The organism is Methanoregula sp. (genome assembly GCF_028712425.1).
In the GTDB taxonomy this organism is placed as follows: Archaea; Halobacteriota; Methanomicrobia; order Methanomicrobiales; family Methanospirillaceae; genus Methanoregula.
This window is the reverse complement of the sequence record NZ_JAQTQD010000012.1, coordinates 1-54,986: the sequence shown is the minus strand read 5'-3', so window position 1 is coordinate 54,986 and position 54,986 is coordinate 1. Positions and strand designations below refer to the sequence as shown.

The following is a 54,986-nucleotide window of genomic DNA, read 5'->3' as shown; positions in this document are numbered from 1 at the left end:
AGATATTGGAGGTCTTCGTAAAGACCTGCTGGTTGATCAGGATGCAATCGCAGGTGAACCCGGCGTGGATCCCAAGGGGCACAACGTGCTCCTCAAGCCGGACTGTCCGCTTGCGCACCTCCCCTACTTCGAAGGCAACATACCCGCCCGGCTTTGTGATCCGGAACAATTCCTTGAAGACCTGCCCCATGACAGACGACCAGCCGTCAAGAGTCCGTGCCATGGTGATCCGTTTCCCGATGGCCTGCTCGTCAAGACCGTTGAACCAGCAGCGGAGCCAGTTGTCTTCCCGGTACTGGACGATGTCAAGGAACGGGGGTGATGTGACGGTCAGGTGAACCGACTCATCCGGGATCTCTTTTGTTTTGCGGGCATCTTCCGAGAGCAGCCGGGCACTCTTTCCCGCCCGTGCAAGGTTCCTTTTCTCCTCGCCGGTAAGCGTCCGGAGCAGGCTTTTTGTCTTGGTGAGGATGAGCTGCCGGGTATCGCGGTATTCCGGTGCCTGGCGGCGCTTTTTATTGATCTTCTCCTGGCTTGAGGGAGAGACTGCCTGGTTTGGCGGGAGCGTATAGACCGAAAAGAATCCTTTCGAGTGGCCCGTGAGACGGTTGGTCGCAACCATCGCAATCCAGCGGTCAAGCATGTCGTCGCGGTGGGCTTCTTTTCTCGCCAGAAGGTATTCCCTGAGGGCAGCGATCTCCTGTTCTGTTGCGGGATGATAGAACATCGAGAGATCGATATCCGCCCTGCTCCCCTCCTTTTGGATCAGCGCGAGCCGCTTCTCCACCTGTTCGAGTTCCGGTGGGAAGAAACGGGGCTCGGTCATTACCCGGGAGAGCGGATTGATATCGTTTGCCACCACGCTCCTTCCCATGAGCGCAGCTTCGATGACGGTCGTCCCCCTGCCGCTGAAGGGATCGTAAACAACATCCCCTTTCTTTGTCAAAAGCGAGATGAAGAACCGTGGCAGTTGCGGCTTGAAGCATGCACGGTATGATATTTCGTGGAGAGACCCTCCCTGCCGCTGCCGGGAGGTCCAGAACTCCCCGGTAAATTTTTTCACCACCGTTCCGGTAAAGGATACTGGCTCCTCCTGCATGGACGGGCCTGCGTGCAGTACTACGTCATGCAGGTAATCCGCCAGGTCCATGCCGGCGGGAAGGGGTACCCCGTGCGTCATATCGTAAGGAGGGGTTGGCGAGGAAAGGGTATATGCTGTGCGGTCCGGGGTTGCCGCCACCGATACTCTCATGGCATGGAGAGGATATGCTCTCTTAACGAGACGTTGCGATGAGAGCAGGAGATGCAGCCCCTCGCGGGACCGGCCGTGAGTTTATGGAGAAGACGAAATACCGGTTCATCGGAGCAAGCGACCAGCAGCGGGGTGTGCCCCAGCCCCCGCTCGAAGTGCCTGCTGACCCGAAAAAGCCGGTCATCGATCTCCCGCCACCGGTATCCCTCGACATTCCAGAAAAGGATCTCCGGACCGCAATAGAGCAACGGCAGAGTATCCGGCATTATGCCCGCGAACCTGTCACCCTGGATGAACTCTCGTTCCTCCTCTGGTGCACGCAGGGCACAAAGAAGGTATACGGGTCACAGGCGACCTTCCGCACGGTTCCCTCGGCCGGGGCACGGCATGCATTCGAGACGTTTTTACTGCTCAATAACGTGGACGGGCTGGAGCCCGGACTGTACCGGTTCCTTGCGCTCTCTCACCGGCTCCAGCAGCTCGACATCGATCCGCAACTCCCCCATAAGGTCACGGAGGCCTGTTTCAACCAGCAGTTCGTCCTCATGAGCGGTGCTGTCTTCCTTTGGACTGCTGTCCCGTACCGGATGACATGGCGCTATGGCGAGCGGGGATATCGCGATCTCCATCTCGATGCCGGCCACGTGTGCCAGAACCTGTACCTCGCTGCCGAAGCTGTGGGATGCGGCGTTTGCGCCATCGCAGCGTTCGATGATGACATCATGGACCGCCTGCTCGGAATAGACGGGGAATCCCAGTTTCTGATCTATCTTGCAACCGTGGGGAAAAAAGAGGGGGACGCTCCAGGTTACTGATTACGAGGTATGGGCCCCGACCGCGTCGAACGCAGCCGGGTAACGGACCATCCCCCCGATCCCGTCGAGTGCCCCGGGCTTTAAGGAGAGTGCCATGAAGGCATCATCCGGGCAGGGGAATGGTGCTGTGATCCCGGCGTCACTGGCAGCCGTGAACCCAAACCGGGGATAATACAATGGATGGCCGACCACGATCACAATATGGTGGCCGAGACGGCGGCACTCATCCAGCCCCTCCTCGATGAGGGCTGCCCCGATGCCCCTGCACTGGTAGTCCTGGTGGACACCGAGCGGGGCAAGTGCAAGGGCCGGTGATGCGACCGTTCCGGATACAATCTGGACCGGGGTGAAGAGGATATGCCCGATGATCCGTTCTCCATGCACGGCAACAAAGGAGAGATCGGGATTGACAACACCATCGTTGCGAAGGGCATCGACGAGTCGCGATTCCCCGTCCTGGCCGAAGGCCTGGAGGTGGACTTCGGATATACCGGGGGCATCGTCCGGGAGTTCCTGCCGGATAAAAAAGGAATTCATCTCTACCTGTTGGGCGGGCGGAATGATAAGAGAGCGGCTAATGGATGGGGGATCTCAAATCCTCAGCAACCGCTCGTTCTCACGAAGCCACTCCCGCCGCTGCTGATAATCCGGCATGAGCGCTTCGACCTTTGTCCAGAACTTTTTTGAATGATCGTGCTGCCGGAGGTGGACGAGCTCGTGGACAATGACATAGTCCACGATCGAAAGCGGGGCCTGGACAAGGCGCCAGCTGAAGTTGAGCCCTCCCTTGTACGTGCAGGAACCCCAGCGCCCTTTTGCATTGGTGATGCGGATCGAAGTGGGAGAGTAGCCGGTCATCATCGAGAAGTACATGCAGCGGGCAGCAATCTCCTTTTTGGCCTCCTCCACGTACCAGCGCTGCAGGGCATTCCGGATATCGGGACGGAGGGTTCGGGAGACCTCAAGCCTGTCGGTGCGCACGATCGCACCGACGGGATCGTCCGTATAGTGCAGCGGATACGCACGGCCGAGGAACCAGAAGACCTCCCCCTCTTCATACAGCCGCACCGGAGCCTGCGGCCGTGCCCGCATCTCGGCCATCTTCTTTTTGATCCATATGCTCTTCTCAAGGATCATGCGATCGATGTATGCCTGCGGCAGCCGGTGCGGTGCACGCACGACGAGGGTTGCCTGAGGGGTCACCTCAAGCGCTATCGTCTTCCGGCGCGAACGGAGGATCTTCTCAACGGGAATTTCGGGAGTTTGCATCACTGCCGGAATAGTCGGCATCAGCAGGAAAAAAAGGTGAGGGATCCGCCAAAGGGGATCTAGTGTGCTGACGGATTGGTCCCGTCGCTCACGACCTTCCCGTCCTTGAGCCGGACGATCCGGTGGAAGTACTCCTTGTGCCAGTCCTCGTGGGAGACCATCACGATGGTCTGCTTCATCTCTTCGTTGATGTCATGGAAGAGGTCGAGCACCATCCGCGAGTTCTCGGTGTCGAGGTTCGCGCACGGTTCGTCGGCAAACAGGATGTCGGGTTTGTTCACGATAGCACGGGCAATCGAGACCCGCTGCTGCTGGCCTCCCGAGAGTTCGCGGGGGAGGTGGTCACACCGGTCGAGAAGCCCGATCCTCTCCAGAACGAAGTCGCTGTCCTTCCTGATCTGCTCCTCGCTCCGGTCCTTCCGGAGCATTGCCGGCAGGGAGACGTTCTCCATCACGGTCAGGTCAGGGACCAGGGCATAGTCCTGGAAGACGTACCCGAGCTTGTACAGCCGGAACATCGTCTTCTCGTAATCCGAGAGCGCAAGCACGTCGGTACCCTCGATATTGATCTTCCCTTTGGTGGGATCGTCCAGGAGGCCGAGCATGTGCAGGAGGGTGGTCTTGCCGCTCCCGCTCGCTCCCATGATGCCGACAAACTCCCCCTTTGCGATGTCGAGCGTGACACCATCGAGCGCCCGTACTTCGACAGTCCCCATCCGGTAAATTTTCGTCAGGTCGGATATCTGGATCATGTCAGGCCCTCATGGCGGACTGGATGTCTTCGCGCGATACCTGGTACGCAGGCACATATCCCGCAACGAGCGATGCGGCAAAGAGGATCAGGGAGTTCTGGACCAGGTCCCAGGGTGTCAGGTACAGGGTCGCCGACCACTCGGGCGTGACAATGGGATGTGCCGCAAGGTACGCTGCCATCAGGAGCGTGAGCACGAGACCGAACAGGATCCCGAGCACCGACATGATGACCACCTGGAACCCGTAGTTGTGCATGATGACCTCCTTGTCCACCCCGATTGCTTTGAGGATCCCGATCTGCCGGCGGCTGTTAATGGTCTTGATTGTGATCACGATGAAGAGCACCACCGTGGTGATAATGATGCCCACGATGAGCGAGACCATGTTGATGATGGCGAAGCTCTGGAGCGCCCGCCCCATGCTCTTTTCGAGCAGGTCGGCGGTTGTCTGGACTTTTTCAGAGACACCGTACTGCTGGAGCTCGTCTTTTACGAACTTCTCGGAATACCCGGGCTTGATCTTGACCGTGATATACTCCGCATTGTCAGCAGCCCGCGGGTCCGCAAGCGCCATATCCGTATAACTCACGTAAACAGCGGTGTCCGATTGGTACCAGCCGGTGTAGAAGATCCCCTTCACCCGGTAGTCCTTCACGTACCCGTTGCCGTAATCCATCGTGATCGAGTCACCGACCCGGACCCCGCCAAGCGAGGCCTGGAACTCGTCCTTCTCCTTCACCGACGCATCACCGGCAAGCGGTTTGCCGATGATCACCTCACCGGTATCCGCATCGCCGAGGTAACTGCCGGCAACCATTTTGGTGTACAGGGGTGAGATGAGCTTCTCGTCATTGGGCCGGATCGCCCGCACCGTGGCGCCGAGCACCCGTTTGCGGTACGTCAGGGTAGCCCCCTTGCTGAAATGCGGTGTGGCCCGCTCCACGCCAGGCATGCCGTTGATGAGGTCGAGGGTTGCGTCCATGTCGGAGATGTACCGTTCGCCGGACTTGGGGCTGACGAGCACGTTGCCAATCTCGTAGTCCACGACCTGCTTCGTGATGCTCTGCCCGATCCCGTTGAAGAGGCCGGGCAGGAAGATCATGTTGGTGAAGCACATCCCGATGATAAGGATGGTCAGGATCACGCTCGACCTGCTTCCCCGCTGGAGCGAACGCAGGGCGAGCAGGAAGGCGACCCTCAACTCTTTCTTTCCCATGGGAATGTACCGTCACCGTTCTTCCTGGGCAGGTACCAGTACCGCCAGGCCAGGAACCCGATCACTGCAAGCACAAGGAGTACGAGGATGATGCTGCCGGAGTTATCTGTGGGTGTCACCCGCAGGTTCATCTGCCGGGTATAGGTATGGACCCCCATATCATCCGTGTACGTGATCGTCAGGTTATAGGGATAATTGCCGCCTTTCAGGCCCTCAAGCAGGAATATGGCAGGGGCATCGTTGCCCGGCTTGATCTTGCCGATGAATGCCTCCTTTGTCCCGTCAGCAGGAAGGTCTACCTTCGCCGATACCTGCTTCGCCTCACCGGTCCCGGTGTTCTCTATCCGGATCGTGAGATCGAACGGTGTACTTTCCGTGAGCCGCGCCGGGCTTGTGTCAACCGAGACGAAACCCAGTTCAGCCTTACCCTTCAGAACAACGTCGATACCAGTGGATTCGGAGACAGGCTTTCCGTCGATGGTATTGTAGCTGATCGTCACCGGCACGCGGACGAGGCCGTAGCCGGCCTGTTTGTCAGAGAGGAGGACAAGCGACACGGTCTTCTGTTCGCCGGGACCGATTGTACCAAGGTGGTACAGGTCAGCGCTTTTTGGCGCCAGTTTCCCGCTGACATTTGTGACGGTCAGGGTAACATCATCGGCAAGCAGCTCGCCGGAATTCGTAACGATCAGGGTCACGGGGATCTCATCACCCGGGTTGACACTGCCATCAAGCGAACTCTCCGTGATCAGGATCGCTTTCTTCTGGATCCCAAGAGCGGTGTTGACATTGACCGGGATGGGGTATTTCGTGCTGCTCCCTCCCTTGACCGCTACCCAGACCTCCGGGTAGTAGAGCCCGCTTTGTGCGGGTGCCTGGAACGAGAAGGTAAGCGGGATGGACTGGCCCGGGCCAAGGCTTCCTGCCTTGTCATAGCTCTTGGTCAGGACACGGAGACCGTTTCCCTCGAGACGGACATCTTCGATATTGACGGTTATGTCCGCAGTCGTGATTACGGAATAGTCGTCCGCTGCGAGTTTTCCGGTCTTCTCGGTCGTGGATGCGCTGGATGCCGTGTTCGTGAGGGTGACCGTGATGGTCCCCAGACTGTCCGGCATCAGCACCGAGGGAGAGACCTCGTAATTTGTGATCGTCACGGTCGGGGCATCGGCAGCATGCACTGCCGGTATAACGGCGACGACCAGTGCAAACAGGACACCCAGCGCGATAATTGTCCTCAGTATTCCCATAATCCCCATCCTGGTATTGTGATATTTGATCATAGTGCTTCAAGGCTGATTGAACCAACCCCCTGGTTCAGGGTAATCTCATTGACCGCGATTGCCGGGTTGAACCCCGCTGTTACAAAGATATCGCCGTCCTGTACTAATCCGTTGTTGCTGATCTCGCCGAGGCCGGTCACTGCCCGGATCCGCGTGTTGCTCTCCCGCGGCACCCGGAGGGTAAGGTCGCCGATCCCATTCCGGATCACGGCATCGAACGGTTGGTTCTGGCTCCTGCCAAGGGTGATGGTCGTATCCCCGGCGCCGTTGTGGACGTCCAGGGATCCCAGCGTCATTCCATCGAGGTCGATCCGGCAGTCGCCGGCCCCGACATTCACTTCAAGGTTTACAGGAACCCCGTTGTTTAATGCGATTGTCCAGCTGTTTGGGGAATCCACGGAAAACCATTCCTTTGTCTTATGTCCTTTGTCAGTCAGGGCAACGGTTTTTCGCGACCCGTTGACACTCTGGACCAGTTCAGGCTCCCATTCCGGCACTTTCGAGAAGATCGATGCATCCATCAGCATATCATCCGGTGCACCTCCCTGGACCCGGAGTTCGCCGGCCCCGAGGGTCAGGGCTACATCACCATAGCCGGCACCGTCAAGCGGAACCGTTGTTTTACCGGGCGAGAGGAAAGCGGTATGGCGGAAGGGTGAGAAATCCTGGCCTTTTGACTGCGGGAGCTCGCCCGAGAGGGCAAGGATGCCAAACCCGATAAGAAACGATACGATGGTGATCGCACCAAGCCACAGAACTATGCGGGTTACCCTGGTGCTGCCGATATTCAGGGTATCATGGCTGGAAACCTGCAGTCCCGGTTTTTCTCTGCTGTCAGTCATGCGAGACGCTCCGTTCCGGTGATCACACCGATATTCCACTTGAGATACCGTATCCCGATGTGGTAGAAGAACCGTGCAAGGAAATAATTCCCTATCACGAGCAGCAGGCCGAACGTTGTGATACCGGTCGAGAAGAAAATTCCTGCTGCGGGAGAGAGCCATATCGCAAATACCGGAATACCGGCCAGCTGGAGCAGGGCAAAGATTCCCGCAACCGGCCCGCAGACCATGAATGCAATCCCGACAACGAAGATCACAAACAGCAGCAGTACGAGGAGGATGAATGGGATGAGGACAAACACCAGGTTGAAAAGCCCGAGCCCGAGGGTTGCGAGGACTGCATGGAGGATATTCCGGCAACTCCTGACATCCTCGGCTTTCTTCACCAGGTGGGTGGCACGGATCTCCCGCGCAATATCCTCCGGCGATCCCAGCGAACGGAAGAGATCCTCTTCCGAACGGCCTTCAGTTTTCCCGATCCGGAAATGTTCGGTATAATCAGAGATAATATCGTTCAGTTCCTCGGGGGAAAGAGTGCCCTCTAGCCGGTTCTGTAAGATCCGGACAAATTCCTGTTCATTCTGCAGCATTGTTCTTCCCTTCCAGGAGCGCGTTCACCGATGCACAAAACCGCATCCATTCTTCCTTCTGTTCATGTTCTTCTTTCCTTCCGCTTTCGGTAAGGCGGTAATACTTCCGTGGCGCTCCCCCGGCAGATTCCTGCAGGTACGTGGTGACATGGCCCTCATCCTTCAGGCGGTGCAGGAGCGGGTAGATGGTCCCTTCCGAGATGTCGATCCGTTTCGATATCTCGTTGACGAGTTCATACCCGTAACAGTCCTTGCGGGCCAGAACAGAGAGAACGCATATCTCAAGTACGCCTTTTTTGAACTGGATATTCATGGGATCTCCCTGGTCAGAGTGCATGCCCGCCCCCGGTGCCGGAGCCCCGGGGACAGATACAGAGGGTAGTGGTGCCGGGCCTGCACATGTTTTGTGTTTGGCACAGTATCTTGCGTTGCAAGGTACTTACCACTATTGAGAATGCCACATATATAATTCAATCGCTTTTATTCTCTTTGAACAGCGGAACAGGTCACCTCCCTTTGATGGCACAGTCATATGGATCCAGACCATACCTGTATGATCTGCCGCACCCTGATTAGGCGCAGAATCACCTGTACAAAAGTGCATTACCCACAAGTATTAACCTTACCATGGGTAAGTTATTCATACCCATAGTAATGAGAACCGGGCGGTATTGTTTTCCCTGCCCGCGCAGGAACATATTGGTACGTTATGCCACGCATTATTGGTGAATACCGTGATGACGTCAAAAAGAAGATCATCCGGACCGCGTTCACCCATTTTCTCGAAAAAGGATACCATGGCACAACCATGGGCTCGATCGCGGAGAGCCTCGGCGTTACGAAACCCGCACTGTACCAGTATTTCCCCGGAAAGGAAGACCTGTTTGCCGCAGTTGCCGAACTGGCGCGCGACGAATTCAAGGGAACGCTCGAACGGTCATATGCCGGCCGTGACCTGAAGGCAGGCAGTGCCGCACTGTTCGATGCTCTCTTGCACTATGTCCCGCAGTTCAACAGCATGTATGCCGAGATGCTCCTCCTTGCAACCCGGAACGAGCGCATCCGGGCCGTGCTCGTCCAGGACCGGAGAGAGGATATCTGGGTGATCGAGCGGTTCATCCGCCGCCAGCAGGAGACCGGCCTTGTCTCGCGCGACCTCGATCCGCGGGTCCTTGCCCTTGCCTGCGATGCACTGGCAAACGGCCTTCTCATGGATGTCCTGATGGGCATGGACAAGGACGAGGCAAAGGCGGTCTGGATTGCTGCCATAACGCAGCTCACCCGCACTGCATAAGGGCCCGTCACCTTCGCAGACATACCGTATCCGGTTCCACAGTCCCCACTACGTGCCGCAGGATTACCGCCGTTTTGGTATCACAAAGACCTCGCTCCCCGGAATCTCTGCCTCAAGAGATTGCTTTAAGGAGTCGATGAAATCCTGCACATCCCCCATTTTCTGGTCTGGATCGAATCCAAGGAAGATCTCGATGTAGATCCTGCTGCCTGAGCGGCGGGACCGTACGCCATGGAACTCATGGTACCTGTCATACGATGTCGCGAGGTGCCGGAGGATGACAATCTGGAGCTCTTCGCACAGGGTCTTGTCGAAGATATCCGGAAGGGATGAAGATATCTCCCGGTACCCGGCGAGGATGAGGAAACCGATGATAATGAACGAGGCTGCCGGGTCGATGTAGACCGAGAGGGCGTGGTTGCCAAGCAGGAACGAGAGCACCAGGGCCAGAAGGACCGAGACATCGGCAAAGGCCTTGGCCCTCCGGAGCCGCCACTGGGACTCCATGATCGGCGACGGATCGTGCAGGGAGACGCGGTAGTTCTTCTGCCAGAGGTAGGTATCGATGATTGCGGTGACCAGCATGAGCGGGATACCGATCATGGCTCCCTCAATGCCGACCGGTTCCGGATTATAGATCCTGGTCAGTGCTGAATAGGTGATGATGAGGATCGAGACCATCATGACCGCACCCGTGATGAACCGGGTGGACGTCTCGAACTTGCCCATACCGTAATCGTAGCAGAACCGGTCACCCCTCCGCATCCGGATGAGGATGAGAAGCGCAAAGAACGTGGCAAGGATCTCGTTGCCGCATTTCATCACATCGGCAAAGAGGGTAATGGACCCGGAGAGGACAAACGCGATGATCTCCGGGATCCAGAGCAGGATGTCAAATCCGAGACTGGCCGCGACCGTCTTATGCTTTTCTGCCGCCGCTTCCCCGCCATTGGCATCTCCCCCGCAATATGCGGGACTGCTGCCTGCCATATCCATCCATTATTGATCAGGATTACTATTTAGGATTACACTCTGCAATGCAAAAACGGGCGTCAGGCAACTGGTTGGACAGGGATATGCTCATTATTCGTGGCTCAGGACAACCGAGACAACACTTCCCGCAATCTGGTTCTCCAGCGTGCGCTTGAGTGTAGTGGCAAACTCCTGGACGTCTCCCATCTTCTGCTCCGGGTCAAACCCAAGGAAGATCTCGATATAGATCCGGCTCCCGGACCGGCGCGAACGTACCCCATGGAACTCGTCGTACTTGTCGAACGAACCCGAGAGTACCTTTAGGATGACCAGCTGGAGCTCCTCGTCAAGGGTTTTGTCAAAGAGATCGGGAAGCGATGAGGAGAATTCACGGTACCCGGCAAAGAGGAGGAACCCGATGATGATGAACGAGACAACCGGGTCGATATAATGCGCCCATTCGTACTGGATACAGATGACCGAGAGCGTGAGGGCGAAGAGCAGCAGGAGGTTGGAGAACGTCTTGGCCCTCCGCAGGCGCCACTGGGACTCCATAATCGGAGAGGGATCTTCCAGTGAACGGCGGTGATAGGTATGCCAGTGGTGGTAATCGGCGATGCTTGCGATGATCATGAGCGGGATACCGATATAGGCGGCGACCATCTCGAACGCTTCCGGATGCAGGATGCGGTGGATAGTGAAGAGGACGAGGATGAGGATGGAAATCCCCATTACACTGCCAGTGATGATCCGTGTCAGGGTCTCGAACTTCCCCATACCGTAATCGTAGGTGAATTTCCCCCCGGCCTTCATCCTCCGGATGATCAGGAGGGCAAAGAGCGTGGCCAGTACCTCGTTTGCATACTTGAAGACATCGGAAAGGAGCGCGGCCGATCCCGAGAGGATGACAGCAACAGTCTCAGGGATGAGGATAAGGAAGTCGATACAGAGGCTGTGGAAGACCAGCTTCTCGCGGGACTCTTTGAATTCTCCTTTCTTGCTGGCGCTCATGATTTCCGGCATGTACGTCTTGAATGATGGGATGTAAAAGGGGAAAAAGGTGAGGGCTGCTCTCTTCGTATCTTCCTACCGGGGAACCTGCGTTTGATAGTACTCACCCGGGAGAGGGGCCGCCCCCCAACAATGAGTCATCAATTGGAAAAAAGAGTTATTTATGCGTCCAGTATGCCACGACACCGTCTGGAGAAACAGCATCGACCTTCACAAAACCGACCCGCTCGAACTGGATGACCTTGCCGGCCTCTCCTTTCACCGCGGGCTCGCAGGCCCCCTTCACCTCGCCTTCCTGTGTGAGAAGCGTGCAGGGCATAGTCGCCTGCGCAGGCAGCCACTGGATGATCCGGGCTTTTGCGGCACGGGCTTCAGCAAGCGAGTCCCCGCCATAGGAGAAGGAGGGGGTGTCGCCGTTCCACGCGATCTTCACGTTGAAGAGGTCCTTTAACCGGAGCATCGCGGTGCCGGGCACCAGCTCCGCCTTCGGGATGAGCACGGTGCCGGTGAATTCCAGCGTCCGCTTTCCCCTCGCCTCGTCCGACGGGTGGAGGAGCGCATGAGCTGTATGCGGCTCTGCTCCCTCGATCTTCGCCTCGACCGGATCGGGGACGAAGAAGTACCGGTTTGCTGTCGGGTCAACGAGTTTCTTGTTCTCCGCGTAGAGGTTATCCCACGAAAACGAAATGTCAACGTCACCGATCCCGATGGCGATCATTGCATTCTTCACCGCTTCAGGCAGGATACCGCGCCGGGCAAGGGCCCGCATGGTGCCAAGCCGGATATCGTCCCAGCCAGAATAGAGCCCTTCCTTAATCCCGGCGCGCATCTGCGATGTCGAGAGGACAACGCCCTCGATCCCCATGCGACCGTAGTGCCGGTACACCGGCTGCTGCCAGCCAAAGTGGTCGTAGATGTACTTCTGCCGGCGGGTGTTGGCGATATGGTCCTTGCCCCGGATCACGTGCGTGACGCCGAGCAGGTGGTCATCTGCAACCACCGAGAAGTTCATCAGAGGGTACACGTGCGCCTTCACCTTCGGGTGCGGGGGTGCATCGAGGATCCGGAACGCGGGGAAGTCCCGCATGGCCGGGTCAGGGTGGGAAAGGTCAGTCTTGATCCGGACCGAGGCCTCGCCCTCTTTGAAGGTGTGGTCGAGCATCTTCTGCCAGAGCTCAAGGTTCTTCTCAACCGGGTTCCCGCGGCAGGGGCAGGCCGTCTTGTCAGCTTTGAGCTCCTTGAACACCTCATTGTCGCAGGTGCAGACATACGCCCCGCCGTTCTCGATCAGCTGTTTGCAGAGATCATAGTATATCGGGAGACGGTCGCTCTGCGTGACGACTTCGGTGATGCCAAGGCCGAGCCACCTGATATCTTCCTGCACGGTCTGGTATGCTTCCGGGTCAACGCGTTTCGGGTCGGTGTCCTCGATCCGGAGGATATAGCGGCCGCCATACTGCTTCACGTAGGCATCGTTGAGCGCTGCTGCACGGGCGTGCCCGATATGGAGCGGGCCGGAGGGATTCGGGGCAAACCGCATCACAACGTCGTTTTCTGCACCTTCGAGTTCCGGGAGCACCTTCTTCTTCTCGTGCTTCCCAGACATCGCCGTGATCCTCTCCGGTGCACGGGCCTGGAGGGTTGCAACCCGTTCTTCCGGCGAGAGCTTCGCGACTTCGGCAATGGCGTCCTTTGCCAGTGCCGAGACTTCCTTGGCCCGGCTCCTGAGCTCCGGGTGGGCGCCCATCACCATGCCGATGACCGCACCGGCCTGGGGCACGCCGCCATGCTTCACCGCGTTCTGCAGTGCGCACAGGAAGAGTGCCTCTTTGGGATCGTCCCCGGCCATCCTAGTAACTCCGGGTAACGAAGAACTCGCTGATGTCCATTAAGAGCTGCCGCTCCTTTGACGCGGGGAGGAGACCGAGGTGCCGGTTGCTGTCCTTCACGAGATCGGCGGCAATCTGTTTCACTTCAGGGATTACCCCGGATTCGGTCAGTTCCCGGATGGCCTCGTCGATATCAGCCTTCGAGAGCTCGCGCTGGTACTTCTGCAGGTCAAGGCCCTTCTCACGTGCCTTGATCATGATAAGCGTCTGCTTGCCCTCGCGGAGGTCGGATGCCTGGTTCTTCCCGCTCTTCTCGGAGGGTGTGAGAAGATCGATGAGATCGTCCTGGATCTGGAAGGCGATACCGGTGTTGAGACCGAAGTTATACAGGGCTTTCACCTGCACGCCGTTCCCGCCGGCAAGGACGGCACCGATACCGGCTGCAGCGGCATAGAGGACACCAGTCTTCTTCCTCACCATCTCCATGTACTCGCCTTCCGTGACATCGTCCCGGTGCTCGAACGACATGTCCTGGTGCTGCCCCTCGCAGATATCGGCGCAGGCGCGGGCGAGCATGTTGATGGCCTTCACCTTGGCATCGTCCTTTGCGGTGACGAGCGAGATGTGCTCGAATGCCCGGGAATAGAGGACATCGCCGGCAAGGATTCCCGTCGGCATATCCCACTTCGTGTGCACGGTCTGGACACCGCGCCTCAGGCTGTCATCGTCCATGATGTCGTCATGGATGAGCGTGAAGGTGTGGGTCACCTCAAGGGCGAGAGCCGCCTGCATGATGTCATCCGAGCTGCCAGGTTTCACCGCGTCAGCCGCAAGCATGACAACGGCAGGGCGGAGACGCTTGCCCCCGGCTGCAAGGAGGTGGGCGGATGCCTTGTTCAGTTCGCCGGCTTTGTCGACATAGTAACGGTCGATCATGTGATCGATCTGCTCTGCGACCGATTTCAGATACGGTGAAAGTTCTGACATTGTTGTTCCCCGTTAATTGATTTTGACCCTCTGGCCGTTCCTCAGGAGATGGACAGTCGAATGGGCTGTATACCCGAGCTCTCCGGCAAACTGGGTATAGTCTGCCGTCATTGTCAGGCTCCCGTGCGCCGGGATGACATGCTGCGGCTGCAGGAGCTGCAGGAACTCATAGTGGTCCTCGCGGTACCCGTGCCCGCTGACATGGAGATCCTCGAAGATCCGCACGCCGAGCATCTTCAGCCGGGCCTCGACCATGTACCGCTGGCCGTGGTTCATCGGGTTCGGGATGACGTTTGCCGAGAAGATGACCTTGTCGCCTTTGCCGAGCAGGTAGGGGGTGTCCCCCGTTGCCATCCGTGTGAGGATGGAGCCCGGTTCTCCCTGGTGCCCGGTGACAATAGGAAGGAACTTGTCTTTCCCGGCCTTCATCATGCGGCGCAGGGTGCGGTCTACCGTCCGCCGGTTGCCAAAGACGCTCGTGGTCTCCGGGAACGAGACCAGCTTCATCTGCTCGGCGGTGACAGCGTACTTCTCCATCGAGCGGCCAAGGAGGACCGGTTTCCTGCCGATCTCGCGGGCGCACTCCGCGATCGTCTTGACACGCGAGATATGTGACGAGAACGTGGAGACAACGAGTGCATTCTTGTCGTCCTCGTAACTGGTGATGGTGTCCCGGACCATGTCGCGGGCAATCCGCTCGCTCGGGCAGCGTCCTTTCCTCGCAATGTTCGTACACTCAACGATCAGGGCAAGCACACCTTCCTTCCCGATCTGGCGGAAGCGGGCGAAGTCCGGCGGTTCGCCGATGACCGGTGTCCGGTCCAGCTTGAAATCCAGCGCGTACACGATCGCACCGTGCGGGGTGTGGAGCACCGGTGTCACCGTGTCGATGATGGAGTGCTGGTTCCGGACAAACTCGAGCACCAGGTTCTGGGAGAGCGTGTACCGCTGCCCCGACTTGAGCGCAAAGAGCTTGTTGTTCACGCCAAATTTCTGCTCGCCCGAGATCTGCTGCCGGATCAGTTCCGTGGTATAGGGTGTTGCGATGATCGGGGCATTGTACCGGTGGGCAAGCTTCGGGATTGCCCCGATGTGGTCGAGGTGCCCGTGGGAGCAGACAATCGCCTTGACGGTCCCCTCGATCCCGTTCATCAGGGTATCGTCCGGGATCGCCTTGATCCTGATGAGATCCAGCGAGTGCATGTTCTCCAGTTCCGCATCCTCGTGGATCATCACCTGGTCGAGGCGGAGCCCCATGTCGAAAATGACAATTTCCTTTCCGCAGCGGACAGCGGTCATGTTCCGCCCGACCTCGTCGTATCCGCCCACTGCGATGATTTCTATATCCATTCTTTGTATCTCCTGGTGTTTCGCCTGCGGGTCTTTTTAGTAAAAACCCCCGTTGCCGGCGTTCTGGTTTCTTTTTTATTGGCCTTGCGTTACCGCTTGATCCATGCCGGATTATCCTTGTCGATCATCTGGCGCGTGCGGCCCGTGAGATGGACCGGTGCTTTCCTGAGATCTGCGACCCGTGCCGAGCCTGTCAGGAACATCGCAACGGTCAGTTCCCGGTGTATGGCTTCAATGGCATGCTCCAGCGCTGCATCGCTCTCCATGGCCGGTTTCAGCAGGGGGAGCGCCATGCCGCAGAGGTCTGCACCGAATGCAAGACCCTTTGCAACATCGAGCCCGCTCCGCACGCCGCCGGATGCGATGACCGGTCCCCCGGTAGCCAGCACTTCGGCAAGGCTTACCACGGTCGGGATACCCCAATTGGCAAAGTCCTGCCCGAGGGTGAGGAGCGCCTTGTCCCGTGCGCTCCTGCCTTTCCCGGCCCGGACCGCCTCGACAGCGGCCCAGGACGTCCCGCCCCAGCCGCCGATATCGATAGCCCCGGCGCCGGCACCCCAGCATTTCCGTGCGGTGGCTGCCGAGATCCCGCACCCGGTCTCCTTGATGATGACCGGGGTCTTGAAGTCACGGCAGAGTTCTGCGATTGCCGCAAAACAGCCCACGGCATTGTGGTCGCCTTCCGGCTGGATTGCTTCCTGCAGGAAGTTGAGGTGGATGGCAAGCGCATCCGCTTCGATCATCTCAACGGCCTTCTCCGCCCATTCAATCCCGTGGTCGCGGAGCTGGACTGCCCCAAGGTTCGCAACAAGGAACGCATGCGGCGCTTCGTCGCGGACAACCAAGAACGTGTCCGCAAGGTCTTCGTTCTCGAGGGCTGCACGCTGGGAGCCTACGCCCATCCCCAGCCCGAACTTTTCTGCCGCCCGGGCGAGCCGGGCATTCACGTCCTTTGTACCGGGATGACCGCCGGTCATCGCCGATATGAAGAGAGGGGAGGAAAGGGTGTGGCCGAGGAACCGGGCAGACAGGTCGATTGCTTCCATGTCGCACTCCGGCAGGGCATTGTGCACAAACCGGATATCGTTGAACCCGGCATCCCCGCACTCGACATCCTCTTCTGCGCAGATCCGCAGGTGGTCAAGTTTCCGCGAGGACGTCAGCTTCACCGCATCGTTCATTCCTTACTCTCCTCTTACGCTCGTCCCGCCATGGTCGGACCCTGCAAGAAAGTCCGCCACCCGCGAGACATGGAATATGTCCGAGCCCGTCCCCGCGTCCGCGAGGCCGAGCAGCTCTTCAATTTTCCCTCTCATTCCACCGGTGACATCGGTATGCATCGAGTCGCCGATCTGGAGATCCATAACGGTGCGCCGGGTGATCTCCGGCACAACGCGTCCTCCATCCAGCACTCCCGGTACATCGGTGGCGAGCCCGACACGGCTGATCCTGAGAGCAGCCGCGAGGTATCGCACGAGCTGGTCGCCCGATACGATACAGGCACCCCGGGAGAGGTCCATCACCACGTCGCCATGGATCACGGGGACCATCCCCAGCGTCAGCATTTTTTCGAGATGACGGCATTCGAACGCAACGAGCCTTCCCTTGTCTGCCACACCCACGTGGAGCGGGTGGACACCGATTGCACGAACGCCCTTCTCGCGGAGGGCGGATACGACCTCGGCATTCAGCCCGCTGACCACACGGTGCGTGACATAGATACCTTCGGTTTCCCCAAAAACGGCCCCTTTGTCAAGGTGGTACCGCTTTGCTTCCGGGTGTCCGCAGGAACCGGCACCATGAATGATGACCGTCCCTTCCGTCCTTACCGCCGCAACTGCCGCGGCAATGGTGGCAAGGCTCTCACGGTTGATTGCGCAGTCGGCGCTCTTATCAGTAAGTATGCTCCCGCCGAGTTTTAAAAGTACCCTGTCAGACATTCTTCTCCTTTCGCACGCCTTCCGTATCGATAGCGGTCACGATAGCCCGGCCATCGCAGGACTCGATTGCCTTTGCCACGCGGTGCTTGAGCTGCTTGGGGCAGAGGGCCACCATGCTCCCGCCCCCACCGGCCCCCGTGATCTTCGCGCCGAACGCCCCTGCCTGGCGGGAAGCAAGGATCATCTTTGCCAGCTGCGGGTGCCCGACGCCAAGAACTTCGAGAAGCGAGTTGTTCATGTTCATGTACCGCCCAAGCTCGCGGGGATTGCTCAGCTGGTGGATGGCACTCATGCTGACGGCCTGGATCGCATCGAGGACCGGATCAACAATCTCCGGGTGCCTCTTTTTAAGATCGGCCACCTGCTCGACCATCCGCGAGGTGCTGTGGGAGACAAGCGAGTCGCCGATAACAAGGTGCATGTTCTGCGGGGGGAGCCGCCGCCGCGAGCCGCCCGTGATGAGGACAATCCCGCCATAGGTCGATACCGTAGTGTCCGTGGGGCTCGCCCGCCCCTTCTGCACGGTCTTCTCGATCTCGAACGCCATGTTGGCGATCTCCTCGCGGGTTTTGTTCAGGTTGAACTCGTCGTTGATGGCCGCAAGCGTTGCGACCGTGACCGCCGCAGAGGACCCAAGGCCCGAGGAGCTCGGGATCTGGGAGTTGATGTACACGCTCCCGATAACGCCCATCTGCTCAAAGCAGTTGTCAATATAGGGGGACTTTGCCCGCGAGGGCCGCTTTGTATCGCGGACAGTGACGAACACGCGGGGCCGGATTGCCATGGCTATGCCCATCTTACCGTATACCACCGCATGCTCGCCGAACAGGAAGACCTTGCCCGGCGCACTCCATGTCGCCAACCTAGATCACCGCAATGCTGGCATAGCCCACGACAGACTGATAGTCGCCCGTTGTCTCACCGCTTGTCGCGTACCGGATCAGCTCCGCAGCTTTTGCACCCATGCCGGTGCAGGCCGTCACCATGGCGGTGATGGGGCCATAGCCGCAGGCTGTGATCCGCTTCTCCGCGATCCGCCGGTAGAATTCCTTTGTGTCAAGGCTCCTGAGCGCATCGATTGCAAAGAGGTCCTCCTCCTTTGCCTTCTTCTCGGGCACGTAGTGCGAGAAGTCGCTCGAAGCAACAATCCGGACGTCGCGCTTTGTCCTGTGGATTGCATCGAGGATCTTCTCCCCAAGCCGTACCGCTCCCGGGTAGTCCTGCTGCCCCATCATCACCGGCGCGATCCGCGCCCGGGGGAAGCGGTACTTGATGAACGGCACCTGGACCTCGAGTGAGTGCTCGTCCCGGTGGGAAAGTTCATCAGTCTCAATGTCAAGGGCCCGCACAAACTCCTCATCCGTGTCCACGACACCAAGCGGCGTCTCCCACGGGACCTCGGAAACGCAGGTGATATACCCGCGGTGTGACGGCCCGATGATGACAAAAGTGCCGGAGAAGTCGGAGGGAATGGCGCCAAAGGCGGTTGCTGCCACATGGCCTGAATAGATGTACCCGGCGTGGGGTGAGACGATGCCGAGCGGCCTTCCTGCCACGGTTGGAACTGCCGAGAAGAACTTCTCCAGCAGCTGTTCGAGGTGGGAAGGCTCACGCGGATAGAACATGCCAGCCACTGCGCATGCACGCATCTTCATCGCATCAACCCTCTGGTTCTCCTGTTATATCCAGATATCGGTTGCAGGAAAAAAGAAAAGACCGGGGTTAGAAGTCGCTCTCGAAGTCTTCGGGGGTGAGCGCCGTGGAGATACCGCGGAGCCGGAGCATCTCGCGGGTTAAGAGGAAGTAGATCATCGAGAGTGCCTTGCGACCCTTGTTGTTGGTGGGGATGACGAGGTCCACGAACTTGGTCATGTTGTTGGTATCGCAGAGTGCAAGGACGGGAATCCCGCACTGGACTGCCTCGTTGATGACCTGCGCGTCGCCGATCGGGTCGGTGATGACGATGACCTGCGGCTCGATGTAATCCTCAAGGACGGGGTTTGTCAGGAGGCCCGGGATGAACCGGCCGGTTGCCGACATGGCGCCGATGGTGTCGGCGAACTTCTTGGCCGGGTACTGGCCGTACTGCCGGGAAGTGACGACGAGGATGTTCGGGGCCTCGTACTGGTTTAAGAACTTCGCGGCGGTCTTGATCCGGTTGTCGGTCTCGCGGATGTCGAGAATGTAGAGGCCATCGCCGCGGACGCGGTAGATGAACTTCTTCATGTCCTCGCTCTTCTGCTGGGTGCCGATGTGGACGCCGGCTGCGAGGTACTCCTCGACGGGGATGAGCGGTTCTTTCAGTTCAATTTCCATTTCTGTTGCTTGGGTCATAGCTGTTCCTCGATGCGTATCAGTTCGTTTAATTTTGCAATGCGCTCCCCGCCGACAATCCCGCACTTTAAGAACACGCAGGAGAATGCAGTGGCAAGGTGGGCGATGGTGGTATCGGTGGTCTCGCCGGACCGGTGGCTCATCACCGTGTCCAGGCCGTTCCGGTGGGCGAGCTGCACCGCTTCGAAGGTGTCGGTAAGGGTGCCCACCTGGTTGGGCTTGATAAGGACGCAGTTTGCGGCATCGCGCTCGATGCCCTGCTGGATGCGCTCGACCTGCGTGACGAAGAGATCGTCACCGCAGACCAGGCAGCGGTCGCCAACCTGGTTGTTGAGCTCCGCGAACGCATCGAAATCGTCCTCATGGAGGGGATCTTCCACGTAGACAAGGTTGTACTTGTCCACGAGTTCTGCGATATAGGCAACCTGGTCTTCGGTCGAGCGCTTGGTTTTCCGGTACTGGTACTCCTTCCCGTTCCACATCTGGCTCGACGCGACATCAAGGCCGATATCAACCGAGACTTTCATCTCGTCAGCGACTATTCCGGCCGCTTCGGCAATGAGCTCAAATGCGAGGGCATCGTCAATCTGCGGCGCCCATGCACCCTCATCACCCTTGCCGGCGGCAATACCTTTCTTCTTCAAAAGCGCCTTCACCGTGCGGTGGACGGCAGCATTTGCAAAGACTGCCTCTTCTGCGTCTGCCGCGTCCCCGGGGACGATGAGGAACTCCTGGATCTCGGTCGAGTTGGTGGCATGCGCCCCTCCCCCGATGACGTTCCCGAGCGGGAGCGGGATCTCCCTGGCAAACGCGCCGCCAAGGTAGCGGAAGAGCGGCATGCCCATCGAAGATGCTGCCGCCTTTGCGTTTGCAAGCGAGAGGGCAACGGCGATGTTCGCGCCGATCTCCGTGAAGTCAGCGGTGCCATCGATATCCCGGAGCTGCTCGTCAAAGCTCTCCTGGTCCAGCGCGTCCATTCCGATGAGCGCCGGGATCACGTTCTGCAGGGCGTTGTCTACCGCTTCCACAGGTGGCTTAACCTTTGCCTCAAGCGAACCGGTGCTGGCGCCGCTCGGGGCAGCCGATCTCCCGTGGCCGCTTCCCGTGTACACGTCTGCCTCGACCGTCGGGTTTCCCCGGCTGTCAAGGATCGTCCGCAGCTCGATTACCTCAATGATGGTCATGGCCCGCTCTCCTACTTCCTCTTTACGGTAATGGGGATGGTGTTGTTGTTGAATTCCTCGATGGCGATCTCCAGCGGATCGATCCGTGTCGTGGTGATAAGTAACGGAGCACCCATTGATATCTGCAGAGCCCTTGCTCCAATGATCCTTGCCCGTTCATACCGGGTATAGTTCTGCGTCTGCATTCGTGTCCTCAAATCAGGTGTTATGGTCTTCTTTAATGATTGAAATGGGGTCGCTGAGATTCGAACTCAGGTCACTGCGTCCCGAACGCAATAGGATGGTCCAGGCTACCCTACGACCCCGCGTTCATACTTTCGTCATTCTCCTGCTTACTGGTACGGGTTGAGTTCATCGATGATCTCTTTGTGCGTCAGGAGCATCCGGCGGCAGCAGTACCGCGAAATATTGAGATCGTCGAGGATCTTCTTGGGATCCTCGCCTTTCTCTTTCCTGACCCGGAACTCTTCCCATGCTGTGGAGATCGGTTTCCCACAGGTGAAACATCGTACGGGTATCAAGATATCTGACCTCTCATCATATCTTCTGGTTCAGCGATAAGACTTTTGGAACTTTGCGCGGGCACCAGGGCCGTGCGGCTTCTTGGCTTCTTTCTGCCGGGAATCGTTGACAAGGAGCGTCCTGTCATATTCCAGGTAGATGTCCTTCATCGCGGGGTCGTTGTGCCACTTGATGATGCCCCGGGCGAGTGCTGTCCGGACCGCTTCTGCCTGGCCCATGACACCGCCGCCGGCAACATCGATGGTGACATCGATGCCGTTGACTGCATTGGGGACGAGGAGGAGCGGCTCGGAGATCTTCATCCGGGTTGTGATGTTTCCGTACGCATCAAGGGGGACGGAGTTGACCCGGATGACGCCCTTGCCGGCCTTTAAGGTCGCACGGGCGATTGCCGTCTTGCGTTTTCCGCTTGTGTTGATGATCTTAACCATAATGGCCACCTTAGAACTTTGCTCCGAGGAACGTGCTGACTGCGCCGAGCGTGACGTGGCTCGGGTTGTTCAGGCGGTTCATGTGCGCTTCCTCGATCACTTCCATCTCCTTGCCGGCGAGGTCGGCGGGGACCCCGACATAGCACCTGATGGACTTCATTGCCTCGACGCCCCGGGGGCGCTTGTACGGGAGCATGCCGCGGATGGTCCTCTTCATGAGGTGGTCGGGCCGGCGCGGGACAAACGGTCCCCAGTGGGAGCCGGATGCACCGCGTTCGCGCTTGTGCTTGTAGTTCCCGAGGACCCGGGCCCTGCTGCCGGAGATCACGACGTTCTCGACATTGACAATCGCGATCTCTTCACCGGCAAGGCTGCGCTGTGCTACGATACTTGCCAGGCGCCCGAGAAGCAGGCCGTCTCCATTGATTACGGTTACCATGTCTTCTTCACCTCAGGATCCGGACACCGCTGCCTTTGGGGTTGTCCCTGATGAGCTGTTCAATGGTCATGCACTGCCCTTTCGCGTCCTTGATCTTGCTTGTCGCCGACGCCGAAAAGTTCAGCGCTGCGACCTTGACGGACTGCTCCAGCACGCCGCTCCCGAGCACCTTGCCCGGGACGATGATCGTCTCGCCGTTCTGGGCGTACCGGTTGATCTTGGACAGGTTGACCTCGGCATAGTTCCGGTTCGGGGTCTCGAGCCTGCTAGCAATCTCGCGCCAGATCTTCGCCTCGTTCTCGCGGGACTTGTTCTTCAGGAGCGAGATGAGGGTGGTAAGACGGGGGTTCGTCTTCTCGATAACTCTTGTCATTTCTTTTCATCCCCTGATAATTCGCCAAGCTGTTGATCCAGCTCGTCTGCCTGCTCCCTGATATACGACAGGGCACGGTTCATGATCTCTTTTGCCGGCAGGGAACCGTCGCTCTCGACCACGAAGATAAAACGGTCGGGTTCGGCGGATATTTGTATTGCCGGCTCCTCCCCGATGCCGCTCGCAAGGCATGCCCGTTCGCAGAGCCTGCACATGGAGCATTCGGGGAGCTTTCCTTCTGCAACCTGGACCTTCTTTCCCTTTGCAACGAGGATGTCGCGGGGGCACTCCTCGATGCACATGCCGCAGGCGTCGCAGACGTCGCTGACCGTGATGACGGGGTGGTTCTTGTACCCGCATACGAGCGTTGACTGATACTTTGCGTGCACCTTTCCCGTGTTGAGGATGGCACGTGCCTCGATGACGAGTTTCTGCCCTTTCGTGAGTTTCACGATCGGGATGTTGTCATACACCGGTGCTGCGCCGGGGTCCTGCGGGATGAGGTCACTGGAGGTGACCATCCGGGGGCCCTCAACACTGAGGGTGTAGGTGGCCGTGCAGCCGGGGCAGCCTGCCCCTCCGCACGAGCATGTGTCCTGGGTCGAGTAGACCGAGAGGTCGGTCTTTAAGGGGATGAGCCCGAGGCGGTGTGCCAGCATCTCGTCGAAGAGTGCGCTCGTGTTGTCGTAGATGCGCACATCCTCGATGGCGAGGGTTGGCACTTCACCGATCATTGCCCGCCGCAACGCGTTGGCAAAGGCGGGGCTCGCTCCCGAGAGCGTGAATCGTGCGAGGGAGTCGTCCAGACTGGCGAATTCGATCTCCATCACACTCTCCTTCCACGCCGTCCGCCCTTCGAGCGGCAGGAGTCGTGGGGGACTGGGGTGACATCTTCAATTCGGCCGATGCGCATGCCGGCACGGGCAAGGGCACGGATGGCTGCCTGTGCGCCGGGGCCGGGGCTGCGCTGCTTGCCCTGGCCGGGTGCGCGGACCCTGACGTGGACGCCGACGATGCCCTTCTCGCGGGCGGTCTGCGCAACGTTGCTGGCCATCTGCATTGCGGCGTAGGGCGAGCTCTCGTTCCTGTCCTGCTTGACGACCATCCCGCCGCTCGACTTGGTCACGGTTTCTGCGCCGGACAGGTCGGTGATGGTGATGATCGTGTTATTGAAGGACGCAAAGATGTGGGCTATGCCCCACTTTTCCTTTTCGTTTGCTGCCATGGATTACCTCCTCCCCCGTCCACGGAAGTGGCCTTCGGGCTGGGGCATTGCCTTGGGTGCAGTCGCGGGCTTCATGATCCGGGTCTTCTCCGCGTGGGAGTCGGACACGAACGGGGACTTGCCGAAGTAGGCGATCTGGGATTCCTCGGTCCTCTTGACAAGGTACCCGGGGATGTTGACCCGCCGGCCTTCAATGGCAATGTGACCGTGGGTGATCAGCTGCCGTGCCTGCTTGAGCGACCGGGCGAGACCTTTGCGGTAGACAATGGTCTGGAGCCTGCGTTCGAGCGGGGCCTGGACCTTGAGCGAGAGGATTGCATCGATGTCCGCGTCGGGCCCGAGAATCCCGTTCCTCTGGAGGGAAGAGATCAGTTCGGCCTTCTTGGTCTCGAAGAGCGCAGCATCGGAAGCGCCCGAGCTGAGGGCGAGCAGGTGGCGGGCACCGGTCCGGTACTTGCGCAGGTAGGCCTGTGCCTTCCAGACCTCGCGCTTGTTGCGGAGACCGTATTCGATGACGAGACGGGTCTCGGCCTCGATACGGACTTTCTCCCACGGGCGCTTGGGCGTCTGGTAAGACTTGTAGTTCTTGCCTGGGTATCCCATGATTATGAGCCTCCGGCAGACTTACGCTTGACACCTACAGTCGATCCGGTCCTGCCGGTGGACTTGGTGCGCTGGCCGCGGACCTTCTGGCCGGTCTCGTGGCGGATGCCACGGTAGCAGCGGATCTTCCTCATCAGGTTGACGTCCTCTTCCCGGGCCATTGCGACATCGCCGCCGAAGAGGTGCTTCTGCTCGCCGGTGTAGATGTCCTTGGGGCGGTTCGCCATCCAGGACGGGATCTTGCTGTTGTATTGTTCGACAACTGTGCGGAGGCGGTTAACGGACGCCTCGTCCATGCGGCCGAGTTGTGCGTACTCGTCGACCTTTGCCATGCGGGTGATGACCGTCGCGGTATGCCTGCCGACACCCTTGATGCCGGTGAGAGCAACCCTCACGGACTTGGTACCGTCGAGATCCGTGGTACCAACCCTAACGAAATACTTTATCTCTTCTTCCTGAGCCATCCAATCCCCTCGATCGTGAGATTTTCTCTTTAAGCGCTGAGGGAGGGATTTGAACCCTCGAGTCCTTTCGGGACACAGGTTTAGCAAACCTGCGCCATACCAGGCTTGGCTACCTCAACAGAGGAATCTCGCATCTTTGCAGACACTCGCAGCGTAAACATAACGCTGCTCCATGAATGGTGCTTTATTATATGGTGGGGGAGGGGTAATAAGTGTTTTGCACTCTGGTCGGCTCATCGCATTCAATACGTGATGACCTTCAGTTCCGGCACCTTCTCAAAATGCCGGTCGCGGGTGATAATCTCGCCATCATGACAAAGAGTCATTGCCCCAATGACTTCATCAAAATCACCGAGAGGGTTTCCCGAAAGGCATAACCCGGCTGAAAGCCTGCCGAATACCGGATACATCATCTCATCGAAAGGGAGTATCGTGAACAAGGCAAGGATCTGCTCAGCTTTTTCCACATTCTGCGGGTTCTTTGAGATGTATGCTCCTTTGAACAATTCCATCGCAGTGATGACAGTAGTGGAGAGCGCAATACCCTGCGTTTCATATCCACGGTAGACGCTGAGCGCGGCAGGATTGCGCCTCATCATGTCAACCAGAAACGATGTATCAGCTACCGGCATCAGAACTCAACCTTACGGAGCTTCGCCTTTCGCATCTCACGTGAGACCTTCTCAACGGAATCCGCAAGATCGGTACAGTCTCCAATCTCTTTGAGCACTTCAGACAGTTTCTTCCGCTTCGGGTAATGCTTCACGATCACATCGGAGAAGCTCGTCTTCTCATCGGTCTTGAGACTCTTCAGCCTCTCGTACGCCTCCTCCGTGATACTGATGGTCTTCGTTGCCATGATCAAGTCTGTGTATGTATGTGTATTTAATTGTGGTTACGTGACAGGAATCCGGTGAGATCATCCTTACTTCCGGAGGGATATGTGAGGGTCACCGGATGGCCGGCTCCGCCTCTTGTAATAAATCTGTATATTATGGCAGAAAAGAGAGATAATATTTATTAAATAATCTTGCAATATATCCTGTATCGTCATAGAACCCGGGAGTTCAGCCAGTGTTTGCAAAACCCCTCCACGCCCTCATCATCATCGCTATCGGGATCCCTGCAGGAATACTGGTCGCCATGGCAGTCGTGCCCGGGACGCCAAATGACATATCCGTGCCGGGACTCGAAGCCCCGCACTCGTTTCCCCCGCTCCCAAAGGATCCGCTCCCGCTTGAAGACAGGCTCAATTCAACACCCCTTCTCCTTTATGCTCCGGTCGGGGGATTTTCCGGCCCGCTGTACTGGGTAGGGGGTCCGGATACCATCACGTACAATTACACATTCTATTCCCGAGGATTTGGTCCGGGAAATGTCACTCTCACGGTCACCGAAGTCGCCATGCCCCTGAGTACTGAACTGGTCAGTCCCTCGCCGGGCATCGGGACCCGGATTAACCCGGACCATTTCGCCATCAACCCTACTGACGTGGTCACCGTACCGTTCACGGTTTCTATCCTCCCGGAAGGGTTCCGTCATAATACCACAACCCGAACGTTCCGGATCCATGCGGAAACGGATTTCATGCCGAATGCTGTGGCCGATGACTGGATCCAGATACGGATGGGAGATATGCCGGTCAGCTGGGTTGGTTACCAGACACGGCCGGAGTTTGATCGCCACGACATTGCAATCCGGAAAGGAGACCGTTGGTCAGGGAACCTGACGCTCCACCTGGGCGAACGGGAGACCGGGCCCGTCCGGGTCTGGTTTAAGGAGCTGGACTGCGACACCATGGAGATGTCATCGCTTGACACTCCGCAGCCACGGAGTGCGGGGTGGCCCGGGATATCCGTCTCACCAGATCAATTTACCGGGAGAAGTTACGGGAACTATAATCTCACAACTGTCATTGATACCGATTCTCCCCGGGTTGCTCCCGGTTCGTACTGTTACGGCACCACTATCGAAACCCCGAACGGACAGACCAGTTTCTCCTTTAAGGTCAGGGTAACGTCATGAAGACCCGGGAAACGATCCTTGCCGGCACAGGGCTCGTGGTTGCAGTCCTCCTTGCAGGCTGCATGGTTCTGGGACTGGAAATGACCGGCATCGCAGACAGCGGGTACTTCAGGCCACCGGCCCCGGACAATGCCCTTTCCCCTGCAGCTCTGCCCGAGGATAACGAGTCCATCGCCCTGGATTGCCCGTTGCCGCAGTCCCCGGCAACCGTACCGCAGTACCGCGTTGTCTCGCTCGACCGGAATTCAATGGATTCCGGTACTGCCCTGACGGTGAAGAGCGCGATCCCGTCTGTTGAGGATGCGCCCGCTCTTGCAGAGAAAGCCCTGGCCGCTTACGGGGGGCTGCCTGAAGGTGCCGTGCGTGAGAAGACCGAACAGGTCTTCCTGAACCAGTACAACCTGGCGACCGGTATGACCGAAGAACGTTTCCCCCAGTACACGCTGGTCACGTACCGGCAGTACGTCAACAACACCCCCGTTATGAACACGGGGATCTCGGTCGAACTGGGGGAAGAGGGGGAACTTGTCGGCCTCTCCGGGCAGTGGAGCGTCCTGGAACCAAACGGCACAAACCCGATCATTGCTCCTGATGCGGCCCTCCGGAAACTCCGGGATGGCGATCTGCTCCGGAAGCCCCAGTGCTGTATGGATGGCAGCAGGATCGTGCAGGTCGGAACGGGATACTATATTCTGGAAGGTACGCATGATCCCCCTCCGCCGGCCCGGGTAATCACGCAGGATGCCTGCATCCCGGTCTGGGCTTTTTATGTGGTGAAACCGGGGGCCGAAACCGAGCCCTTCCCGCTGCTGGTCGATGCCCGCGATGGTGAACAACGATGAACAATGATGAAATGAACACCGGACAAAACGACAAAACCGGGGATGCCGGCACGGTTCATCCTCCTGTACGGAAGAAGAGCACCCCGGTTCTCCTTACGGTATGCATCTGCATTATCCTTGTGGGATCTGCTGTCCTGCTCTATGGTCCTGAGCTCAGGCTGCCTGTCGGCACCTGCGGGGCAGATACGATTACAATGACCTTTACCAGCACGGTCGTCCCGACCTATACGGAGAGCCTGCTGCATGAATTCGGCGAAGCCGAGCCGGATCCCGCTCCCGCGATACCGCCGATGCTGGACTACCCGCCGAAAAAAGATGTTATCGATACGCTCCTTGCCCGGGCACAGGTTGTGGGCGGTGAACGATCTGTTATCGGGATGTTTGAGTTCCCGGACACCCGTCTCATCCTTGTCACGACCGGTTCGAACGTTACCGAAGTCCTTGCGGATAATGAGAGCATACGGACCTATACCCTTATTCCCCGCTATGTCGGGAGCCGGAACAGCAGGACTTCCTTGAGCAGAGAAGATGCCCTGGCCCTGCATCCCCGGGACCGCACCTATATTTCTTTGACTGAGAGTAACGATACGATCCAGCGCATCGATCTTGTCCTGCCGGTGACGGGAGACACGACGGTCCCGCTCTATTGGGTAAACAAGACAAGGACCGATACATTCCATTCCGTGGAAGGTGCGGAAGTCTTCTCGGTAACAACAACCGGGACATTCTACATCATCTACGGTGAGCAGGTAGAAAGCGTGACCTACGGTTCCGCAGTCAGCCATGATCCCGAGTGGAAGGTCTGTTCCGAGAAGATCGGATTTACCCGTAACGGAATGAACGGGGAACTGCGCAATACTGTGAAATTTGCCCGGTCTTCGGAACGCGTGCTTGTCGCGTACCTTGCCATTACCAGCCCCTTCCTTCAGGTTACTGAAGGGAACATGGGAAGCAGTATAAGCCAGTGGGATTCCCGCGACAGCTCCGGGTGCAGTTGCTGAAAACAGGTGGCAGACCATGAAACGAGATTCCCCCACCGGATACACTATCGCTGGCTGTCCTCGAAGGCACCATACAATCTATGGCCACGAATATTTCACGAATCTCGATCACGGGGCAGTAAGATGAGAGCCATACAAATCCTGATAAGGTCTCAAGTAAGACATATCTTACATATCATTATGGATGTCGCAATCACCACGATGAGTTCCAAGGGCCAGGTCGTCATTCCGGCATCGATGCGGGCCGACCTGCCTGAGGGCGAGAAGCTGCTCATCATTAGGGAGGGCGAGCGGATTATCCTAAAACCGCTCGCGGATCTCGAACCGTCACTGCGGGACGATATCGTCTTTGCAGAGAAGACGGAGGCTGCACTCCAGGAATACAAAAAAGGTTCATTCCGGAAGATGAAATCCGGCGACTTCATCGATGAGATGAAGTCATGGTGAGCGTTGCCTACCACCCGCACTTTGAGAAGATCCTCCGCAAGATCAGGGATGCCGGGCTCAAGGAGCGGGTGAAGCAGCAGATCCTCAGAATTGTTGAGGATCCTTTCGTGGGAAAACCCATGCGATACTACCGCAGGCAGACCCGGGAAGTCTACATCCCCCCGTTCCGGTTATCCTGCTGCTACGACCGGGGCGATGACACCATTGTATTTCTTGCGCTCTATCACAAAGACGAGCAATAATTCTTTTTGTCTGTTCCTTTATCTCCAGCTCTCATTCACCCAGTGAATTATTATAACCATTAATCATCTGGTGATCGCACACAGGGGGGTCGGGCAGGGGAAATTTTCTTTTTCCCAAACCGCGTTTACAAAAAATTTTTCCGGAATTCCACATTGCCAGGTGCAGAAAAACCAGCCCTCACTATGCTATCAACACAAGGAATTTGCGTCAGAAAAGGTATCGCCCTTTCAGCAGGATCGAACGTTACTGCCCGCTGAGAATCCCGCATGGAAAAAAAAATTTCACGCCATTTTTTCCGGCGCCAAAATTTTTTCCCCTGCCCGACCCCCCTTTTTGCAGTTACTAAAACTACCATAATTTCCAGTAGAAAACACGACGGATTTCCCTGAATATTTCTTCCATTGGAACTGAAGGGGGGTCGGGCAGGGGAACCCATCAAATCGACCGGTCGAACGCGATGAAAAATAATTCTGGAAAAAAAAGAGCCGGCCTTACCCCAGCTCAAACGTTGTCACGCCAAAGATCTCATCCAGCGGAAGCGGGACGGGATCCTTTGTGGAATAGAGCCGGGCCGTGAAGAAGACAGCATTCATGCCCCGGTCCTTCACCAGTGCGACAGCGGATTCGTTCGGTACCGGAATATCAAGGAAAAACGGTTCATCGGGGATACCTGCCCGGAGCCCGTCAAGGATCATCTCGGCGGTGGCCCGGTCCCGTGCAAAGAGCGGCCCGATCTTGTACCCGGGCTGGCAGGGCCTCCGCACCCCGTACCCGATAATTTCCTCGTCCCCATTCAGCCGCGCAAGCCCGGAATGGCCGGGCTGGCTGATCCAGTGCTCGAGGAAACGTTCGCGGCGGGCGGGGAAGTGGGCAGCATCGAAGTCGGCAAGAGACCGGAAGTCAACGTCGCGGACCGGCACGAGCCCGGCCGGCATCCTTCCCCCGCCTTTCCCCTCGTACCGGGCATTGTTGTAATGCATGAAAAAGCCCATCCGCTGCTGGTATTTCTCCACCATGGCGACCACGCCATCGATGCCAACGACCCGGGAACCGGCATGGCGCATCGCATGCCGGCACAGCTGTTTCCCGATGCCCTGCTCGCGGTACGTGTTGTCCACGATATAGAACCCGCCAAATGAGAAGCGATCATTGTAGTTGACAACCGATGCCGTGCCTACGATCTTCCCGTCCGCCTCTGCACAGAAGAATCCTTCCGGGTCCAGTGGCCAGAAGCACTCGGCATCCCGCTGCCCGGGATTCCAGCCTTCGCGCGCAGCCCATGCAACCGCCGTGCCAACCTCTTCTTTTGTCATTGTGCGGAACGTTACATCCTCTGGCAAGCAACCATCCTCTCCCACAACATGCGTACCAAAACTACATACAGGTGACGGATTGCCATGCACTGGCCTTTGGATCCCTCCCCCGGAATGGTGTCAGATCCCTGGACAGGTCATGGGGTATGGCGATCCATTACCAGCCACAGCAGGACCGGCAGTGCGGCGGCCTGCAGCAGCACCATGAATCCTGCAGCATAGAATGGGTTTACCATATACAGGGCGCCAATCGCCATGCTCCCGGCGAACCATGCACCGCCATAGATGGTGTTGAAGATACCGTAGGCAAAACCGCGCTCGCCCATGGCAGTGAGGTCTGCAACAGCAGCGCGGAGGACGGTCTCCTGCATACCCATCGAAATACCCCACAGTACAGCCCCTGCAAGTGCCACAGGGTATGAGGGGGAGAACGCAACGAGGGCTATCAGGATGCCGGTAACCGGGACGAGAGTGAGGACGCTGATACCGTACCGGTCATATGCCTTGCCGATCGCCAGGGCGGCTACCGCATCGACACCCATGGCAATGGCATAGAAGAGCGGGATCTCCGCATCCGGAATGATACCAAGTGCCTTGTAATGGAAGGCGAGGAGCGGGAAGACAACGAACCCGGCCATGGTCAGGGCCGTGAAAACAGCATAGAGCCGGAGCCGGCGGTTCTTTCCCGCTTTTGTATCCTGCGTCCGTGGCGCCCGGACACCTGCCTCGAACGCCAGCGGATCGGGCATACTCTTCCAGGCAGCGGCGAGCGCGATAACAAGGAGGATAAACGGGATGGCAAGCAGGGCAAAGCCTCCCCGGTATTCCCCCCCGGCCGCCAGCGCCGCAACGAAAAGGAGCGGCCCGGCCACGGCGCCAATCTGGTCAAGGGCCTCGTGGAGGCCGAACCCCCAGCCCCTCCCGATCGATGTCGTTGCATGGGAGAGGATGGCGTCCTTTGCCGGGGAGCGGACTGCTTTCCCGATCCGCTCGGCGATCAGGAGGCAGGCCGCGATCTCCCAGCTGCCGGCAAGGACGAGGAGGGGGATTGCACCAATTAGCAGGTAGCCGGCAAAAACAAAGATCCAGTACTGCCGTGTCTTGTCTGCGAGATAGCCGGTCGCGATCCGGATCGCATACCCGACAAACTCGCCAAACCCGGCAATGAACGAGACCGTGAAGGCCGATGCACCCAGGACGAGCAGGAAAGGCCCGGCAACGCTCCGGCCCCCTTCATATACCACGTCCCCGAGGGCCGCAATGATGCCGAAGATGAGGACAAGACGATATGCCTGGACCCGCTGTTCCGGTCTTCCCGTCTCGTCGGGTGTCATAGAGGAATTATCCGTACCTGTTCCTCATAATGCCTTTTAAAAAAAAGGGGAGGGAGATCCGGCTTTTAGAGGGCGTTCACAAGCGAGCGCCGCGTCACAACGCCTGCCAGCTTCCCCTTTTCCATGACGGGGATCGTGCTGATGTTCTTTTTGAGCATCGTTGCAACCACGTCGGCAACCTTCGTCGTCTTCTCGACCGAGATGAGGGGGGTGCTCATGATGTCCTTGACAAGCAGGTTCCGGATCCGGTGGTCCTGGTGGTTTCCATCCACCTGCTTCCGGAACTCCCGCATCGCAACTGCAACATCGGTCTCGGTGACGATGCCGGTGTACTTCTCGTGCTCGGTCACGATGAACCGGGTGATGTTGTCATCCATCATCCGGCGCCGGAGGTGGACAACGCGCTCGTCCGCTTCGATGGTCACTGCCTTCTCGATGGCTTCATCAAGGCCGTTCTCGGGCGGGTACTTCTTTAAGAGGTCGCCGGCACTGACCTGCCCGATCAGCTTGTGATCGGCGTCGTAAACCACCACCAGCTTGTACTGCTGCAGGAGGGGGATCAGGACGTTGATACTCTCATCGGGATAGACGCTCGTGAAGTCCTCTTTGACAACGCTCGCCACGTGGATAGCGGTCGGGGCAATACCGGAGTTCTGTTTGCTCCCGAGCTTCTCCGCTATCGCCTGGCGCGATACCGTGCCGACCACCGTATTGTTGTTGACCGCGATCAGGGGGTCGAGGCCGGCATCCAGCATCTTGTCGAGCGCTTCGGTTATCTTGGCTGATTTTGCTATGGTTGTGGGCTTTGCCATTACGTCTTTGATAAAAACTTCTTTTGTCATTTCGCCACTTCCTTTATGATATCGTCGCGTTTCAGTATCCCAGCAATGGTACTTTTGTCCATGACAACAACGCTGTTGACATGGTGTTTTTCCATCAGTGCAATCGCGTCCGGAAGAGGGGTGTTTGCGTCAACCGTGATGACAGGGCTCGTCATCAGGTCCTCCGCAGCCACCGGGGGGATGACCATCAGGGTCTGCCCGGCTTTTCCGGCCGCTGTCCCGCGTCTCCGTATCGTTATGTCTTTTCCAACCACACCCGAGATCTTCGGTTCGTCTTCGTAGAAGGCAAGGTTGGTCTCGGTGATGATCCCCGCAAGGGTGCCGTCATCGTCGAGAACCAGGACCTTGTCGTGTCGTTCGCTCATCACGCCGACCACATGGTCGAGCGAGTGGTAGCGGCTGACCGTTGCCACATCCTCCATCACGTCCTTAGCCGGGCAGTCCAAGGCCCGGACAAGGGCGGATTTCATCAGATCGGTCTTGGTCACGATCCCCGCCACCGCACCTTCATCCACAACGGGGAAGCAGCTGATGTTCTCTCTTGAGAAGATCCGCGCGATCTCCCGTACACCGGTGTCAGGTGCGACAACAAGGGGCTTTTCAGTCATGAGCGCTCCCACCGGTATCCGGTCAAGGGGGCGGCGGCGCCAGGCGGGTTCGCCCTGCCGGAGGCGGTACGCGATGTCCTTCTTGGTGATGATGCCGGCAAGGTTCCCCGCATCAATCACGGGCAGGCGGGAGATCCGGTGCCGGACCATCAGGTTCCGGGCATGGGCGATCGTTGCGTTGGGCTCAACAACGAACACGGTGGTCGTCATTACATCGCGCGCCAGCACCGCCTTCACCCCCCGGAAAACGCCCGTACCAGGTCGAACTCGGTGACGAGCCCGACAAGCCGGGAGTCCTCGATGACCGGAAGTGCCCCGATGTTCTTTTTGAGCATCTCCTGTGCCACCTGGTTGATGGTCTTCTCCGGGCTTGTGGTGAAGAGTTCCCCGGCAATCAGGTTCCTGACGGGGAGCCCTGTCACTTCGGCGACATTGCCGGTCACCATCTTCGAGAACACTTCCCGGCTCCCGAGGTAGCGCATGATGTCGGTTGCCGTCACGATCCCGTACAGCACATCGTCGCTCACCACCGGCAGGCGCCGGAAGCGGTGCTTTGTCATGTCACGCGTCACCGTTGCAATCGGGCAGTCCGGGGCAGTGACCCTGAGTGAAGAACTCATGATGTCCTCGACATGCAGCGGGCTCCTCCCCGAAGCAAGCACCGACAGGACATCGCGTTCCGTTGCAATCCCGAGAAGGACGCCCCCCTTGTCCACGATCGGCAGTCCCCCGATCTTCTTTGTGGTGATTACCTCGACCGCATCGAGTATCCGGGCATCGCTCCCGAGCGTTGCGGGCTGCGGTGTCATGATCGTGCGGATTGCCTCGTTCACAGCGGCAATCAGGTTGCCGTTGTGCCGCACCTGGACCAGCTGGTACTTGTCTCCCCCGCCCAGGAAGTTGATGATGTCACCTGACGTGACAATCCCAAGCAGCCGCTTCGTGCCTGCATCGGTCACGGGAAGCCGGCGGAACCCGCATGCCGTCATCTGCTCCACCGCCGCCATGATGCTCTGCGTCTGGGGCAGCGATATGACATCGCGGGTCGCGATTGCCATGATCTCTCCTTCCTGTTCCGCGATACGGGAATTGAACTCCACCGGCCCGCGGTCGAGTTTTCCCTGCATCTTCAGGAGCCGGTTGCCCTGTTTTGTGGTCCGGCCATTCTGGTGCATCCATATCCTCCAAAAATCTAATTATTCTCTACGTTCCGGGGAAAACCATCCCGGTTTTTTAGCATGTTCAGGCCACATCCTTCCCGTTATGCAAGTGCCGAAAGGACATCGTGGCGGTTGACAACCCCGACCAGCTGGTCCCTGTCAACAACCGGCAGGAGGCTGACATCGCGCATGACGAGCAGTTCCGCAGCGGTGCTGACCGGCTCCGCGGGGGAGACCGAGACCACGTCCCGCGTCATCAGGTCACCGGCCGTCGCGCTGCTGCGCTGTGCAATTGCCGACCGTGCACGGGAATGACTGATCAGGTCGCGCCGGGAGATGACCCCGACAACCTTCTTCTTCTCCACCACGGGGAAGGCCGCAAATCCGCTGTCCATGATCAGGGTGTATACCTTCTGGATACTGTCAGATGGTTGTGCTGATACAATCTTCTTTGTCATGTACCGTGAGACCGGGCCATGAAGCTTGTTTTTCGATATGATGACCGGGAAGATGTCGGCAAGGAGGACACCTCCGGCCACCTGCTTTTTGCCGGTGACAACCGCGACGCTGTCCGTACGGAACTGTTTCATCATCCCTGCCACCTGTTCAACCGTGTCGGCCGGGTTTGCGACGGGGGCATCCCTGACAAAACCCTCGACGGTCACGTCCGATTTGGTCGCGGTCACCCGCAGGCCGTCCGTGATGTCAATGTACCCGAGGAGGCCTTTCTTTGCATCCACGACATAGACTTCACGGAACCGGTCATCACGCAGGATCTGCCGTGCCTTTGTTATCCGGTCGCTCGGTTTCAGCACAGGGATCTCGACGATGAAATCCTGTGCTGTTTTCATCTGAGGTTTTCCTCCTCCCGGCAGGAGGGGCAGAGCATCACGTTGTCCACCCGCTTCAGATCATCAGACATCTGGCTGCAGTGGGCGCAGATCCCCTGCTCCACGATCTCCTCACGGTTGATCTCGATGATGTCGTTGAGGAGCTCGTTGAGCTCGTTGGATACGGTAAGGAGGTCCCGGACGGTTACGATCCCGATGACCTTCCCCTCCTTGTCGACAACGGGAAGCCTCCTGACCTTCCGCTTCACCATCATCGTGGCAGCGTCCACTACCGTCTTCTCCGCACTCACCGTAATGAGTGGCGTGCTCATGATATCGGATACACGTACTGTGCTGGGTTTCTGATCCTTTGCCACCACTTTGCAGGCAAGGTCCTCCTCGGTCACGATACCAATCGGCTTCGTGTTCTTGAGGATGATGACGCTCCCGACTTCCTCGGTGCACATGGCCCTCGCGGCCTTTGCCGCGGTTGCCTCAATACCGATCATGATCGGGTTCTTCCGCATCACTTCCCTGACGGGGACATGGGTCTCCACCCGGATTGTGTTGTTTGTCTTTTTCATGAGTCACCTCCTTGAAGTGCTTTTGCTGATGATTACAATTAGCATACTCCCTTCCCCTTGTATAAATACAATTTGGCCGTTGCAATCCCTGATGCGGCACAGTAATACCGGGCATATCCTGCCGTCGGTGGAAAGGCTCCCGGGACGAGAAACCTAATAACCCTCCTGTCCAAACAGTAGTAGAGACACTATGGTGATCCCTGTGTACGGGCTGTTCCCGGTCACATCGTTCTCCTGTCGAGGTGGATAGTGAAGATATTTTCTCAGACCTTTGGGACAGTCAGGAAAAAATTCTCCGGTATGTTAAACCGGTTCTTCAAGAAGAAGCGGACCCGTATTGGCATCTACGGTCCCCCGAATGCCGGGAAGACCACGCTTGCAAACCGCATTGCCCGCGACTGGACCGGGGACGCGATTGGCCCGGTCAGCGAGATCCCGCACGAGACACGGCGGGCGCGGAGAAAGGAGGGCATCATCATCTCCGGCGCCAACGGCAACACGGTGACGATGGACATTGTCGATACGCCGGGCGTCACGACAAAGATCGATTACCACGAATTCCTCGAGTTCGGGATGGAGAAGGACGAGGCGATCATCCGCGCCCGCGAGGCAACGGAAGGTGTTGCCGAGGCAATGCACTGGCTCCGCGAGGATATCGACGGGGTCATCTACATGCTCGACTCCACCACCGACCCGTTCATGCAGGTCAATATCATGATGATCGGGATCATCGAGGCCCGGGACCTGCCGGTCATCATCGTGGCCAACAAGATCGACCTCCCGGACGCGGCGCCGGCCCGGATCCGGAGCGCCTTCCCCCAGCACCCGGTGATCGCCATCTCGGGCCTTGAAGGGAAGAACGTAGAAGACCTGTACGAGACCATGATCGAGTATTTCGGGTGATTCTGGAATGCCGCACAAGTGCACGAAATGCGGGCGGGAGTATAAGGACGGGTCCACCGAGATCCTGAAAGGGTGCGAGAGCTGCGGCGGCAAGAAGTTCCTTTATGTCAAGGAGGAGGAGCTTCACAAAGATGTGCTCGAAGAGAAGTCGATCGATGAGATAGCCGAAGAGAGCCACGAAGAGGTGCTGGAGGTCATCGAGCCAAAAGAGAAGAAGCCGGTGGAGATGTACGACCGGGTCGAGACCATCCGGATTGTTGCCCCGGGGTCCTATGAGCTCAACCTCGAGAAGATGGCAAAAACCGACGAGCGGGTTGTCAGCGTGGGAAAAGAAGGGTCCTATATCATCGACCTGATGTCCATGGCTGACGATACGAAATACAAGAAGAAGAGACGGCGCTGATCCGGCCAAAAATATCTTTTTTTATCGCGTTGAAAGTTCGTCACGGATACCTTCGTAGGGAGCCGGAAGGCCCAGTTTCCGGAAGAATGCATCGGTGAAGATGACGCTGTTGACAATGGCCCATTCCGCGCACCCGTGACCCAGGCACTTGTCGGGAAAGAACGGCTGGTTTTTTGCAGCAAACGGGTTTATGGCGAATTTTTTCGCAAGAATCCTCCCGAACCGTTCGCTGGTGGTCTCCGCTTTTTTAGGATGCTTCCCCTCTCCGATAACGATCCACTCCCGCTTGTAGTGCATGAGATAGTTGCGGATCTCGATCAACTGCCGGACATTTGAAAATGCCGCATCATCTTCATCGAACGGGGCCGAACCGGCAATCGCGAGGATCTTCTGGTAGCGGGTGATGAGGGGGGCACGGTCGAAGTTCTTCTCGTTCTTCCACCCGTCCGCGATTGTTTTGAGGACCGCCTCGTGCTGCTCTTCAGCATAGAAGTAAGCACCATCCGCGGCATCCGCGTGCAGCTCGTTGATGGTGGACTCAAGGAACGCAACCGTCGAGAGGATCGCGTTGAGCACGAACGCCTCGTGCCGGATCACCTGCTCCTCGGTGAGGAAGTCCTGCCCTTTCTTTTCCTGCTCGATGCCATACCCGAGCCGGCAGAGCACTGCCGCCGACTGGATGTACCGCACCGAGAAGCAGTCGCGAAAGCGTATCGCGGATTCCTCGTCCGGGGATTCAATCGGGATCCTGTCCATCGTTAATGATCCGTTTTGCCTGCGGAGGGTAAAAAGGTGGAGGAAGATGAGCGGGCAATCGCCTGTGGGGGAGTCCGTACCGGAGTACGTCACTGCCCTGAATGCCGGGTGAAGATTGGCAACCGTCAGGGATTTATTCCGCCACGGATATCTATAGCTGTCAATAGTCAGCCCGGGTTGCTCCGGGAAACGATAGCAGGGGAGAGCATACCCGGATGGACCTCAGGACGAAACTGTTGCTTGGGATCGGGATTGCTCTCGTTTTTGCATTTTCGCTGGTTGCCCTCTTTTCCGCCATTTCGATGGAGGCAAGTTACAAGAAACTGGAAACCATCGAGATGGAGGATGCCGCCGCAACGGCACGGAGCGCCATTGAAACCGACCTGAAGAACAGTTTTTCGACAGTCCGTGACTACTCCGTCTGGTCGGAGACCTACCGCTTCATGGAGGGTGAGAACCCGGGGTGGATAACCGAGAACATGGGTGCGGACTTCTTCTCCCGCTTTCCTCTGGACCGGGTCCTGATCTTCAACCGGACCGGCGGCCTCATCTTCTCCATGCAGTACAATCACACCGCCCACATAATCGAACCCGCTTCCGGCACCTACATCAACGATATGAAACGGTTCAACATGGCGATGAATACCCTCAGCTTGCAGAACGGGACGTACGGGTTATTGGAGACTTCCCCGGAGCCGGTCATTTTTTCCTCCCACCCCATCCACATGGACGATGGTGGCGGTCCTGCGGCAGGTATTCTCCACCTTTCACGCCGTATCAATGGGGCTTATCTCTCCGAGCTCTCGGAGCGCACGGGTGACACCATCTCAATCGTTGCTGCAACAGAGATCGCGAACAACGCCACCTTATCCGGAGTAAAAGCACAATTCGCAGCCGGAAAACAGGTTGCTGTGGAGGCATCCGGCAGTGACTTCGTGAGCGCATATATCCCGCTCGGCGACCAGGAGCAGCCGGCAGACTATTACCTTGCCGTAACAAGCCCGCGAAGTATCTACCAGACGGGATTGTCCGGGATTGCCACATTTCTTACCAATATCACGGTTGCCGGTATCTTCCTCACGCTCTTCATCCTTGTCTTTGTCGACCGGATCATCCTCTCGCGGATCAACACGATCATCCGGTCGGTGAAAGAACGGGGAGTCAGCGAAGAAGGAGGGGATACGACCGTATTCCGGGAGGGCGACGAACTTACCCGGCTTGCCGTATCCATCGATCCGGTCTTTACCGAGCTTGCCGCTTCCCGGGAAAAGATGGCAGAGAGCGAGGAGCGATACCGGATGCTGGCTGAATCCGCGCAGGATATTATCTTCATTATCGACCGAAACGACACCGTCACCTATCTCAATGACTTTGCAGCAAAGGCATTCGGCCTGCCGAAGAGCGCAATTGTCGGCAGACCGCGGTCCGATCTCTTCCCCGGGCCCACGGGTGAGCGCCAGTCGCTGGACCGGATCCTTGCTACCGGAGAACCCTTCAAGATCGAGGGCAGCCTCCCGCTCCCGACCGGAGAGATCTGGCAGGACACGCTCCTTGTCCCCCTCCGGGACACCCACGGGACGATCAAAGGCGTCATGGGCATCTCCCGGGACCTCACCAAGCGGAAACAGGCCGAGGATGCCCTGGCAAACGCCCACCATAAACTCACCCTGATCTCGACCATCACCCGCCATGACATCTTAAACCAGCTCACAGCGCTTGCAACCTACCTCGAGCTCTCGCGCGATTATGCCGATAACGACACGGCACGCGACTTCATCGAAAAGGAGCAGCGGATCGCTGCCCTGATCGACCGGGAGATCAATTTCACGCGGGACTTCGAGGACGTGGGCGCGGGCGTCCCGGTCTGGTATAACGTAAACGCAGTGATCTCCGGGGCAAGCCGCATCCTGCCGACCGGAAAAGTCACGGTGGAGATCGGTTTTTCCAACATCGAGATCTATGCCGACTCGCTCCTCGAAAAGGTCTTCATCAACCTCATCGACAACGCGATCCGGTATGGCGGGCCGGGCCTGTCCCGTGTCCGCTTCTCTGCAGAGGAACACGAAGGCAGCCTCGTGATCCGGTGCGAGGACGATGGCGTCGGCATCCGCCCGGAGGAGAAGGAGCAGATTTTTGAGCGGGGCTACGGCAACCACACCGGCCTCGGGCTCTTCCTCTGCCGGGAGATCCTCCATATCACGGGCATCACCATCACCGAGACCGGGACCTTTGGTACCGGGGCACGGTTCGATATTGTCGTGCCGCCGGGCAAGTGGCGCAGGACCGGACAGGACGCTCCCGCGTGAGGGGGGCAAGGCGCCCGGCCTGCTCGATCCCGTACCCGAGCCGGCAGAGGAGTGCCGCAGACTGGATGTACAGGACCGAGAAGCAGTCCCGGAACCTGATTGCCGATTCCTCACTCTCTATCTCAAGAGGGATCTTGTCTATCACGTACCACCATATTTTCCTGCAAGGGAAAAAAGGGTGAGGAATATTGTACAGGGATTGATTCCAGTATATAACCGGACCGACTGAATAGTTTTGATCGTGAGTGGTCCGGAATAAAATGGGAACACTTATCCAGCCTGATTAAAAATGTAGCACATATGAACGTTTTTATGAGACAAATATTATTTCCCGCTCTCTTTGCGATCATGATCATCTCTGCAATTTTTGTTGCGGGATGCACCAGTGAGCAACAGACGGCAATACCGGCCACTACCCTTCCCGTAACATCGCCCGTCCAGCCGGTATCGACCTCTGGTGCAGTGGATACCCAAGACACGGGCATCGTCCGGATCACCGAAACGGCATCCACCCTTCCGGTCACAATCCTCACCATAACACAAGCCGTTCAACCGGTATTGGCATCCCATGGAGATGAGGGAAAAGATTCCAGTATTATCTGGATCACCAAGACCGTCTCAACCACAAGGACAAGTGTCGGGGAAAATGTGATTGTTAACGTTACCCTGAAAAATGATACGAGAGACACGGTCACCGATGTCAAGTTCGATGATCCGGCTCATCCATCAGGTCTGACCGGCTCCACGGCCACGGGGACGCTTACTGAGCTTGGCCCGGAAGCTCCCTTCATCACGACCTACCAGATTACCGCAGATAAACCGGGGAAATATACCCTTGGTGCAATAACCGCAACGTTCACCGGTGCCGATGGTAACACCGGCAAGGTCACCTCAGATGCGGTAACCATCACCGTGGTATAATCCTCACTCTTTTTTCATCGATCAGACACAGATTATTTCAGATTTCCCCGCAGGTTCATGGCCGGAAGCCGCGCCGAGCTGACGATCTCGATATCCGGCTCTTCATGGTATTCCTCTGCTGGATAGCGGGAGGTTGTGTGCCATACGTGGTGAGACTTACGGGCAGACACGCCCCAGACTGATCCGGAATCCGGAAGGGCAAACAGTGCCTACTGATTGTGTGAGGCTACAGGATTTTCTCCCGTTCCTTTTATTACCCCTCCCCGCCAATAGTAAGCCAGCACTGTTCAATGTGCTGACAGATGTAAGTCCGACGTGCGACCACCGCACTGCCTGAACATGGCTTTGGGATTACAGAGAGTCAGTAGCAGAACCTGCACTGCACTTTTCTGGACTTACGTTCGTCTATTCAAGGAGGCTACACCATGGCACGAATGCACGCCCGCAGAAGGGGCAAGTCATGCTCTGTCCGCCCCTACCGGAAACAGGCGCCCGCCTGGTCAACTGCTGACCCCGCGGCGATCACCAAGATCATCCTGGACCTCCGGAAGGAAGGCGTATCGAGCGCAAAGATCGGCCTGGTCCTGAGGGACCGGCACGGCGTACCCGACGTAAAGCTGGCAACCGGCAAGCGGATCGGGACCATTCTCCGCGAGAACAAGGTCGCAACAGAGATCCCCGAGGACCTCCGCGACCTGATGAGCAAGGCTCTTGGCATGAGGAAACACCTTGGCGAGAATAAGCGTGACCTGCACAACAAGCGCCAGCTCCAGCTGGTCGAGTCCAAGATTCGCCGTCTCGTGAAGTACTACACGTCGAGCAAGAAACTGCCCGCCGGCTGGGTCTACAAGCCGGAGAACGCCGAGATCCTCCTCTCCAGGTAATCCATCAGGAGTTCGTCCACCATGTCCGTGTCGCTTGAATCCCAGGCTGCAACCGTTGCAGCACAGATCCGCAGGCAGGAGTTCGTCGAGGTGCTCGCGCACCATGACGCAGACGGCATTGCAGCCGCTTCCATCCTCTGCCACGCGATGCTCCGTGCCGGTATACGGTTCCGGCTCCGGGTGCGACAGGACGTAACAGCAGCGGACATCACCGCTGAAAGTGCATACCTCCTCTGCGATATCGGCGCAGGCATAGCAGACCTCCCGAAAGCGACGATGGTGGTGGACCACCACCTCCCGCTCTTTACCGGGGAATTCCATGCCAACCCGCGCCTTGCCAATATTGACGGCGACCGCGAGCTTTCAGCAGCAGGGACCGCGTACATTGTTGCCCAGCAGATGGGCGACAACCGCGACCTTGCCGGCCTCGTTATCCCCGGCATCATCGGGGACGGGCAGGAGATCCGGGGCAGGAACCTTGCGATCTTCAATGAAGCGATCTCGAACGGGATCATTGTGCCGGACCGGGGCTTACTGCTCCCGGGCCGGGACATGGTCGAGCGCTGGTATACCGCAACGCACCCCTATCTCGACGGGATCAGCGGCGCAGAGCAGCTCATCGCTGACATGATCGATGAGTCCCGGGATATGACCAAGGGCGACGAGCCGCTCCGGCTCGACACGCTGGTCTCCCGCGTGGTGCTCGAAGCGGCACCGAAGGCCACCCTTGCCGGTCTCGAGAGCATCTGGGGCGACACGTACCATCTCCAGCGCGAGGTGATTGAGGACGCCCATGCCCTCACCGCGGTCATCGATGCCTGCGGCAAGACCGGCAACGGGGACATCGGCGCTTCGCTCTGCCTGCGCTCCTCGCACGACATCGACCGTGCATGGGAGATTGCACGGCAGCACCGCGTCCGCATCATCGATGCCGTGAAGTCCGCGAGCCCGTACGAGGGGATCGCAGGGGTATTCGAGGTGAAGGACACGAGCGTTGCAAGCGATGTTGCTGACATCCTCTGTCGCGATATCCCCGCAACCTGCCCGGTGCTCGTCTTTGCAAAGACCTCGGGCGGCAGCCTGTGCAGGATCTCCGCACGCAATCCCGCGGGATGCACCGTTGAACTCGGGCCGAAGGTCCGGGCCATTGCGGAAGCCTGCGGCGGGAATGGCGGCGGGCATACGCTCCGGGCAGGGGCAACCATCCCCTGCGACAAGATCTCGGAGTTTGCACAAGGATGGCGGGAGGCGGTTGCAGCATGATGCAGGTCGAAGGAACTATCACGACCCTGCACAGCAACGCAGCCTGCGTTGCCGCGGCGCTCACGCCCGACAACTTACGCAGCATGGAGACACGGGCGGAAGAAAGCCGGGTCGTGACCACGATCACGGGCACACAACTCCGTTCGGTCATTGCATCCGTGGACGATTATCTGATGAACCTGGCAGTGGCAGAGGACGCATGTTCTCTCACCGCGAAATCCGACAGGTGATACTATGGCAAAGAAGAAACAGGTAGGAAGAAGAGTTGAAGGCTGGAAGGCCAAGAGCTGGTTCAAGGTGCACACCCCCGACAACCTCGGCAAGGCGTACATCGGCGACACCATTGCGAACGATGCCGACAGCGTTGTCGGCCGCATCATGCACGCAACGCTCGGCGAGATCACAAACGACTACGCCAAGCAGCACATGAAGATGAGCTTCAAGATCAACACCGTGACCGGCGACTCGGCATACACCGAGTTCGTGGGCCACGAGGTGACCCGTGACTACCTCCGCTCGCTCGTCAAGCGCCGGAGCTCCCGCATCGACACCATCGTGCCGATCACCACAAAGGATGGCAAAAAGGTCCGCCTTACTGTCTGCACGTACACATTCGCCCGTGCCAACCTCTCGCAGGAGCACGCGATCCGCGGCGAGATCATGAAGGGCATTGCCGCACAGGCAGGCGCATGGGACTTAACCACGCTCCTCACAGGCATCGTCTCGGGCGAGATCTCCCGCGATCTCTTCAAGGCTGTCAAGACCATCTACCCGACCCGCCGGGTTGAGGTTATCAAGTCCAAGGTCGAGCCGGTCGCAGCACCGGTCGACACCTCATAATATTATTCTCTTTTTCTGGAATTCGAGGCCGGCTACGCTCAGGGCTGGCCAGGTACCCCTTGCTCCGGCACAACGAATCTTAATGAGATTTCCCGTCCAACAAAATAGTCTCATGTCCTACATCATCACCGATCCCGTCCGGCAGAAACTCCTGCTCGGTGCAGTATCCCTCGGCGTTGTGATGGACGGAGTGGACGGCTCGATCGTGAACGTCGCTCTCCCGACCATGGCCACGTACTTCGACACGGATACCGGGACGATCGCGTGGGTGATCATCACCTACCTGCTGATGATGGCGGGGCTCCTCCTGGTCTTCGGGAAGATCGCAGACCAGGGACGTGCGAAATTTCTCTTCCTCGCCGGGTTTGCGGTCTTCACGATCGGCTCGACAGTCTGCGGGGTTGCCCCGTCGTTTGAGGTCCTGCTTGGCGCACGGGCCCTGCAGGGTACAGGAGCTGCGATGATCGCTGCTGTGGCCCCGCTGCTCTGCATCCGCTACCTCCCAAAGGATATGCTCGGGACTGCATTCGGGGTTATCGCCGCAGCCGCTTCGATCGGGTTTGCTGTCGGACCGGCAATCGGCGGGGTGATCACCCAGTACCTCTCGTGGCACTGGATCTTCTTAATCAACATCCCTATCGGGATCGTGGGCGTCCTCTTCGCGTCACGGGTGATTCCGGCCGATGAAGCGGACCGGGGACGTGGCGCGGCATCGTTCGATTACCCGGGCGCCATCCTGCTCTTTGCCAGCATGGTCTTCTGGGTCTTCTCTCTTGAGGAACTGCCTGCCCGGGGCGCAGCGGATTCGGGGATCCTTACCTACGTGATGCTCGCCCTGGTCTGCACGGCCCTGTTCGTTGCCCGGCAACTGACAACAAAGGACCCGTTCCTGAACATCCGGATCTTTGCATCCTGGCAGTTCTCGGCAGTCCTTGCAGCGTTCCTGCTAATCAACATCGTCTTCACGGGCATCCTGTACCTGCTGCCGTTCTATCTCACAAGCGGCATGCAGTTCGACCTCATGACCTGCGGTCTCCTCCTGCTGGTCCCCCCGGCCGTCATCGCCATCACCAGTGTCCCGTTCGGGAGATGGTCGGACAAGACCGGGCGCCGCCGGCCGTTCGCCATCATCGCCTGTGCCATTGTTGCCGTGTACAGCGCGTATTTCACGGTCGTCTCCCCCGAATACGGCATTGTGCCGCTCCTGTTCGGCTTCATCCTGATGGGGCTTGCGTTCGGGATCGGTTCCGCGCCTGCGTCAACCAGGATCATCGAGAAGGCACCCAGGGGCGAGGAGAGTACCGCGTCCTCCATCGTGATGACCATCGTCTATTTCGCCGGCATGCTCGGGACGGCATCCTATGCCGCGATCTTCACGCTCGCCACAAGGGAAGCCGGAGCCGTTGTGGACTTTGCCAGTATCAGCTGCGCAACACTCGTGTACGGGTTCCAAGTTACCGTAGGAGCCGGGCTCGTCCTTGCGGTCATCGCGGTCATCCTCTCGGCCATCGTGCCGGACGCTGAACGATCAGCCTGATCCGTACTATGCATGCTGTACCGTGTACCGGTGTGACCGTGAATACGGGCCACACCCTGCCAGACCATTTTCAATCGCAATAAAATGGTGTCAGGTAACGAGGCGATCACAGGGTATTGAACTTACATAACTATTGAACAACATACAATTTTTCTGCGTGTCTGTAGTGAGGGAGCCGGCCGATCAACCAGGAGCCGCTGAAATAACAAGCAGGGTCCCGGGGACGATTGAAAATTTTTGGCGGATGGCATCAGGATATTCTTCCAGAGGGAAGAAACCATATTACCCCTCCCGCCCAACCATTGCACAAGAATGACCGCGAAGAAAATCCTCTTCATCGTCCTTGACGGCATCTCCGACCGCCCCTGCCCGGCGCTCCGGGGCGGGACTCCGCTCTCCATGGCGAAAAAGCCCGTCCTCGACAAGCTCGCTGCCGAAGGGATCTGCGGGATCATGGACACAATTGCCCCCGGCATCCGCCCGGGCTCCGACACCGCCCACCTCGCCCTGCTCGGCTATGACCCGTACAAATATTACACTGGCCGGGGCCCGCTCGAATGCGTCGGCACCGGCATCGACATGAAGGCGGGAATGATCGGCTTCCGGTGCAATTACGCGACCCTTTCTCCCGAAGGGATGGTCATTGATCGGCGTGCGGGGCGCATTCACGACACGGAAGCGCTCAGCAAAGCCATCCAGGAGGGCATTGATCTCCTGAAGTTCGGTGTCAGGGTTACGTTCCGGTCCGGGGCCGGTCACCGGGCTGCCCTTGCTCTCGAAGGCGAAGGTCTCTCCCACTGTGTCTCCTCCAATGACCCGAAGAAGGAAGGCGTCGCTCCCCTGAAAATCACACCACTCCGCAAGGGGAAGAAGGAAGACAGGACTGCAGCGATCTGCAACGAATTCGTCAAACAGTCCACGAAGATCCTCTTCGACCACCCCATCAACCAGGCGCGGGCAGAACAGGGCCTCGCCCCGGCAAACATCGTCCTGATGCGGGGCGCCGGGGAGATGGGGGACTTCGAGCCCTTCCAGAAAAAATACGAACTGTCGGGATCGGTCATCTCGGCGGCGAGCCTCATCACCGGGATCGGGAAAGCAGTCGGCCTCCCCCATATCGAGGTTCCCGGCATCACCGGCTCGCAGAACAGCAACATTGCCGGTAAAGTTACAGCTGCGATCAAAGAACTTGAAACAAAAGACTTTGTCTTAATGAACATCAAGGGCGCCGACGAGTCCGGCCATGACGGGATACATGAGCAGAAGAAGGCGTTCATCGAGAAGGTCGACCCCCTGCTCGAATCCCTGCTGGGCCTTAAGGACACGATCATCATTATCACCGGTGACCACTCGACCCCTTCGTGCATCAAGGACCACTCCGCCGACCCGGTCCCCGTTTTGATCCGGGGCGAGGGCGTCCGGATGGACGATGTTGTCCGGTACGATGAGTTCAGTTGCGCAAAGGGCGGCCTTGGCCGGATCCGGGGAGTTGACCTTTTACCAATAGCCCTCGACCTCATCAACAAATCGCACAAGTTCGGGGCATAACCCCTCCCGGAGACCCATGAAAGAACGATCCGCACAAGACTGGCACCGGCACTGCCTCCTCCCCGATGGGACAGAACTGCAGGAGCACAGCCTCAAGACCTCGCGCGACATTGTGGTGGGGGAGTCCTGCCAGATCGACTACGGGCTCCGGGGCAACGACGTCTTTGTCGGCGAGTCCTCGAAGATCCGCGAGTATGTCTGGGCAGCCCGGGACACACGGATCGGGAACTGGTGCGAGATCGGAAGCGATGTTATCGCAAAACGGGACGCCTATATCGGCGAGGGCGTGAAGATCTTCGGGAAACTGGAGGTGAACGGGGCGCTTGACATCGGCGAAAAGGTCGAGATCGTTGACGGGTTTTCTGCAAAAGGCGACATCGCGATACGGAATCCGATGCCGGTCTACATGTTCATCATCATCTACTTAATGACCCTCCTCCATATCGAGAACGAGAAGGAGCTTGACCGTATTCTCGACGATCTCTTCTCGGACGAGGATGAGGAGAATCAGGAGGTCCCGCTCATGATTCCCGCCCGGTCAAAACTGAACATGAAGGTCTTCTCTGTTCCCTCGACCATGAAGATCGGGAAAGGGTGCCGGCTGCACGGGAACATCCGGGCAGGGTCCATCGATGTCCAGCAGGACACGGTGATCTTCGGCAGCCTCCGGGCAAAGAACCGGATCACGGTGGTGGACGGCGTCACGGTCCATGGCAACGTGGAGAGCGGATCGACTGTGTTCGTGAAACGCGGGGCCCGTATCCTCGGCGATGTCAGGGCGAAGTCGCTAGTGCTTCACGAGGACGCAAAGATTGACGGGACTATCGAGGCGCCGCACGGGATGCGGATCGAGCGGGGGGACTAAGGATGAAGGCAGCGGAGATCCTGGGTGTTGACGATATCGTGTTTATTGAGCCGCAGTTTTCGGTCCTCGCCGATCCGCGGTACAACGATACCCTGACCCTTGCGGGGGGTGACGAGGGCCGGTTCCTGCTGGACGAACAGGAGGAACCCCTTGCCCTCGCGTTTAAGCACGGCGACTGCTGGGTCACGGGGTCGTTCCTCTTCAGGAACCCGACAGCCCTCTTAATCGAGAAGTTCGAGAACGTAAATGGGGAGATCTACCAGGAGGACCGGGCTGTCTGGGCTGCGGCTGTCAGGGAATACTTCAGCCTTGCCCTCAGGTCAGAGGTATCCCCAACAATCGAAGATCTCAATCCCGGACGGCGGAGCATCCTGAAGAACCTGATCGAAAAGATCTGGGGCAGGGGGAACGGCACCCCCTGCATCGATGCCTGCTGCGGGTCTGGTGTCGGCTCACTCGTGCTTCGTGACCTTGGCTATACGCCCCTCTCGTTCGACAACGACCCGTCGCTCCTCTCGCTCGGCCTCTCGACCGGGCGTCTCCTGCCGGATGAGACGATGTGGATCGATGCTACGACCGTCTCGCAGTTCACCCCTCCCGTCCCCCGCGGGATCGGGATCATGATGGGCGAGATCAACTCATTCTCGCAGGAGATGTGGGAGCAGATCGTCTCCGAACTCTTCGCGGTAACAGAAGAAACCCTCATCACGGTGGGAACAGAGCCCGAGGCCCGAATAATCCGCGAATGGGGCGAAGGCATGGGAAGGACGGTGGAGATCAGCGAGAACCCGGCCGACCCTATCTACGATATCTGGGTGTGCCGGTCGAAAAAAGCGTAAGAGGTTTTCATTCTTCTTTTGGCGGCTGGACGCGTTTTAACCGCTCGCGGACACCGGGGCCGCTCTCCTGTGCATCGAACGGCGGGGTGCAGGACCGGATCCCCCGTTTCTTAGCAAACATGATGCCTGCATCAAGATTATCCGGAGTCAGGGTGCGGGTGAGATATTGTATATCCTTCTGGATCGCAGGTTCCTCCTCCTTTGGGGTTGTCATGGAAAACCATTGGGCAGGCCAACCATATAATGCTGATTGATCGCCGGAATGGGCGCTGGTTGTCCTGGGATTCCCGTCTTTGTTACCGGCGCCTTCGCCCGTGCTGTCCCCTCTGCGGCTTCTCCTTTTTTGGTTCCTTCACCTTGCCGGGATCGGGCTTTACCTCCTTCTCCAGCTCGCCGCTCTCCAGCTCCGCGATGATCTCCACCGGGTCGTCCATAGTCTTTGTCAGCCGGACGATCTCAAGCAACCGCTCCATGCCGATGAAGTGCTCGGCCATGACGCGGGCAAGCGGCGTCATCACGAGCTTTGTGCCATGCTTCTCGACAAGCCGGTTGGCGATGAGGTCCGGCAGCACGGGCTCCATGCTCCCGACCATCATGCTGTTGATCCGGTTGAGATCGGCCTCTTCGCCCCCGCAGGCAACCGCGTTTGCCACGTACTCCTCGGAGCTCTGCTCGAAGTCATGCTCGGGGGCAACCTCCTCCATCTCCCCTTTCAGGAGGCGGATTGCCACTTCCTCTTCCGTCCAGGGGCTCTCCCTTGAGTAACTCCCGCCGGGTTCTGCCAGGATAACAACACGGCCGAGATCATGGAAATCCGGCCGCCCTGCCCGCCCGGCCATCTGGTTGAATTCCTGCACAGAGAGCCAGTCGCGACCCATGGCAAGGGCATCGAAGATCACCTGCGAGGCCGGGAAATCGACACCGGCCCCGAGCGCTGCTGTCGTGACTACGGCCATCAGTTTTCCCTGCAGGAACCGGGTCTCGACATCCCGACGCTCCTGTGTGCTCAGGCCGGCATGGTAGGCCGCCGCCCGCATGCCAAGGGCGTCAGCGATGGTGTGGCAGCGGGCCCGCGCATTCGTGAAGATGATGGTCTGGCCCCGGTAGCCTTTCGAGGACGTACGCTTGTATTCCTCGGTTGTCATCTGCTTGATGGTCGGGATCTTCTGCTTGCGCTCGACGAAGAGGAGGTAGCGTTCGAGCCCCACCGGACGTTCCGCGTACTGGACGAGCTTGCAGTCCAGCTTCTTTGCCAGAATCTTCGGGGACCCGATGGTTGCCGAGAGGTAGAGGTACTGGGCCTGCGGGCAGAGGTACTTCAGCCGGGCGATCATGCCGTCGAGGCGGTGGCCCCGTTCGGGGTCCTCGAGCATCTGCACTTCGTCGATCACGACGGTTGCGATGTTCTTCATCTTCTCCCCGCGCCGGATCATGTTGTCCACGCCCTCGTAGGTCCCGACGATGATCGGGGCCTGCGGGTTCCGGTCCCCGACTTTTCTTGTCTCGGGAAGGTTCAGCCGGCTCACACCGGTCAGAAGCCCGGTCTTCGCAAATTTCGCGTACCGCTGCGTGAACCGCTCGTACTTCTGGTTCGCGAGGGCCACGAGCGGGACTAAAAAGAGCGTCCTGCCCCGGCCTTCGAGATAGTTCTTCAGCCCGGCCATTTCACCGATGAAGGTCTTCCCGCTCGCCGTCGCCGCCACCACCAGCAGGTCCTTTCCATAGAGCAGCCCTGCCTCGACAGCAAGCTGCTGGGCTGGCATCAGCTGTTTCACCCCGCAGGCATCCATGAACTGCCGGGGGAGGGGGAGCTCGTTGAGCGGGGCGGTCGTCATCACCGGGTGGGCCTCGAGTTTGTCGAAGAGCGCCGCACCCATTGTCATCTTCTCAGGGTTTAGCGTTGCAAGCACCCGGTCCAGGTTCCGGAACTGGATGAGAAGGCTCTCAAGGTGCTTGACCCCATCCCGGCCAAGCCGGCCCAGGTGGGCGACCTCGCGCCGGAGCTCGCGCCTGCCGCAGTCCAGGCAGATCTTCTCGTTCTTCCCGAACTGGACGGTGTTGTTGGCATCGAGCTGCGTGAACTTCTCGTCAAGGAGGCACATCCGGCAGGCATCGACCGTGCCGGACTTCATCTGGAAATCGGCAAGGAATGTCTCGAAGCGGTGGTCGCGCTTCACGAGCAGGATATCCGCTTCGCGCAGATTCGCGACAAGGTCCTTTGAGGGCGTATGCCGGTACTCCTTTTTTGTCCCCCACTTCACGCGGTACCTGGTGGGCCGGGGGCCGCGCGGGGTGTCCTGCAGGTCGACGTACCCGGCGCCACGCACGTTCCTGCCGTCGTAAAAGAGCAGCTTGTAACTGTCGCCTTTCTGGGGCTGGATAATAATCTTCATGGCCGGTTCACGGGGCGATCAGGTCGTGGATCACGTACAAGAGCCCCACGCCTTCCAGCCGCTTCAGAAAATCCGTGAACTCCTCGTCCACGACCACGATAGTGCAGTCGATCCCGTGGAACGCAGCCTCGATCACGCCCTCCCGTGCGCCAAAAAACATGTCCGGCTTCCTGTCGGTTGCATTCAGGGCGATGAACGCCTCGAGGCCGACCGCACCGACAAAACCGGCTTTTCCGATAACGTCCAGGAGCTTGTCGCGCTTCACCTTCCGCGAGCCCCCGTGCTGGATCCGGGGCACCTTGCAGACATGGACAACGCCTTCGTGGTGGTCTATGATCCCATTCAGCCGTGCGATCCCGACGTCTTCGTCCTTCTTTGCATCCGCGATTGCCGACCCGGTTGCCGCCGAAGGCTTCTTTGCGGCATAGAGAAAGCCGTCCTTCATGTACACGCCGACTTCGTCGCCGGCCTTTACGTTCTCGGCCGCGATTGCGGTCCAGACCGAGACCTGCTGGATGATGTCGCGCCGGATGTGCCGGGCATAGGACTCAAGTGACTCGGCGTTGGCGAGGACCCACTCGATACCCGATTTCGTGACCTCGTAATTGCCCCTGCCGCTTGCCGATACCATGCCTTCGTCCACGAGCTCGCGGATGTACTCGGAGATCGCCTGCGGGGTCACGCCCAGCTTCCCGGCAATCTCCTGCTGGCGCACGGCCGGCTGGTGCTCGGCGATCTCGACAAGGATCTGGAGGCGCGAGACCTCGCGCTTGCTCCGTAGGATAGAATAGAGGGGGTCCTTAACGCCCGGTGTCAAGCAGCACCAGCCCCTGTCCCTTCACGTCCATATGCGTGATCCGTTTGGCAAGGCCCTTGATGAATACCGGACTGACACTGAATTTCCGGGAAAGGTCGTTGATGGAACTGTTGCCCTTGTTCAGTTCCTCCTCGATATTCTCCACTACCGCCCGCAGGTTCTCGTCGTTGGAGAGCGCGATGTACAGGATATCAGAGAGATCGGAGAGGTTGCACTGGAAGTTTGCCCGGAACTTGTTGTAGGTTGCACGGAATTCCTTCTCGGGCTTCTTGCCAGGCTTTGGCATCCGCCACTGCTCCTCGACAAGGTTACCTTTCTTTAAGATCTGGAGGCAGAGCGGGACGGAGTCTTCGTCGATGTGTGACCGGATCTCATTCTCGGTCATCCACGACTTGTTTAAGAGTTCGTAGACTTTCTTGAAACTGGGGTCGTTGAATGTCATCAGGAGAGGGACCAGCTCTACTGGATCGTTAACGATGCGAATATGTCCCGGCACGGTGAAAACCCTATACATATATCCCCGCGAGCATCAATAAATTTTTGCGGCATGACCATGCAGAAATCGGGCAGGATCACGGTCAGGGGAATTGTGCAGGGTGTCGGGTTCCGCCCGTTCGTGTATGCACAGGCGCTCAGGCGGGGGATTTCCGGCACGGTCAAGAACCTCGGAAGCGAGGTGGAGATTGTTGCCCGCGGCAAGCCGGAGAAGTTCGACGCATTTCTCTCTGCCGTTTCCCGGGGTCCCCCGCTCTCCCGGATCGACTCCGTTGAATGTACCGGGACAACTGCCCCGATTGCAGAAGGGTTCGTGATCCTGAAGAGCGGTTCGGGTTCCTTCTCCGGCATGATCCCTCCCGATATCGCGATCTGCGACGAATGCATTTCAGATATTTTCCAGAGCGGGGGACGGTACCATAACTACTGGGCCACCTCCTGCGTGAACTGCGGGCCCCGGTACAGCATCATTAAGGAGATCCCCTATGACCGCGAGCGGACCTCGATGGCGGAGTTCCCTATGTGCCCTACCTGCGCAGCGGAATACCATGACCCACACTCCCGGCGCCACCATGCGCAGACGATTGCATGCGCCTCCTGCGGGCCGGAACTCACACTTTCCGACAAGCTCGGCTACAAAGTCGCATGTTCAGACCCGGTAAAGGAGGCATCCGGCCTCCTTGACGCGGGATTCATCCTCGCGATCCGGGGGATCGGCGGGTTCCATCTTGCCTGCGTGGAGGAATCAGCAGGAACGCTCAAGCACCGGCTCGGGCGGATCGAGCAGCCATTCGCCGTCATGGTCCGGCCGGATTATCTCGACCGGCTCGCCATCGTATCACCGGAAAACCGGGCCCTCATGGAAAACCCGGTCCACCCCATAGCGGTGCTGGAGAAGCGCGACCCGGACGCCCATGCCGGGATCAGCAACCTGCATACCATCGGCTGCATGCTCCCCTACACCGGTCTCCACCACCTCCTCTTCTCCCAGCTGAAACACCCGCTCCTGATCATGACGAGCGCAAATATGCCGGGCTACCCGATGATCACGGAGATCGACACTGCGATGGCAAAACTCTGCCGGGATGCTGATTTCTTCTTAACCCACAACCGGCAGATCGTGAACCGGTGCGACGATTCGGTGGTGCGGGACGGGTACATCATCCGGCTCTCCCGCGGGATTGCACCGAAACGGACGGCAATCGATCTCGGGAAACACTGCATCCTTGGCGTCGGCCCCGAGCTGAACGCTAATGCAACGATCTACAAGGATGGCTTTGCCGTCACATCTCCACACGTGGGAAATGTTCGGAACCCGGCAACGCTCGAATACCTTGAGGAGACGGTCAAAAACCTCCAGCGGATCCTCGGGGCGAAGTTCGACGTGATCGCCCATGACCTCCACCCGCAGTTTCTTTCCACCCGGTTCGCACGCGAGATCGCCTCCGAGCACGGCCTGGAACTGGTCCCCGTCCAGCACCACCGGGCCCATATCGCGGCAACAACCACGGAGCCCTGCATCGGTATCGCCATCGATGGCGTTGGATACGGGGATGACGGGACGGTCTGGGGCAGCGAGATCTTTGCCGGGCAGGTGCCGGATTTGCGGAGGGTCGCCCACCTCGAACCGGTTCCCATGCCGGGTGGCGACCTTGCAACAAAGTTCCCGGAGCGGATGCTCTACGGCATCCTGCCGGACAAGCGGATCGGGGCTCTCCTTGCATCCCGGGGATGGTCGGACATCGAACGGGGTGTGCTCCAAAAACAGATTGCATCGGGCTTTAATGTGACGCAGACCACGAGCACCGGCCGTGTGCTCGACGCTGCAGCGGCCCTGCTCGGGATCTGCCGGGAGAAGACCTATGACGGTGAGCCGGCCATGAAACTCGAGTCGGCGGCAGCCGGGGGACATGCGGAGAAGTGGGATCTTCTGTTTGCCACAAGGGACAACTGCGAGATGCTCTCCAGCCGGGCACTGGTTGAGACAGCGCTTGCACAGATGGATGCATC

The 54,986-nt window shown here is 58.5% G+C and carries 63 protein-coding genes and 2 tRNA genes (1 of these 65 running past the window's edge); 20 read left to right on the top strand and 45 right to left on the bottom strand.

Features of this window, described 5'->3' with window-relative positions; genetic code table 11:
- Positions 1-1,180, bottom strand: partial view of a DNA methyltransferase gene (locus tag PHF39_RS08120; RefSeq protein WP_300222840.1) — the 5' portion only. Its footprint begins 65 nt before the window's first position; only the first 1,180 of its 1,245 coding nucleotides appear in the window; the start codon lies at positions 1,178-1,180; the stop codon falls past the left edge of the window.
- Positions 1,181-1,335: 155 nt separating this feature from the next.
- Here PHF39_RS08120 and PHF39_RS08115 point away from each other — a divergent pair, with 155 nt between their 5' ends.
- Complete coding sequence (locus PHF39_RS08115) at positions 1,336-2,067, top strand: SagB/ThcOx family dehydrogenase (RefSeq protein ID WP_300222778.1); 732 nt, start codon at positions 1,336-1,338, stop codon at positions 2,065-2,067.
- Here PHF39_RS08115 and PHF39_RS08110 read toward each other — a convergent pair whose 3' ends face one another.
- Genes PHF39_RS08110 through PHF39_RS08075 form a run of 8 tightly spaced genes read right to left on the bottom strand, consistent with a single transcriptional unit; the run spans position 2,068 to position 8,332 of the window.
- Entirely contained in the window at positions 2,068-2,604 is a 537-nt protein-coding gene (locus PHF39_RS08110; protein WP_300222775.1) for an N-acetyltransferase, read from the bottom strand.
- Positions 2,605-2,658: 54 nt separating this feature from the next.
- Positions 2,659-3,336: a SprT family zinc-dependent metalloprotease gene (locus PHF39_RS08105; RefSeq protein ID WP_300222773.1), complete on the bottom strand. Its 678-nt coding sequence runs from the start codon at positions 3,334-3,336 to the stop codon at positions 2,659-2,661.
- Positions 3,337-3,395: 59 nt separating this feature from the next.
- Positions 3,396-4,088 (bottom strand): ABC transporter ATP-binding protein, encoded by a 693-nt coding sequence (locus PHF39_RS08100; RefSeq protein ID WP_015284543.1) that lies wholly within the window; start codon positions 4,086-4,088, stop codon positions 3,396-3,398.
- Position 4,089: 1 nt separating this feature from the next.
- Positions 4,090-5,304 carry an ABC transporter permease gene (locus PHF39_RS08095; protein ID WP_300222768.1) on the bottom strand — a complete coding sequence of 405 codons (1,215 nt, stop codon included), beginning with the start codon at positions 5,302-5,304 and terminating at the stop codon, positions 4,090-4,092.
- On the bottom strand, positions 5,286-6,554 hold the full coding sequence (locus tag PHF39_RS08090) for a hypothetical protein (RefSeq protein WP_015284541.1): 1,269 nt from the start codon (positions 6,552-6,554) through the stop codon (positions 5,286-5,288). Before PHF39_RS08090 ends, PHF39_RS08095 begins: the two co-directional genes overlap by 19 nt.
- 29 nt (positions 6,555-6,583) lie before the next feature.
- A complete protein-coding gene (locus tag PHF39_RS08085) occupies positions 6,584-7,429 on the bottom strand; it encodes a toast rack family protein (RefSeq protein WP_300222763.1) in 846 nt (281 codons plus the stop codon).
- Positions 7,426-8,019, bottom strand: a complete 594-nt coding sequence (locus tag PHF39_RS08080; RefSeq protein WP_015284539.1) for a DUF1700 domain-containing protein — start codon at positions 8,017-8,019, stop codon at positions 7,426-7,428. The genes PHF39_RS08085 and PHF39_RS08080 overlap by 4 nt, the downstream gene beginning before the upstream one ends.
- Positions 8,006-8,332 (bottom strand): PadR family transcriptional regulator, encoded by a 327-nt coding sequence (locus PHF39_RS08075; RefSeq protein WP_015284538.1) that lies wholly within the window; start codon positions 8,330-8,332, stop codon positions 8,006-8,008. Before PHF39_RS08075 ends, PHF39_RS08080 begins: the two co-directional genes overlap by 14 nt.
- A 396-nt stretch (positions 8,333-8,728) precedes the next feature.
- On the opposite strand from PHF39_RS08075, the gene PHF39_RS08070 reads away from it, so the two are divergent.
- A complete protein-coding gene (locus tag PHF39_RS08070; RefSeq protein WP_300222757.1) occupies positions 8,729-9,313 on the top strand; it encodes a TetR/AcrR family transcriptional regulator in 585 nt (194 codons plus the stop codon).
- A 63-nt stretch (positions 9,314-9,376) separates the two neighbouring features.
- Here PHF39_RS08070 and PHF39_RS08065 read toward each other — a convergent pair whose 3' ends face one another.
- The 24 genes from PHF39_RS08065 to PHF39_RS07950 all read right to left on the bottom strand — a co-directional run bounded on the left by PHF39_RS08065 (position 9,377) and on the right by PHF39_RS07950 (position 25,836).
- Positions 9,377-10,303, bottom strand: a complete 927-nt coding sequence (locus PHF39_RS08065; RefSeq protein WP_300222754.1) for a cation transporter — start codon at positions 10,301-10,303, stop codon at positions 9,377-9,379.
- Between the two features lie 93 nt (positions 10,304-10,396).
- Positions 10,397-11,308, bottom strand: a complete 912-nt coding sequence (locus PHF39_RS08060) for a cation diffusion facilitator family transporter (RefSeq protein WP_300222751.1) — start codon at positions 11,306-11,308, stop codon at positions 10,397-10,399.
- Positions 11,309-11,453: 145 nt separating this feature from the next.
- Positions 11,454-13,145, bottom strand: a complete 1,692-nt coding sequence (locus PHF39_RS08055; protein ID WP_300222748.1) for a glutamate--tRNA ligase — start codon at positions 13,143-13,145, stop codon at positions 11,454-11,456.
- 1 nt (position 13,146) lies between these two features.
- Positions 13,147-14,112 carry a polyprenyl synthetase family protein gene (locus PHF39_RS08050; RefSeq protein WP_300222746.1) on the bottom strand — a complete coding sequence of 322 codons (966 nt, stop codon included), beginning with the start codon at positions 14,110-14,112 and terminating at the stop codon, positions 13,147-13,149.
- Positions 14,113-14,124: 12 nt separating this feature from the next.
- On the bottom strand, positions 14,125-15,462 hold the full coding sequence (locus tag PHF39_RS08045) for an RNase J family beta-CASP ribonuclease (protein WP_300222743.1): 1,338 nt from the start codon (positions 15,460-15,462) through the stop codon (positions 14,125-14,127).
- Positions 15,463-15,551: 89 nt separating this feature from the next.
- Positions 15,552-16,643, bottom strand: coding sequence for a type 2 isopentenyl-diphosphate Delta-isomerase (fni, locus tag PHF39_RS08040; RefSeq protein WP_300222740.1), 1,092 nt, complete (start codon positions 16,641-16,643; stop codon positions 15,552-15,554).
- A gap of 3 nt (positions 16,644-16,646) precedes the next feature.
- On the bottom strand, positions 16,647-17,402 hold the full coding sequence (locus PHF39_RS08035; protein ID WP_300222737.1) for an isopentenyl phosphate kinase: 756 nt from the start codon (positions 17,400-17,402) through the stop codon (positions 16,647-16,649).
- Complete coding sequence (mvk, locus tag PHF39_RS08030) at positions 17,395-18,264, bottom strand: mevalonate kinase (RefSeq protein WP_300222734.1); 870 nt, start codon at positions 18,262-18,264, stop codon at positions 17,395-17,397. The genes PHF39_RS08035 and mvk overlap by 8 nt, the downstream gene beginning before the upstream one ends.
- Before the next feature lies 1 nt (position 18,265).
- A complete protein-coding gene (locus PHF39_RS08025) occupies positions 18,266-19,057 on the bottom strand; it encodes an MEMO1 family protein (RefSeq protein ID WP_300222731.1) in 792 nt (263 codons plus the stop codon).
- A gap of 67 nt (positions 19,058-19,124) precedes the next feature.
- Entirely contained in the window at positions 19,125-19,736 is a 612-nt protein-coding gene (rpsB, locus tag PHF39_RS08020) for a 30S ribosomal protein S2 (protein WP_300222728.1), read from the bottom strand.
- Positions 19,733-20,920: a phosphopyruvate hydratase gene (eno, locus tag PHF39_RS08015; protein ID WP_300222726.1), complete on the bottom strand. Its 1,188-nt coding sequence runs from the start codon at positions 20,918-20,920 to the stop codon at positions 19,733-19,735. The genes rpsB and eno overlap by 4 nt, the downstream gene beginning before the upstream one ends.
- Positions 20,921-20,931: 11 nt before the next feature.
- Complete coding sequence (locus PHF39_RS08010; protein ID WP_300222723.1) at positions 20,932-21,105, bottom strand: DNA-directed RNA polymerase subunit K; 174 nt, start codon at positions 21,103-21,105, stop codon at positions 20,932-20,934.
- 45 nt (positions 21,106-21,150) lie between these two features.
- Positions 21,151-21,225: transfer RNA gene (locus PHF39_RS08005), tRNA-Pro, on the bottom strand.
- A 27-nt stretch (positions 21,226-21,252) separates the two neighbouring features.
- Positions 21,253-21,441, bottom strand: coding sequence for a DNA-directed RNA polymerase subunit N (locus tag PHF39_RS08000; RefSeq protein WP_015284524.1), 189 nt, complete (start codon positions 21,439-21,441; stop codon positions 21,253-21,255).
- A gap of 30 nt (positions 21,442-21,471) precedes the next feature.
- A complete protein-coding gene (locus tag PHF39_RS07995) occupies positions 21,472-21,873 on the bottom strand; it encodes a 30S ribosomal protein S9 (protein ID WP_300222716.1) in 402 nt (133 codons plus the stop codon).
- A gap of 10 nt (positions 21,874-21,883) precedes the next feature.
- A complete protein-coding gene (locus PHF39_RS07990) occupies positions 21,884-22,312 on the bottom strand; it encodes a 50S ribosomal protein L13 (RefSeq protein WP_300222714.1) in 429 nt (142 codons plus the stop codon).
- Between the two features lie 7 nt (positions 22,313-22,319).
- Positions 22,320-22,685, bottom strand: a complete 366-nt coding sequence (locus PHF39_RS07985; protein WP_300222711.1) for a 50S ribosomal protein L18e — start codon at positions 22,683-22,685, stop codon at positions 22,320-22,322.
- A complete protein-coding gene (locus PHF39_RS07980) occupies positions 22,682-23,512 on the bottom strand; it encodes a DNA-directed RNA polymerase subunit D (protein WP_300222708.1) in 831 nt (276 codons plus the stop codon). The genes PHF39_RS07985 and PHF39_RS07980 overlap by 4 nt, the downstream gene beginning before the upstream one ends.
- Positions 23,512-23,910 carry a 30S ribosomal protein S11 gene (locus tag PHF39_RS07975; RefSeq protein ID WP_300222706.1) on the bottom strand — a complete coding sequence of 133 codons (399 nt, stop codon included), beginning with the start codon at positions 23,908-23,910 and terminating at the stop codon, positions 23,512-23,514. Before PHF39_RS07975 ends, PHF39_RS07980 begins: the two co-directional genes overlap by 1 nt.
- A gap of 3 nt (positions 23,911-23,913) precedes the next feature.
- Positions 23,914-24,513, bottom strand: coding sequence for a 30S ribosomal protein S4 (locus PHF39_RS07970; protein ID WP_300222703.1), 600 nt, complete (start codon positions 24,511-24,513; stop codon positions 23,914-23,916).
- A gap of 2 nt (positions 24,514-24,515) precedes the next feature.
- Positions 24,516-24,977 carry a 30S ribosomal protein S13 gene (locus PHF39_RS07965; protein WP_300222700.1) on the bottom strand — a complete coding sequence of 154 codons (462 nt, stop codon included), beginning with the start codon at positions 24,975-24,977 and terminating at the stop codon, positions 24,516-24,518.
- Positions 24,978-25,011: 34 nt separating this feature from the next.
- Positions 25,012-25,096: transfer RNA gene (locus PHF39_RS07960), tRNA-Ser, on the bottom strand.
- A 123-nt stretch (positions 25,097-25,219) separates the two neighbouring features.
- Entirely contained in the window at positions 25,220-25,609 is a 390-nt protein-coding gene (locus PHF39_RS07955; RefSeq protein ID WP_300222697.1) for a type II toxin-antitoxin system VapC family toxin, read from the bottom strand.
- Positions 25,609-25,836, bottom strand: coding sequence for an antitoxin VapB family protein (locus PHF39_RS07950; protein ID WP_300222694.1), 228 nt, complete (start codon positions 25,834-25,836; stop codon positions 25,609-25,611). Before PHF39_RS07950 ends, PHF39_RS07955 begins: the two co-directional genes overlap by 1 nt.
- 215 nt (positions 25,837-26,051) lie before the next feature.
- Between PHF39_RS07950 and PHF39_RS07945 the strand changes: the two genes are divergently transcribed.
- The 5 genes from PHF39_RS07945 to PHF39_RS07925 all read left to right on the top strand — a co-directional run bounded on the left by PHF39_RS07945 (position 26,052) and on the right by PHF39_RS07925 (position 29,534).
- Positions 26,052-27,002, top strand: a complete 951-nt coding sequence (locus PHF39_RS07945) for a hypothetical protein (protein ID WP_300222691.1) — start codon at positions 26,052-26,054, stop codon at positions 27,000-27,002.
- Positions 26,999-27,844 carry a hypothetical protein gene (locus PHF39_RS07940; protein WP_300222688.1) on the top strand — a complete coding sequence of 282 codons (846 nt, stop codon included), beginning with the start codon at positions 26,999-27,001 and terminating at the stop codon, positions 27,842-27,844. The genes PHF39_RS07945 and PHF39_RS07940 overlap by 4 nt, the downstream gene beginning before the upstream one ends.
- Complete coding sequence (locus PHF39_RS07935) at positions 27,841-28,845, top strand: hypothetical protein (RefSeq protein ID WP_300222685.1); 1,005 nt, start codon at positions 27,841-27,843, stop codon at positions 28,843-28,845. The genes PHF39_RS07940 and PHF39_RS07935 overlap by 4 nt, the downstream gene beginning before the upstream one ends.
- A 180-nt stretch (positions 28,846-29,025) precedes the next feature.
- On the top strand, positions 29,026-29,292 hold the full coding sequence (locus tag PHF39_RS07930; RefSeq protein ID WP_300222682.1) for an AbrB/MazE/SpoVT family DNA-binding domain-containing protein: 267 nt from the start codon (positions 29,026-29,028) through the stop codon (positions 29,290-29,292).
- The gene (locus PHF39_RS07925; RefSeq protein WP_300222679.1) at positions 29,286-29,534 is read left to right on the top strand and encodes a type II toxin-antitoxin system RelE/ParE family toxin; all 249 of its coding nucleotides are present in this window, start codon (positions 29,286-29,288) and stop codon (positions 29,532-29,534) included. Before PHF39_RS07930 ends, PHF39_RS07925 begins: the two co-directional genes overlap by 7 nt.
- A 492-nt stretch (positions 29,535-30,026) precedes the next feature.
- On the opposite strand, the gene PHF39_RS07920 is transcribed toward PHF39_RS07925, so the two are convergent.
- From PHF39_RS07920 to PHF39_RS07890, 7 genes are all read right to left on the bottom strand, one after another.
- The gene (locus tag PHF39_RS07920) at positions 30,027-30,875 is read right to left on the bottom strand and encodes a GNAT family N-acetyltransferase (protein ID WP_300222676.1); all 849 of its coding nucleotides are present in this window, start codon (positions 30,873-30,875) and stop codon (positions 30,027-30,029) included.
- 110 nt (positions 30,876-30,985) lie between these two features.
- On the bottom strand, positions 30,986-32,182 hold the full coding sequence (locus tag PHF39_RS07915; RefSeq protein ID WP_300222673.1) for an MFS transporter: 1,197 nt from the start codon (positions 32,180-32,182) through the stop codon (positions 30,986-30,988).
- A 65-nt stretch (positions 32,183-32,247) separates the two neighbouring features.
- Positions 32,248-33,024 (bottom strand): CBS domain-containing protein, encoded by a 777-nt coding sequence (locus PHF39_RS07910; RefSeq protein ID WP_300222671.1) that lies wholly within the window; start codon positions 33,022-33,024, stop codon positions 32,248-32,250.
- Positions 33,021-33,860 (bottom strand): CBS domain-containing protein, encoded by an 840-nt coding sequence (locus PHF39_RS07905; protein ID WP_366144209.1) that lies wholly within the window; start codon positions 33,858-33,860, stop codon positions 33,021-33,023. The genes PHF39_RS07910 and PHF39_RS07905 overlap by 4 nt, the downstream gene beginning before the upstream one ends.
- Before the next feature lie 5 nt (positions 33,861-33,865).
- A complete protein-coding gene (locus PHF39_RS07900; RefSeq protein WP_300222665.1) occupies positions 33,866-34,807 on the bottom strand; it encodes a CBS domain-containing protein in 942 nt (313 codons plus the stop codon).
- An 86-nt stretch (positions 34,808-34,893) separates the two neighbouring features.
- On the bottom strand, positions 34,894-35,643 hold the full coding sequence (locus PHF39_RS07895) for a CBS domain-containing protein (protein ID WP_300222661.1): 750 nt from the start codon (positions 35,641-35,643) through the stop codon (positions 34,894-34,896).
- On the bottom strand, positions 35,640-36,206 hold the full coding sequence (locus PHF39_RS07890; RefSeq protein WP_300222658.1) for a CBS domain-containing protein: 567 nt from the start codon (positions 36,204-36,206) through the stop codon (positions 35,640-35,642). The genes PHF39_RS07895 and PHF39_RS07890 overlap by 4 nt, the downstream gene beginning before the upstream one ends.
- Before the next feature lie 300 nt (positions 36,207-36,506).
- On the opposite strand from PHF39_RS07890, the gene PHF39_RS07885 reads away from it, so the two are divergent.
- Together PHF39_RS07885 and PHF39_RS07880 are read left to right on the top strand one after the other, a co-directional pair.
- A complete protein-coding gene (locus PHF39_RS07885) occupies positions 36,507-37,109 on the top strand; it encodes an Era-like GTP-binding protein (protein WP_300222838.1) in 603 nt (200 codons plus the stop codon).
- 7 nt (positions 37,110-37,116) lie between these two features.
- Positions 37,117-37,512 carry a Zn-ribbon domain-containing protein gene (locus PHF39_RS07880; RefSeq protein ID WP_300222655.1) on the top strand — a complete coding sequence of 132 codons (396 nt, stop codon included), beginning with the start codon at positions 37,117-37,119 and terminating at the stop codon, positions 37,510-37,512.
- 21 nt (positions 37,513-37,533) lie between these two features.
- Here PHF39_RS07880 and PHF39_RS07875 read toward each other — a convergent pair whose 3' ends face one another.
- Positions 37,534-38,268: a hypothetical protein gene (locus PHF39_RS07875; protein WP_300222652.1), complete on the bottom strand. Its 735-nt coding sequence runs from the start codon at positions 38,266-38,268 to the stop codon at positions 37,534-37,536.
- A 215-nt stretch (positions 38,269-38,483) separates the two neighbouring features.
- On the opposite strand from PHF39_RS07875, the gene PHF39_RS07870 reads away from it, so the two are divergent.
- From PHF39_RS07870 to PHF39_RS07825, 10 genes are all read left to right on the top strand, one after another.
- The gene (locus tag PHF39_RS07870; RefSeq protein ID WP_300222649.1) at positions 38,484-40,574 is read left to right on the top strand and encodes a CHASE4 domain-containing protein; all 2,091 of its coding nucleotides are present in this window, start codon (positions 38,484-38,486) and stop codon (positions 40,572-40,574) included.
- A 348-nt stretch (positions 40,575-40,922) separates the two neighbouring features.
- A complete protein-coding gene (locus tag PHF39_RS07865; protein ID WP_300222646.1) occupies positions 40,923-41,495 on the top strand; it encodes a BatD family protein in 573 nt (190 codons plus the stop codon).
- Positions 41,496-41,920: 425 nt separating this feature from the next.
- Positions 41,921-42,379: a 30S ribosomal protein S15 gene (locus PHF39_RS07860; protein ID WP_300222642.1), complete on the top strand. Its 459-nt coding sequence runs from the start codon at positions 41,921-41,923 to the stop codon at positions 42,377-42,379.
- A gap of 21 nt (positions 42,380-42,400) precedes the next feature.
- Positions 42,401-43,642 (top strand): DHHA1 domain-containing protein, encoded by a 1,242-nt coding sequence (locus tag PHF39_RS07855; RefSeq protein ID WP_300222639.1) that lies wholly within the window; start codon positions 42,401-42,403, stop codon positions 43,640-43,642.
- Positions 43,639-43,872: a KEOPS complex subunit Pcc1 gene (locus PHF39_RS07850; protein ID WP_300222636.1), complete on the top strand. Its 234-nt coding sequence runs from the start codon at positions 43,639-43,641 to the stop codon at positions 43,870-43,872. Before PHF39_RS07855 ends, PHF39_RS07850 begins: the two co-directional genes overlap by 4 nt.
- 4 nt (positions 43,873-43,876) lie before the next feature.
- A complete protein-coding gene (locus tag PHF39_RS07845; protein ID WP_300222633.1) occupies positions 43,877-44,482 on the top strand; it encodes a 30S ribosomal protein S3ae in 606 nt (201 codons plus the stop codon).
- Positions 44,483-44,594: 112 nt separating this feature from the next.
- Positions 44,595-46,019 carry an MFS transporter gene (locus tag PHF39_RS07840; RefSeq protein ID WP_300222631.1) on the top strand — a complete coding sequence of 475 codons (1,425 nt, stop codon included), beginning with the start codon at positions 44,595-44,597 and terminating at the stop codon, positions 46,017-46,019.
- 312 nt (positions 46,020-46,331) lie between these two features.
- Positions 46,332-47,567, top strand: a complete 1,236-nt coding sequence (locus PHF39_RS07835; RefSeq protein ID WP_300222629.1) for a 2,3-bisphosphoglycerate-independent phosphoglycerate mutase — start codon at positions 46,332-46,334, stop codon at positions 47,565-47,567.
- Positions 47,568-47,583: 16 nt separating this feature from the next.
- Positions 47,584-48,432 (top strand): polymer-forming cytoskeletal protein, encoded by an 849-nt coding sequence (locus tag PHF39_RS07830; protein ID WP_300222627.1) that lies wholly within the window; start codon positions 47,584-47,586, stop codon positions 48,430-48,432.
- 2 nt (positions 48,433-48,434) lie between these two features.
- Positions 48,435-49,271 (top strand): hypothetical protein, encoded by an 837-nt coding sequence (locus PHF39_RS07825; protein ID WP_300222624.1) that lies wholly within the window; start codon positions 48,435-48,437, stop codon positions 49,269-49,271.
- 7 nt (positions 49,272-49,278) lie between these two features.
- On the opposite strand, the gene PHF39_RS07820 is transcribed toward PHF39_RS07825, so the two are convergent.
- The 4 genes from PHF39_RS07820 to PHF39_RS07805 all read right to left on the bottom strand — a co-directional run bounded on the left by PHF39_RS07820 (position 49,279) and on the right by PHF39_RS07805 (position 52,995).
- On the bottom strand, positions 49,279-49,485 hold the full coding sequence (locus PHF39_RS07820; protein WP_300222621.1) for a hypothetical protein: 207 nt from the start codon (positions 49,483-49,485) through the stop codon (positions 49,279-49,281).
- A gap of 82 nt (positions 49,486-49,567) precedes the next feature.
- Complete coding sequence (locus PHF39_RS07815) at positions 49,568-51,664, bottom strand: DEAD/DEAH box helicase (protein WP_300222618.1); 2,097 nt, start codon at positions 51,662-51,664, stop codon at positions 49,568-49,570.
- A gap of 7 nt (positions 51,665-51,671) precedes the next feature.
- On the bottom strand, positions 51,672-52,481 hold the full coding sequence (locus PHF39_RS07810) for a MarR family transcriptional regulator (RefSeq protein ID WP_300222616.1): 810 nt from the start codon (positions 52,479-52,481) through the stop codon (positions 51,672-51,674).
- Positions 52,465-52,995: an ArsR family transcriptional regulator gene (locus PHF39_RS07805; protein ID WP_300222613.1), complete on the bottom strand. Its 531-nt coding sequence runs from the start codon at positions 52,993-52,995 to the stop codon at positions 52,465-52,467. Before PHF39_RS07805 ends, PHF39_RS07810 begins: the two co-directional genes overlap by 17 nt.
- A gap of 39 nt (positions 52,996-53,034) precedes the next feature.
- Here PHF39_RS07805 and hypF point away from each other — a divergent pair.
- A partial coding sequence (hypF, locus tag PHF39_RS07800; protein WP_300222836.1) for a carbamoyltransferase HypF occupies positions 53,035-54,986 on the top strand: 1,952 nt, incomplete at its 3' end.

What these genes read in the sequence shown, in the direction of transcription:
- PHF39_RS08100 (WP_015284543.1), bottom strand. Translation starts at nt 4,088, where the DNA reads ATGATCCAGATATCCGACCTGACGAAAATTTACCGGATGGGGACTGTC.
- PHF39_RS08055 (WP_300222748.1), bottom strand. Translation starts at nt 13,145, where the DNA reads ATGGCCGGGGACGATCCCAAAGAGGCACTCTTCCTGTGCGCACTGCAG.
- PHF39_RS07980 (WP_300222708.1), bottom strand. Translation starts at nt 23,512, where the DNA reads ATGGAGATCGAATTCGCCAGTCTGGACGACTCCCTCGCACGATTCACG.
- PHF39_RS07900 (WP_300222665.1), bottom strand. Translation starts at nt 34,807, where the DNA reads ATGCACCAGAATGGCCGGACCACAAAACAGGGCAACCGGCTCCTGAAG.
- PHF39_RS08115 (WP_300222778.1), top strand. Translation starts at nt 1,336, where the DNA reads ATGGAGAAGACGAAATACCGGTTCATCGGAGCAAGCGACCAGCAGCGG.
- PHF39_RS08085 (WP_300222763.1), bottom strand. Translation starts at nt 7,429, where the DNA reads ATGACTGACAGCAGAGAAAAACCGGGACTGCAGGTTTCCAGCCATGAT.
- PHF39_RS07840 (WP_300222631.1), top strand. Translation starts at nt 44,595, where the DNA reads ATGTCCTACATCATCACCGATCCCGTCCGGCAGAAACTCCTGCTCGGT.
- PHF39_RS07870 (WP_300222649.1), top strand. Translation starts at nt 38,484, where the DNA reads ATGGACCTCAGGACGAAACTGTTGCTTGGGATCGGGATTGCTCTCGTT.
- PHF39_RS08105 (WP_300222773.1), bottom strand. Translation starts at nt 3,336, where the DNA reads ATGCAAACTCCCGAAATTCCCGTTGAGAAGATCCTCCGTTCGCGCCGG.
- PHF39_RS07850 (WP_300222636.1), top strand. Translation starts at nt 43,639, where the DNA reads ATGATGCAGGTCGAAGGAACTATCACGACCCTGCACAGCAACGCAGCC.
- PHF39_RS08095 (WP_300222768.1), bottom strand. Translation starts at nt 5,304, where the DNA reads ATGGGAAAGAAAGAGTTGAGGGTCGCCTTCCTGCTCGCCCTGCGTTCG.
- PHF39_RS07860 (WP_300222642.1), top strand. Translation starts at nt 41,921, where the DNA reads ATGGCACGAATGCACGCCCGCAGAAGGGGCAAGTCATGCTCTGTCCGC.
- PHF39_RS08010 (WP_300222723.1), bottom strand. Translation starts at nt 21,105, where the DNA reads ATGCAGACGCAGAACTATACCCGGTATGAACGGGCAAGGATCATTGGA.
- PHF39_RS08060 (WP_300222751.1), bottom strand. Translation starts at nt 11,308, where the DNA reads ATGCCGGAAATCATGAGCGCCAGCAAGAAAGGAGAATTCAAAGAGTCC.
- PHF39_RS07925 (WP_300222679.1), top strand. Translation starts at nt 29,286, where the DNA reads ATGGTGAGCGTTGCCTACCACCCGCACTTTGAGAAGATCCTCCGCAAG.
- PHF39_RS07835 (WP_300222629.1), top strand. Translation starts at nt 46,332, where the DNA reads ATGACCGCGAAGAAAATCCTCTTCATCGTCCTTGACGGCATCTCCGAC.
- PHF39_RS08035 (WP_300222737.1), bottom strand. Translation starts at nt 17,402, where the DNA reads ATGTCTGACAGGGTACTTTTAAAACTCGGCGGGAGCATACTTACTGAT.
- PHF39_RS08065 (WP_300222754.1), bottom strand. Translation starts at nt 10,303, where the DNA reads ATGGCAGGCAGCAGTCCCGCATATTGCGGGGGAGATGCCAATGGCGGG.
- PHF39_RS07855 (WP_300222639.1), top strand. Translation starts at nt 42,401, where the DNA reads ATGTCCGTGTCGCTTGAATCCCAGGCTGCAACCGTTGCAGCACAGATC.
- PHF39_RS07895 (WP_300222661.1), bottom strand. Translation starts at nt 35,643, where the DNA reads ATGAAAACAGCACAGGATTTCATCGTCGAGATCCCTGTGCTGAAACCG.
- eno (WP_300222726.1), bottom strand. Translation starts at nt 20,920, where the DNA reads ATGACCATCATTGAGGTAATCGAGCTGCGGACGATCCTTGACAGCCGG.
- PHF39_RS08050 (WP_300222746.1), bottom strand. Translation starts at nt 14,112, where the DNA reads ATGTCAGAACTTTCACCGTATCTGAAATCGGTCGCAGAGCAGATCGAT.
- PHF39_RS07880 (WP_300222655.1), top strand. Translation starts at nt 37,117, where the DNA reads ATGCCGCACAAGTGCACGAAATGCGGGCGGGAGTATAAGGACGGGTCC.
- PHF39_RS07885 (WP_300222838.1), top strand. Translation starts at nt 36,507, where the DNA reads ATGTTAAACCGGTTCTTCAAGAAGAAGCGGACCCGTATTGGCATCTAC.
- PHF39_RS07970 (WP_300222703.1), bottom strand. Translation starts at nt 24,513, where the DNA reads ATGGGATACCCAGGCAAGAACTACAAGTCTTACCAGACGCCCAAGCGC.
- PHF39_RS07975 (WP_300222706.1), bottom strand. Translation starts at nt 23,910, where the DNA reads ATGGCAGCAAACGAAAAGGAAAAGTGGGGCATAGCCCACATCTTTGCG.
- PHF39_RS07915 (WP_300222673.1), bottom strand. Translation starts at nt 32,182, where the DNA reads ATGACACCCGACGAGACGGGAAGACCGGAACAGCGGGTCCAGGCATAT.
- PHF39_RS07830 (WP_300222627.1), top strand. Translation starts at nt 47,584, where the DNA reads ATGAAAGAACGATCCGCACAAGACTGGCACCGGCACTGCCTCCTCCCC.
- rpsB (WP_300222728.1), bottom strand. Translation starts at nt 19,736, where the DNA reads ATGACCCAAGCAACAGAAATGGAAATTGAACTGAAAGAACCGCTCATC.
- PHF39_RS07985 (WP_300222711.1), bottom strand. Translation starts at nt 22,685, where the DNA reads ATGACAAGAGTTATCGAGAAGACGAACCCCCGTCTTACCACCCTCATC.
- PHF39_RS07815 (WP_300222618.1), bottom strand. Translation starts at nt 51,664, where the DNA reads ATGAAGATTATTATCCAGCCCCAGAAAGGCGACAGTTACAAGCTGCTC.
- PHF39_RS07890 (WP_300222658.1), bottom strand. Translation starts at nt 36,206, where the DNA reads ATGAAAAAGACAAACAACACAATCCGGGTGGAGACCCATGTCCCCGTC.
- PHF39_RS08080 (WP_015284539.1), bottom strand. Translation starts at nt 8,019, where the DNA reads ATGCTGCAGAATGAACAGGAATTTGTCCGGATCTTACAGAACCGGCTA.
- PHF39_RS08025 (WP_300222731.1), bottom strand. Translation starts at nt 19,057, where the DNA reads ATGAAGATGCGTGCATGCGCAGTGGCTGGCATGTTCTATCCGCGTGAG.
- PHF39_RS07965 (WP_300222700.1), bottom strand. Translation starts at nt 24,977, where the DNA reads ATGGCTCAGGAAGAAGAGATAAAGTATTTCGTTAGGGTTGGTACCACG.
- PHF39_RS08090 (WP_015284541.1), bottom strand. Translation starts at nt 6,554, where the DNA reads ATGGGAATACTGAGGACAATTATCGCGCTGGGTGTCCTGTTTGCACTG.
- PHF39_RS07930 (WP_300222682.1), top strand. Translation starts at nt 29,026, where the DNA reads ATGGATGTCGCAATCACCACGATGAGTTCCAAGGGCCAGGTCGTCATT.
- PHF39_RS07940 (WP_300222688.1), top strand. Translation starts at nt 26,999, where the DNA reads ATGAAGACCCGGGAAACGATCCTTGCCGGCACAGGGCTCGTGGTTGCA.
- PHF39_RS07995 (WP_300222716.1), bottom strand. Translation starts at nt 21,873, where the DNA reads ATGGTTAAGATCATCAACACAAGCGGAAAACGCAAGACGGCAATCGCC.
- PHF39_RS07950 (WP_300222694.1), bottom strand. Translation starts at nt 25,836, where the DNA reads ATGGCAACGAAGACCATCAGTATCACGGAGGAGGCGTACGAGAGGCTG.
- PHF39_RS07875 (WP_300222652.1), bottom strand. Translation starts at nt 38,268, where the DNA reads ATGGACAGGATCCCGATTGAATCCCCGGACGAGGAATCCGCGATACGC.
- PHF39_RS08075 (WP_015284538.1), bottom strand. Translation starts at nt 8,332, where the DNA reads ATGAATATCCAGTTCAAAAAAGGCGTACTTGAGATATGCGTTCTCTCT.
- PHF39_RS07825 (WP_300222624.1), top strand. Translation starts at nt 48,435, where the DNA reads ATGAAGGCAGCGGAGATCCTGGGTGTTGACGATATCGTGTTTATTGAG.
- PHF39_RS08110 (WP_300222775.1), bottom strand. Translation starts at nt 2,604, where the DNA reads ATGAATTCCTTTTTTATCCGGCAGGAACTCCCGGACGATGCCCCCGGT.
- PHF39_RS07865 (WP_300222646.1), top strand. Translation starts at nt 40,923, where the DNA reads ATGATCATCTCTGCAATTTTTGTTGCGGGATGCACCAGTGAGCAACAG.
- fni (WP_300222740.1), bottom strand. Translation starts at nt 16,643, where the DNA reads ATGAACGATGCGGTGAAGCTGACGTCCTCGCGGAAACTTGACCACCTG.
- PHF39_RS07955 (WP_300222697.1), bottom strand. Translation starts at nt 25,609, where the DNA reads ATGCCGGTAGCTGATACATCGTTTCTGGTTGACATGATGAGGCGCAAT.
- PHF39_RS07845 (WP_300222633.1), top strand. Translation starts at nt 43,877, where the DNA reads ATGGCAAAGAAGAAACAGGTAGGAAGAAGAGTTGAAGGCTGGAAGGCC.
- PHF39_RS07935 (WP_300222685.1), top strand. Translation starts at nt 27,841, where the DNA reads ATGAACAATGATGAAATGAACACCGGACAAAACGACAAAACCGGGGAT.
- PHF39_RS07910 (WP_300222671.1), bottom strand. Translation starts at nt 33,024, where the DNA reads ATGACAAAAGAAGTTTTTATCAAAGACGTAATGGCAAAGCCCACAACC.
- PHF39_RS08070 (WP_300222757.1), top strand. Translation starts at nt 8,729, where the DNA reads ATGCCACGCATTATTGGTGAATACCGTGATGACGTCAAAAAGAAGATC.
- PHF39_RS07805 (WP_300222613.1), bottom strand. Translation starts at nt 52,995, where the DNA reads ATGTATAGGGTTTTCACCGTGCCGGGACATATTCGCATCGTTAACGAT.
- PHF39_RS07990 (WP_300222714.1), bottom strand. Translation starts at nt 22,312, where the DNA reads ATGGTAACCGTAATCAATGGAGACGGCCTGCTTCTCGGGCGCCTGGCA.
- PHF39_RS07820 (WP_300222621.1), bottom strand. Translation starts at nt 49,485, where the DNA reads ATGACAACCCCAAAGGAGGAGGAACCTGCGATCCAGAAGGATATACAA.
- PHF39_RS08045 (WP_300222743.1), bottom strand. Translation starts at nt 15,462, where the DNA reads ATGGATATAGAAATCATCGCAGTGGGCGGATACGACGAGGTCGGGCGG.